The sequence below is a fragment of the Paraburkholderia sp. SOS3 genome (assembly GCF_001922345.1).
Lineage (GTDB): Bacteria > Pseudomonadota > Gammaproteobacteria > Burkholderiales > Burkholderiaceae > Paraburkholderia.
On record NZ_CP018811.1, the window covers coordinates 173,015 to 230,685 of the forward strand.

At 61.0% G+C, this 57,671-nt stretch carries 52 protein-coding genes (2 of these 52 running past the window's edge); 23 read left to right on the forward strand and 29 right to left on the reverse strand.

Annotated elements, in window-relative coordinates; translation table 11 throughout:
• The 5 genes from BTO02_RS00765 to ada form a co-directional block, all read right to left on the reverse strand.
• On the reverse strand, positions 1-360 hold the 5' portion of the coding sequence (locus BTO02_RS00765) for an OmpA family protein (RefSeq protein WP_075155394.1). It extends 345 nt beyond the left edge of the window; only the first 360 of its 705 coding nucleotides appear in the window; it begins with the start codon at positions 358-360; the stop codon falls past the left edge of the window.
• A gap of 111 nt (positions 361-471) precedes the next feature.
• Entirely contained in the window at positions 472-957 is a 486-nt protein-coding gene (locus tag BTO02_RS00770; RefSeq protein ID WP_075155395.1) for a hypothetical protein, read from the reverse strand.
• 289 nt (positions 958-1,246) lie between these two features.
• On the reverse strand, positions 1,247-2,860 hold the full coding sequence (gshA, locus tag BTO02_RS00775) for a glutamate--cysteine ligase (protein WP_075155396.1): 1,614 nt from the start codon (positions 2,858-2,860) through the stop codon (positions 1,247-1,249).
• Between the two features lie 360 nt (positions 2,861-3,220).
• Entirely contained in the window at positions 3,221-4,135 is a 915-nt protein-coding gene (locus BTO02_RS00780) for a DNA-3-methyladenine glycosylase family protein (RefSeq protein ID WP_075155397.1), read from the reverse strand.
• Positions 4,132-5,358, reverse strand: coding sequence for a bifunctional DNA-binding transcriptional regulator/O6-methylguanine-DNA methyltransferase Ada (gene ada / locus BTO02_RS00785; protein WP_083614938.1), 1,227 nt, complete (start codon positions 5,356-5,358; stop codon positions 4,132-4,134). Before ada ends, BTO02_RS00780 begins: the two co-directional genes overlap by 4 nt.
• Positions 5,359-5,826: 468 nt before the next feature.
• On the opposite strand from ada, the gene BTO02_RS00790 reads away from it, so the two are divergent.
• Positions 5,827-6,252 (forward strand): VOC family protein, encoded by a 426-nt coding sequence (locus tag BTO02_RS00790; protein ID WP_075155398.1) that lies wholly within the window; start codon positions 5,827-5,829, stop codon positions 6,250-6,252.
• 49 nt (positions 6,253-6,301) lie between these two features.
• On the opposite strand, the gene BTO02_RS00795 is transcribed toward BTO02_RS00790, so the two are convergent.
• Complete coding sequence (locus tag BTO02_RS00795) at positions 6,302-6,880, reverse strand: YaeQ family protein (protein ID WP_075155399.1); 579 nt, start codon at positions 6,878-6,880, stop codon at positions 6,302-6,304.
• Positions 6,881-7,409: 529 nt separating this feature from the next.
• Entirely contained in the window at positions 7,410-7,745 is a 336-nt protein-coding gene (gene sap1 / locus BTO02_RS00800; protein WP_075155400.1) for a surface attachment protein Sap1, read from the reverse strand.
• Between the two features lie 495 nt (positions 7,746-8,240).
• Between sap1 and BTO02_RS00805 the strand changes: the two genes are divergently transcribed.
• The 3 genes from BTO02_RS00805 to BTO02_RS00810 all read left to right on the forward strand — a co-directional run bounded on the left by BTO02_RS00805 (position 8,241) and on the right by BTO02_RS00810 (position 9,946).
• The gene (locus tag BTO02_RS00805) at positions 8,241-8,873 is read left to right on the forward strand and encodes a LysE family translocator (protein WP_075155401.1); all 633 of its coding nucleotides are present in this window, start codon (positions 8,241-8,243) and stop codon (positions 8,871-8,873) included.
• Positions 8,874-9,045: 172 nt separating this feature from the next.
• Positions 9,046-9,216: a hypothetical protein gene (locus tag BTO02_RS34680; RefSeq protein WP_198039168.1), complete on the forward strand. Its 171-nt coding sequence runs from the start codon at positions 9,046-9,048 to the stop codon at positions 9,214-9,216.
• A 454-nt stretch (positions 9,217-9,670) separates the two neighbouring features.
• Complete coding sequence (locus BTO02_RS00810) at positions 9,671-9,946, forward strand: hypothetical protein (protein ID WP_075155402.1); 276 nt, start codon at positions 9,671-9,673, stop codon at positions 9,944-9,946.
• Between the two features lie 68 nt (positions 9,947-10,014).
• Here the strand turns inward: BTO02_RS00810 and mnmE are convergent, their stop codons facing one another.
• Complete coding sequence (mnmE, locus tag BTO02_RS00815) at positions 10,015-11,436, reverse strand: tRNA uridine-5-carboxymethylaminomethyl(34) synthesis GTPase MnmE (RefSeq protein ID WP_075155403.1); 1,422 nt, start codon at positions 11,434-11,436, stop codon at positions 10,015-10,017.
• A 352-nt stretch (positions 11,437-11,788) separates the two neighbouring features.
• Here mnmE and BTO02_RS00820 point away from each other — a divergent pair, with 352 nt between their 5' ends.
• Positions 11,789-12,220: a helix-turn-helix domain-containing protein gene (locus tag BTO02_RS00820; RefSeq protein ID WP_075158496.1), complete on the forward strand. Its 432-nt coding sequence runs from the start codon at positions 11,789-11,791 to the stop codon at positions 12,218-12,220.
• Between the two features lie 153 nt (positions 12,221-12,373).
• On the opposite strand, the gene yidC is transcribed toward BTO02_RS00820, so the two are convergent.
• From yidC to rpmH, 4 genes are all read right to left on the reverse strand, one after another.
• Positions 12,374-14,041, reverse strand: coding sequence for a membrane protein insertase YidC (gene yidC, locus BTO02_RS00825; protein WP_075155404.1), 1,668 nt, complete (start codon positions 14,039-14,041; stop codon positions 12,374-12,376).
• Between the two features lie 28 nt (positions 14,042-14,069).
• Positions 14,070-14,300 carry a membrane protein insertion efficiency factor YidD gene (gene yidD, locus BTO02_RS00830; RefSeq protein WP_075155405.1) on the reverse strand — a complete coding sequence of 77 codons (231 nt, stop codon included), beginning with the start codon at positions 14,298-14,300 and terminating at the stop codon, positions 14,070-14,072.
• Between the two features lie 37 nt (positions 14,301-14,337).
• Complete coding sequence (rnpA, locus tag BTO02_RS00835; RefSeq protein WP_075155406.1) at positions 14,338-14,841, reverse strand: ribonuclease P protein component; 504 nt, start codon at positions 14,839-14,841, stop codon at positions 14,338-14,340.
• Positions 14,842-14,951: 110 nt separating this feature from the next.
• The gene (gene rpmH / locus BTO02_RS00840; protein ID WP_004198824.1) at positions 14,952-15,086 is read right to left on the reverse strand and encodes a 50S ribosomal protein L34; all 135 of its coding nucleotides are present in this window, start codon (positions 15,084-15,086) and stop codon (positions 14,952-14,954) included.
• A 510-nt stretch (positions 15,087-15,596) separates the two neighbouring features.
• On the opposite strand from rpmH, the gene dnaA reads away from it, so the two are divergent.
• The 3 genes from dnaA (at position 15,597) to gyrB (ending at position 21,256) form a co-directional block, all read left to right on the forward strand.
• Entirely contained in the window at positions 15,597-17,231 is a 1,635-nt protein-coding gene (gene dnaA, locus BTO02_RS00845) for a chromosomal replication initiator protein DnaA (RefSeq protein ID WP_232243411.1), read from the forward strand.
• 336 nt (positions 17,232-17,567) lie between these two features.
• Positions 17,568-18,671 (forward strand): DNA polymerase III subunit beta, encoded by a 1,104-nt coding sequence (dnaN, locus tag BTO02_RS00850; RefSeq protein ID WP_075155408.1) that lies wholly within the window; start codon positions 17,568-17,570, stop codon positions 18,669-18,671.
• 113 nt (positions 18,672-18,784) lie between these two features.
• The gene (gene gyrB / locus BTO02_RS00855; protein WP_075155409.1) at positions 18,785-21,256 is read left to right on the forward strand and encodes a DNA topoisomerase (ATP-hydrolyzing) subunit B; all 2,472 of its coding nucleotides are present in this window, start codon (positions 18,785-18,787) and stop codon (positions 21,254-21,256) included.
• 591 nt (positions 21,257-21,847) lie between these two features.
• Here the strand turns inward: gyrB and BTO02_RS00860 are convergent.
• The 3 genes from BTO02_RS00860 to BTO02_RS00870 are packed head-to-tail and all read right to left on the reverse strand — an operon-like array spanning position 21,848 to position 23,711.
• Positions 21,848-22,552, reverse strand: coding sequence for a hypothetical protein (locus tag BTO02_RS00860; protein WP_075155410.1), 705 nt, complete (start codon positions 22,550-22,552; stop codon positions 21,848-21,850).
• Positions 22,549-23,163, reverse strand: coding sequence for a hypothetical protein (locus BTO02_RS00865; protein WP_075155411.1), 615 nt, complete (start codon positions 23,161-23,163; stop codon positions 22,549-22,551). The genes BTO02_RS00860 and BTO02_RS00865 overlap by 4 nt, the downstream gene beginning before the upstream one ends.
• Positions 23,160-23,711 carry a PAAR domain-containing protein gene (locus BTO02_RS00870; protein WP_075155412.1) on the reverse strand — a complete coding sequence of 184 codons (552 nt, stop codon included), beginning with the start codon at positions 23,709-23,711 and terminating at the stop codon, positions 23,160-23,162. The genes BTO02_RS00865 and BTO02_RS00870 overlap by 4 nt, the downstream gene beginning before the upstream one ends.
• 287 nt (positions 23,712-23,998) lie before the next feature.
• On the opposite strand from BTO02_RS00870, the gene BTO02_RS00875 reads away from it, so the two are divergent.
• Both BTO02_RS00875 and BTO02_RS00880 read left to right on the forward strand, forming a co-directional pair.
• Positions 23,999-24,553 (forward strand): YdcF family protein, encoded by a 555-nt coding sequence (locus BTO02_RS00875; protein WP_232243412.1) that lies wholly within the window; start codon positions 23,999-24,001, stop codon positions 24,551-24,553.
• A gap of 57 nt (positions 24,554-24,610) precedes the next feature.
• Entirely contained in the window at positions 24,611-25,372 is a 762-nt protein-coding gene (locus BTO02_RS00880; RefSeq protein WP_075155414.1) for an SIR2 family NAD-dependent protein deacylase, read from the forward strand.
• Positions 25,373-25,453: 81 nt separating this feature from the next.
• Here the strand turns inward: BTO02_RS00880 and BTO02_RS00885 are convergent, their stop codons facing one another.
• Entirely contained in the window at positions 25,454-26,302 is an 849-nt protein-coding gene (locus tag BTO02_RS00885; RefSeq protein WP_075155415.1) for an AraC family transcriptional regulator, read from the reverse strand.
• Between the two features lie 106 nt (positions 26,303-26,408).
• Here BTO02_RS00885 and BTO02_RS00890 point away from each other — a divergent pair, with 106 nt between their 5' ends.
• Positions 26,409-27,107 (forward strand): glutathione S-transferase family protein, encoded by a 699-nt coding sequence (locus BTO02_RS00890; protein ID WP_075155416.1) that lies wholly within the window; start codon positions 26,409-26,411, stop codon positions 27,105-27,107.
• A gap of 97 nt (positions 27,108-27,204) precedes the next feature.
• On the opposite strand, the gene BTO02_RS00895 is transcribed toward BTO02_RS00890, so the two are convergent.
• Complete coding sequence (locus tag BTO02_RS00895) at positions 27,205-28,464, reverse strand: hypothetical protein (RefSeq protein WP_156883726.1); 1,260 nt, start codon at positions 28,462-28,464, stop codon at positions 27,205-27,207.
• Between the two features lie 48 nt (positions 28,465-28,512).
• Here BTO02_RS00895 and BTO02_RS00900 point away from each other — a divergent pair, with 48 nt between their 5' ends.
• Positions 28,513-29,712 (forward strand): helix-turn-helix transcriptional regulator, encoded by a 1,200-nt coding sequence (locus BTO02_RS00900; protein ID WP_156883727.1) that lies wholly within the window; start codon positions 28,513-28,515, stop codon positions 29,710-29,712.
• A 25-nt stretch (positions 29,713-29,737) separates the two neighbouring features.
• On the opposite strand, the gene BTO02_RS00905 is transcribed toward BTO02_RS00900, so the two are convergent.
• The 3 genes from BTO02_RS00905 to BTO02_RS00915 all read right to left on the reverse strand — a co-directional run bounded on the left by BTO02_RS00905 (position 29,738) and on the right by BTO02_RS00915 (position 32,524).
• Complete coding sequence (locus tag BTO02_RS00905) at positions 29,738-30,667, reverse strand: GntR family transcriptional regulator (protein WP_083614940.1); 930 nt, start codon at positions 30,665-30,667, stop codon at positions 29,738-29,740.
• Positions 30,668-30,800: 133 nt separating this feature from the next.
• Positions 30,801-31,292 (reverse strand): aconitase X swivel domain-containing protein, encoded by a 492-nt coding sequence (locus BTO02_RS00910; RefSeq protein WP_075155419.1) that lies wholly within the window; start codon positions 31,290-31,292, stop codon positions 30,801-30,803.
• Positions 31,289-32,524: an aconitase X gene (locus BTO02_RS00915; RefSeq protein ID WP_075155420.1), complete on the reverse strand. Its 1,236-nt coding sequence runs from the start codon at positions 32,522-32,524 to the stop codon at positions 31,289-31,291. Before BTO02_RS00915 ends, BTO02_RS00910 begins: the two co-directional genes overlap by 4 nt.
• A gap of 347 nt (positions 32,525-32,871) precedes the next feature.
• On the opposite strand from BTO02_RS00915, the gene BTO02_RS00920 reads away from it, so the two are divergent.
• Together BTO02_RS00920 and BTO02_RS34685 are read left to right on the forward strand one after the other, a co-directional pair.
• On the forward strand, positions 32,872-34,164 hold the full coding sequence (locus tag BTO02_RS00920) for an MFS transporter (protein ID WP_075155421.1): 1,293 nt from the start codon (positions 32,872-32,874) through the stop codon (positions 34,162-34,164).
• A gap of 188 nt (positions 34,165-34,352) precedes the next feature.
• Entirely contained in the window at positions 34,353-34,499 is a 147-nt protein-coding gene (locus BTO02_RS34685; protein ID WP_198039169.1) for a hypothetical protein, read from the forward strand.
• Positions 34,500-34,517: 18 nt separating this feature from the next.
• Here BTO02_RS34685 and BTO02_RS00925 read toward each other — a convergent pair whose 3' ends face one another.
• The gene (locus tag BTO02_RS00925; protein ID WP_075155422.1) at positions 34,518-35,123 is read right to left on the reverse strand and encodes a recombinase family protein; all 606 of its coding nucleotides are present in this window, start codon (positions 35,121-35,123) and stop codon (positions 34,518-34,520) included.
• A 194-nt stretch (positions 35,124-35,317) separates the two neighbouring features.
• On the opposite strand from BTO02_RS00925, the gene BTO02_RS00930 reads away from it, so the two are divergent.
• Positions 35,318-35,833, forward strand: coding sequence for a hypothetical protein (locus BTO02_RS00930; RefSeq protein WP_075155423.1), 516 nt, complete (start codon positions 35,318-35,320; stop codon positions 35,831-35,833).
• 104 nt (positions 35,834-35,937) lie between these two features.
• Complete coding sequence (locus BTO02_RS00935; protein ID WP_075155424.1) at positions 35,938-36,378, forward strand: zinc-finger-containing protein; 441 nt, start codon at positions 35,938-35,940, stop codon at positions 36,376-36,378.
• 30 nt (positions 36,379-36,408) lie between these two features.
• Here BTO02_RS00935 and BTO02_RS00940 read toward each other — a convergent pair whose 3' ends face one another.
• Positions 36,409-36,657: a KTSC domain-containing protein gene (locus BTO02_RS00940; protein ID WP_232243413.1), complete on the reverse strand. Its 249-nt coding sequence runs from the start codon at positions 36,655-36,657 to the stop codon at positions 36,409-36,411.
• Between the two features lie 316 nt (positions 36,658-36,973).
• Between BTO02_RS00940 and BTO02_RS00945 the strand changes: the two genes are divergently transcribed.
• Together BTO02_RS00945 and BTO02_RS00950 are read left to right on the forward strand one after the other, a co-directional pair.
• Positions 36,974-37,252: a type II toxin-antitoxin system RelE/ParE family toxin gene (locus BTO02_RS00945; RefSeq protein WP_075155425.1), complete on the forward strand. Its 279-nt coding sequence runs from the start codon at positions 36,974-36,976 to the stop codon at positions 37,250-37,252.
• Between the two features lie 13 nt (positions 37,253-37,265).
• Positions 37,266-37,568, forward strand: a complete 303-nt coding sequence (locus tag BTO02_RS00950; RefSeq protein WP_075155426.1) for a HigA family addiction module antitoxin — start codon at positions 37,266-37,268, stop codon at positions 37,566-37,568.
• A gap of 401 nt (positions 37,569-37,969) precedes the next feature.
• Here the strand turns inward: BTO02_RS00950 and BTO02_RS34970 are convergent, their stop codons facing one another.
• The 4 genes from BTO02_RS34970 to recC form a co-directional block, all read right to left on the reverse strand.
• Positions 37,970-38,203, reverse strand: coding sequence for a benzoate/H(+) symporter BenE family transporter (locus BTO02_RS34970; RefSeq protein ID WP_232243414.1), 234 nt, complete (start codon positions 38,201-38,203; stop codon positions 37,970-37,972).
• 108 nt (positions 38,204-38,311) lie between these two features.
• On the reverse strand, positions 38,312-40,630 hold the full coding sequence (recD, locus tag BTO02_RS00960) for an exodeoxyribonuclease V subunit alpha (RefSeq protein ID WP_232243415.1): 2,319 nt from the start codon (positions 40,628-40,630) through the stop codon (positions 38,312-38,314).
• Complete coding sequence (recB, locus tag BTO02_RS00965) at positions 40,627-44,520, reverse strand: exodeoxyribonuclease V subunit beta (RefSeq protein WP_075155427.1); 3,894 nt, start codon at positions 44,518-44,520, stop codon at positions 40,627-40,629. The genes recD and recB overlap by 4 nt, the downstream gene beginning before the upstream one ends.
• On the reverse strand, positions 44,517-48,137 hold the full coding sequence (gene recC, locus BTO02_RS00970) for an exodeoxyribonuclease V subunit gamma (RefSeq protein ID WP_232243416.1): 3,621 nt from the start codon (positions 48,135-48,137) through the stop codon (positions 44,517-44,519). The genes recB and recC overlap by 4 nt, the downstream gene beginning before the upstream one ends.
• Positions 48,138-48,178: 41 nt before the next feature.
• On the opposite strand from recC, the gene BTO02_RS00975 reads away from it, so the two are divergent.
• The gene (locus BTO02_RS00975; protein ID WP_332262253.1) at positions 48,179-49,036 is read left to right on the forward strand and encodes a LysE family translocator; all 858 of its coding nucleotides are present in this window, start codon (positions 48,179-48,181) and stop codon (positions 49,034-49,036) included.
• Here BTO02_RS00975 and BTO02_RS00980 read toward each other — a convergent pair.
• Positions 49,014-49,859: a helix-turn-helix domain-containing protein gene (locus BTO02_RS00980; RefSeq protein WP_075155430.1), complete on the reverse strand. Its 846-nt coding sequence runs from the start codon at positions 49,857-49,859 to the stop codon at positions 49,014-49,016. The genes BTO02_RS00975 and BTO02_RS00980 overlap by 23 nt on opposite strands.
• Positions 49,860-50,471: 612 nt before the next feature.
• Here BTO02_RS00980 and BTO02_RS00985 point away from each other — a divergent pair.
• Entirely contained in the window at positions 50,472-52,658 is a 2,187-nt protein-coding gene (locus BTO02_RS00985; RefSeq protein ID WP_075155431.1) for a M1 family metallopeptidase, read from the forward strand.
• A 33-nt stretch (positions 52,659-52,691) separates the two neighbouring features.
• On the opposite strand, the gene BTO02_RS00990 is transcribed toward BTO02_RS00985, so the two are convergent.
• Positions 52,692-53,657, reverse strand: a complete 966-nt coding sequence (locus BTO02_RS00990; RefSeq protein ID WP_075155432.1) for a LysR family transcriptional regulator — start codon at positions 53,655-53,657, stop codon at positions 52,692-52,694.
• Between the two features lie 347 nt (positions 53,658-54,004).
• Here BTO02_RS00990 and BTO02_RS00995 point away from each other — a divergent pair, with 347 nt between their 5' ends.
• A complete protein-coding gene (locus BTO02_RS00995; protein WP_075158500.1) occupies positions 54,005-55,045 on the forward strand; it encodes an alpha/beta fold hydrolase in 1,041 nt (346 codons plus the stop codon).
• Positions 55,046-55,103: 58 nt separating this feature from the next.
• Here the strand turns inward: BTO02_RS00995 and BTO02_RS01000 are convergent, their stop codons facing one another.
• On the reverse strand, positions 55,104-55,898 hold the full coding sequence (locus tag BTO02_RS01000; protein WP_075155433.1) for an AraC family transcriptional regulator: 795 nt from the start codon (positions 55,896-55,898) through the stop codon (positions 55,104-55,106).
• An 89-nt stretch (positions 55,899-55,987) separates the two neighbouring features.
• Here BTO02_RS01000 and BTO02_RS01005 point away from each other — a divergent pair, with 89 nt between their 5' ends.
• The gene (locus BTO02_RS01005; protein WP_232243417.1) at positions 55,988-57,415 is read left to right on the forward strand and encodes an SLC13 family permease; all 1,428 of its coding nucleotides are present in this window, start codon (positions 55,988-55,990) and stop codon (positions 57,413-57,415) included.
• A gap of 173 nt (positions 57,416-57,588) precedes the next feature.
• Positions 57,589-57,671: the start of an MFS transporter gene (locus tag BTO02_RS01010; RefSeq protein WP_075155435.1), read on the forward strand. 1,267 nt of this gene lie beyond the right edge of the window; only the first 83 of its 1,350 coding nucleotides appear in the window; its start codon is at positions 57,589-57,591; the stop codon falls past the right edge of the window.

The following is a 57,671-nucleotide window of genomic DNA, read 5'->3' on the forward strand; positions in this document are numbered from 1 at the left end:
CGCCGGCGCGGGTGCCGGCGCCGGCTGCGGAGCCGGTGGCGGCGCCGGTTGCGCAGCGGGCTGTTGCACGACCGGCGTCGCGCAGGTGAAGAGGATTTCACGCGGATCGTTTTCGGGCTTGTAGCCGGAGATCGCACGATCGGTGGCGGATACGCGCAACGCCTGCTTGTCGCCGCAAACCTTGCGCACCTGCTCCATACAGCTTTCGGTGGACTCGGCGAGGCCCAGACACTGCACGCGATGCGCCTGTGTACCGTTGGCCAACGTGATCACGTCGTTGTTATAGGTAAGACCGGATGAAGTGGTGCAACCAGCCGCGAGTGCGACGCATGCGGCCGCGAAGAAGAGTCGGAGATACATGGGAGCTTCTCGATGGAATTGAGGGTGACCGAACGATAAATTCGGTCATCTTCAAGTCCAATCGGAGAAGTCTTAAAGCATCCCTATAAAGCCGCGCAATGAGCTTGCCGTCTACTGCGAGATCGGCTCGCCAGTCGGTGATGGCATCGTTTGTCCCGGTATCGCGTCGGTAGGATGCTTGGGCGGCGGCGCGACGTTAGCACTCGCGTTTGCGTTGCCGCCTCGCACGAATTGCTTGAAGTCCGCACCGGCTTCCCACGGATTTGGCTTGCACCCGAGCGAGCTGTCGCAATGCGCGGCGAAGCCGATCGTCGATGTGCCGTCGCTGTTCGGCGTCTTCGTGATCTGATAAGCGAGGTCGCGCTTGCCTCCGTCCGGCCCCGCGGTCTGGATCAGCGAATCGGTGGCGGTCGTCACGTCGTAGCGCGAATGATCGCTGACCCAGGTGCGCGCACGTTGCCACCATGTGTCGCATTCGGCTTTCGTCGAGCACGTGAGCGGCGCGGTGGCGATCTGCATTACGTCGGGGTTCACCTGCCCGCGCGTCGAGCATCCGGCGGCGAGCACGCACAACACGGCCAATAGACCTTTTTTCATCGCATCCTTCCTCCCTGAACGATGCACGTCCGCCGCACGTGTTTCATGCGCGCGCGGCGGGTCCGGTCTGCAATTCTGCAATACAGGTTGGACCTGGGTGCGACGAGCGTGTTTCATGCGTTTGAATACGGTGGGCGATCCGCTTCGTTGCTTCAGTTCGTTGCTTCAGTTCGATGCATTTGCCGCGGCAACGGAATTCTTGCTGATCAGCGCCCGCATGCGAGGCTTGACGGGTAGACGTTGCCTCGCAAAGCGCGTGCGCAATCCCTATTATTTCCGTGCGCCGACGTCACACGCTGAAACGGTTCAACGTGTATGCGCGATATGCGGCGACGAACGCATCAAATGTGCCCACCTCTTCGCGCTCGAGTTTTTCTTGTGCCGCGAGCGATTCCACGGCGAGCGTCTCGAACTCTTTTATCGATGCGGCGTCGAGCGGCCGCGCGCTGAAGTATGCCGCATGCGCTTCGCTTTGCTCGAGTCCGAAGGCGAGGAAACTCTGCTGCTTGTCGCGCATGGTTTGCAGTACACGCGCGGAAGGCGTCAACGACGGGTCCGCGAGCTTCGCACGCTGCGCGGCGACCGCGCGCGCATGATTGTCGCCCCCCTGAACCGCATCGAGCGTGGTCGCCGCCACAGCGATGCGGTCGAGCAAGGCGTTTGCCCACTCTGTCATTGCAACCGGCTGACCATCGCGCATCAATTCGAGTCCGGGCTTGCGCCCTTCTGTCGTCACGAGGCAGAAGTTGCGGTTCGCTTCCGTATAAGCGGGCGGCGGCAGCGGCGCGCTGTCTTCGAGCGCGCAAACGAGCAGATACGCATCGAGAAAACGCGCGGCCTCGAGCGACAGCCCGGTCGGCTCGAACGGATCGATATCCATGCAACGGACTTCGACGTATTGCACGCCGCGGGCCGCGAGTGCATGCAGCGGACGCTCGCCCGAGTACGCGACGCGCTTCGGACGAATCGTCGAGTAGAACTCGTTCTCGATCTGCAGCACGTTCGTGTTGATCTGCACCCACTCGCCGTCGCGTTTCGTGCCGATCGCTTCGTACTGCGGATAAGGCTGGCTGACCGCCTCGGCGAGCGCATCGAGATAGCCGGACAATGTGTCGTAGTCCGCATGGAGCGCCGATTGCCCGGTGGTATTCGAGTACCCGAGGTCGCTCATTCGCAGGCTCGTGGCGTACGGGCGATAGAACGTGTCGGCGTCGAATGCTTCGAGCGTATGCGGACGGTTGCGCAAAAAGCGCCTGTCGAGCGCCGGCGATGCGCCGAACAGATACATGAGCAGCCAGCTCGTGCGGCGGAAATTACGGATCAGCGCGAGATAGCGTTCGGACTGGAAATCGACCGCGGTCGCAGTGGACTGCTGGTCGACGTGCAGGAGCCGCCACACTTCTTCGTTCAGCGAATAGTTGTAATGGATGCCGGCAATGCATTGCATCGTGCGGCCATAGCGTAAAGCGAGGCCCACGCGATACACGTACTTCAGTTTGCCGATATTCGACGTGCCGTAGCGCGCGATCGGAATGTCGTCGTCTTCGGGCAGGAGCCCCGGCATCGAGTTGTTCCACAGGATCTCGTTGCCGAGCTGCCCATAGACGAAGCGGTGCAGCGTGTCGAGTTGCTCGAGCGCGAGCGCGGCGTCGAGCTCGGCGGGCGTGATGAGCTCGAGCAGTGCTTCCGAATAGTCGGTGGTTAGCGACGGATGCGTGAGCGCGGAGCCGAGCGATCGAGGGTGCGGTGTCGTCGCGAGACGACTGTCGTGCGTGACACGCAGACTTTCTTTTTCGATGCCGCGCAGGCCCGTGGTCAGCGCGTCGCGCTGCGGGCCGGATGTGAGCACGGACAGACGGTGTAGCAGCGCGTCGGTCGTGCGCGAAGAATTCGTGTTTGGCATTGAATGATGTCGCCCGCTGCTAGTGGTGATACCCGGCTACCGCATGGACGATGCGGGTTGAACACGCGCGGCGTAATTTTCAGTAGCGGGCACTTTAACATCTCGCCACGACGGCTGCTTGACCTGCCTTTGCGCGCTTTCGAAGCGGCCTGGCGGGCGGTGCAGGTCCGCTCGGATAGCGCGTTCGCCGTGCGCCTGCAGCAGGCCTTGCATGGTTCGTCTACTGTACGCCGCGGGTTGGCGATTGACATGATGCGTAGGGGTTTATGCGGCCGTTCAAGCAACCGGTTGTGCATGTGATGGAGGACGCGCCTATGATCGATTTCGCGTTGCACCATCGCTCACGCAACCAACACGCCGCTACCCTCCCCGCGCGGCCCCGAGTCGATCCGTAACCTCATTCCACAGATGCATCGCCGCATACGCGCGCCATGGGCGCCACGCATCGGTGCGCGTGCGCTGCTGCGTCGGGCGCGCGAGCGCCGGGTCGCGCGCGGCGATCGACTGCATCAGCACGAGGTCCCACGCGGGCCACGCGTCAGGGTCGCGCCACGCGCGCATCGCAACATACTCGACGGTCCACGGCCCGATGCCGGGCAGCGCGAGCAGCGCGGCGCGCAGCGCCGTGACGTCGGCAGCCGGGTCGTCGAGCGGCACTGCGCCGGTCGCGACGGCCTGCGCGAAACCCTGCAGTGCGGCTACGCGTTTGCCGGGCATGCCGATCTGCGCGAGATCGGCGGATGCGAGCGCGGCCGGCGTCGGAAAGCGCCATGCCGTGCGCTCGTGCGGATGCTCTTCGATACGTTTGCCGGCGCGTTCGACGAGCCGGCCGATGATCGTCGTCGCGGCTTTCACGCTGACCTGCTGGCCGACGATCGCGCGTACCACCAGTTCGAAGCCCGACCACGCGCCCGGCACGCGCAGACCGGGTGCGGCATCGACGAGCGGCGCGAGCCACGGATCCGCGCCAAGCGCCGCGCCGATCGCGCGCGGGTCGGCGCGCAGATCGAACATGCGCGAGACCGGCGTAGCGAGCGAATCTGCGTGCCGCGCCACGGCGCCGTCGATCGTCGCGACGAGGCAGCGCTTTCTCGGATGAAGCGTGACTTGCAGCGTGCCGCTGTCGCCGGCCCATTCGATCGCGCGCCGGTAGGCGCCTGCTTCGATTGATTCGACGCCTGGCGTCGCGCGGCCCGAGAAGAAGCGCAGCGTGCGCGGCCAGTCGTAGGGTGCCTTGAACGGTAGATCGAGTTTGACGTTGTTTTGTGTGCTCAAGCGGCGTGGTCCAGGTCGACGGTTCGGGCGGCTTTCCGGTTTGACCGGTGGGTTTCGGTTGCGGTGCCGCCAGATATGGCAGCGGTGATCGTGCAGGCGCTGGACGTGTCGTTTGTCGCAGTACTGCTTGCCACCGGCACCGCCGTCGCTGCCGCCGCCTGCGGCGCCCCATCGCCGCGCTGTTTTTCCGCGTCGAGCAGCGCCGCCTTACGTGCCGCGCCCCAGCGATAGCCGCTCAAGGAGCCATCTTTATGCAGCACGCGATGGCACGGAATCGCCAGCGCGACCGGGTTCGACGCACACGCAGCGGCGACCGCGCGCACCGCCTGCGGCGAGCCGACCGCTGCGGCGATCTCCGAATAGCTGCGCGTCTCGCCGTACGGAATCCGTCGCAATGCGTCCCAGACGCGCTGCTGGAACGCTGTCGGCGCGATGTCGAGCGGCAGGTCGACGCGTTGCTCCGAGCCGCGCAGGTATGCATCGATCTGCGTGACGAACGGTGCGAGCGGCGCCGGATCTTCGATGAGTTCGGCATTCGCGAATTCGTCCCGCAGGCCGTCGACGAGTGCGGCCCGATCGTCGCCGAAGGCGATCTTGCAGATTCCGCGGTCGGTTGCCGCGACCAGCACAATGCCAAGCGGAGTCGACGCGCCCGCGTAACGCACGACGAGTCCCGCGCCCTTGCGGCGATACGCGGACGGTGCCATGCCGAGTTCGGCCGGCGCCGTATCGTACATGCGCGACGGCGAGCCGAAGCCGGCGTCGAGCGTGGCGCGCGTCACGTTGGCGCCCCGCTTGAGCGCGTCGCGTAGTGCCGCGCCGCGCTGCGCTGCCTGATACTGCCGCGGCGATACGCCGACGACGCGCTTGAAAAGCCGTTGCAGGTGGAATGGGCTCAGATGCACCGCGTCGCTGAGCTGGGCAAGCGTCAGACGCTGCTGCGGGTCCGCATCGAGTACCGCGCACGCGCGATTGACGATGTCCATTTCGCGCGGCAGGCCGCCGGGCCGGCACCGCTTGCAGTCGCGGTAACCGGCGGCGCGCGCGTCGTCCTGCGTCGCGAAGAATTCGACGTTCTCGCGGCGCGGCTGCCGCGACGAACACGATGGGCGGCAAAACACGCCCGTCGTCCGCACCGCGTAGAAGAATGCGCCGTCCGCCTGTGCGTCGTGACGCGCAACGGCGGCCCAGCGTTCGGATTCGGTGGTGTAAGCGGTTTTCATTGTCAGCGCTCGTGGACAGGTTGCGACGGTTCCCAATTTACGGCGCACGTCGACACACTACGCTCCGGTTTTTGCTCTGTCATTGCCATGTCGTGGATATCTGGCGGGCTTCCCTCGGGCATCCCAACTATTGGGGACGGAAGCGCCGGTCTTATGCGCATGTGGCAAAACGACACGACATCGGGTTTTCCCTTAAAAAAATATTGCGTCGCGGTAGGGCGTTGTGTATAGTGATTTCTGTCTCCTCCATGTCTCCTCCTGATATGGATTCAGCCCGCTCAAATCAGCGGGCTTTTTTTCGTCCATAGGTTTCGTCGCGGTGGATCAATGGGCGCAGGCGCCAGCGCGTTGCGCCCGTGGGGCGGCGCTTTCAGCATCTCACCTTTCATTTTGCCCTGCCGCGCCCGGCCTTCCCGTCTATCCCCTACACTCTTCCTCAAGCTCCGAACCAGATGAAGAGGCGGCACCATGAAGTTTCACATCCGCGAGATTGACCACGTAGTAATCAGGGTCGACGACGCCGAGGCGATGACGCGATTCTATTGCGAGGCACTCGGTTGCAGCGTCGAGAAGGAACAGCGCGACATCGGATTGACCCAGTTGCGCGCCGGCCGCTCGCTGATCGATCTACTGCAGGTGGGAGCGAAGATCGACCGGCCGGATAGCGGATCGCCTGGCGCCGGCCGGAACATGGACCACCTGTGTTTGCGCATCGAACCCTTCGACGAAGCGGCGCTCGAGGCGCATCTGGTCGAACGCGGCGCACGCATCGGCGAAAAGGCCGTGCGCTATGGCGCGGATGGTTTCGGCCCGTCGCTGTACCTGTTCGATCCGGAGGGCAATATGGTCGAACTGAAGGGGCCGCCGGACGCGGCGCGGACGACTTCGATATAGACGCAACGCCGACGTTGTCGCCGGCTCCCGCGCCCGTGCTCGACTCACTTCACTTGGCGCCCTGCGCAACCGACCGCGCGTCCGACGCGCCCTTCAACACCGTCCACTCGATCGGCACTGCGTCCGCGTCGGCGCTGCCGAGCCAGGCGGCGCCATCCTGCACCGTGCATTGCAGCCGCATCGTTCTCTGCGCGAGTGCACCGAGCGCCGATGCGACGTCCTCGCCCAGCGACCAGACTGTCACATTGCGCAGCCGCTCGACCTTGCCGCGCACGCCTTGCCACCAGATATCGGATGTCCGGCCGCCGTACGCGATCACGATCACCTCGTTGGCACGACCGCTCGCCTTTGCGATGCGCCGCTCGTCAGGTTGGCCGATGTCGATCCACGTTTCGATTGCGCCAGTCAGATCCTTCTGCCAGAGGTCGGGTTCGTCGGTATCCGAGAGGCCTTTGCAGAACTCGAGCCGTTCCTGAGCGAACAGCGCGAATGCGGCGACGCGCACCATCATCCGTTCGGCGGTTTCGGACGGATGCAGCGCGATCGTCAGCGAATGGTCGGCGTAGTAGTGCCGATCCATGTCGGCGATCTGCAGGTCTGCCTTATAGATTGTCGATTTGAGCGCCATGGAAAGTCCCGATCCCGCAAACGAGGACCGGAAAGTGAAGAGTGATTCGGGGCCGTAATAGCGTGCCATTTTGATACTGCCTTCTGTCGCGCGTCACGCGCGTCTCGCCGATGAAACGGTTTTGCCAAAGCGCAGCGATGACGAACGTCTCAATCTGCCGCATGCAACGCGCTCGACTTCCTATGATGTGAGATGAAGCAACGAGCGTGCCGCGTGCCGGATCGGAACAACGCCGGATCGAAGGGCGGAGGAGCGTGATGATACCGAATCTGCCGAAGCGGTATGACAAACGGATGGCGCCGGGTCAGCGCGGGCATTCGAGGTGCGTTTGGGGCAATTGACGCGTCTCTCGCCGGGCTGGCCCGCGATCTCGGTTTAATGCAGCAGTTGTTTCGGATTGGCCGAGGCGAGCAAATGTAAAACGGCTGGGCGAATATCGCGCAGCCGTTTTTGAATGCGAAAGCTTGTTCGGTCTTCTAAAGACCACCACTGTCTGTTTTTTCCCGGCGAGGCGTCGGGCAAAAACCCACTATTGCTTGATAAAGCGATCGTTGGTCCAGAGACCTTCGGTGTCGCTATTCGCCGCGTTGACGAATTCGATGTCGTGTCCGTCTACGCGCACGATGCGGAAAGTCGCATTTTCAGGCGTCGACAGGCATTGGAAACCGGAGAAAAATTCCTGCATTTTCTGCTGCTCGCCGGCCTGCTCGTGCTGGCGCACTGCGTCGAGCTTGTCCTTGGACAGGCAGCCATACGCATTGGCCGTAAGTTGCACGGTCTGTTGAGGCTTCAGGTCCTGAGCCTGAGCGGCCGATGCAGCTGCGAAAGCTGCCATAGCGAAGAGAACCGCGACGCGCATCTTCATAAATACCTCCGTGCGGGTTAATACTCAGGTTAGCTATGTATTTAACTTCAGGGGGATACCCGCAGTTTCGAATTTAGAAGAACTGTGCGGAAGAACAAGCACGACTTGTGTGCGATTGCAATAGCGGCGGATTGTCGCAGCTTCGCTGTCGCAAACGCGCGCGAGATTCCTATCGGTAAATCGATGCATATTTAATCGCGCACCGCGGACCTGTTCGCGATCATCGCTTTGTCCGACAATCGTTTGCGGCTCGCATCCTCGTTTACGAGAATACGTAATTAAGCGATTGGCTAAATGCTTTAAATTGGCTTGATGCGACGCACACAAAGTCGTCAAACCGTTTGGCGAAAAAGCACGGCTGCATGTGGCAAACGAAGAATAAAAATCATGCCCGGCCGACAACGGCTTCGCCGTGAATGTGCGACGCTGCAGTTCGTCTTGCGCTTCGCGAAAGTTCGTGGATAAATCGGAACGACTTCCAAGGAGACTGTCGTTATGACGCTGGCCCACTGGCTTCCGTTCGCTATTGCATCAGCCATTCTCGTTGCCATTCCCGGCCCTACCGTGCTGCTCGTGGTCTCGTATGCGCTCGGGCACGGGCGCCGCTATGCGCTTGCCACCACCGCCGGCGTCGCGCTTGGCGACCTGACGTCGATGACCGCGTCGATGCTTGGGCTTGGCGTGATCCTCGCCGCGTCGGCAACGCTTTTCTCCGCCCTGAAGTGGGTAGGCGCCGCCTACCTGATCTATCTCGGCGTGAAGCTCTGGCGCACGCCGGTCGGACCCGAAAACACGACGCTGGACGCAAGCGCTGAGACGCGCACCGGCCGCATCCTTGCCCACGCGTACGCAGTAACAGCGCTCAATCCGAAGAGCATCGTCTTTTTTGTCGCGTTCGTGCCGCAGTTCATCGATACGCAAGTTGCGACGTGGACGCAGATCGCGGTGTTCGAAGCGACGTTCGTCACGCTCGGTACGCTTAATGCGCTTGGTTACGCGCTGCTCGCGTCGGCGGCTCGTCGAGCGATCCGCCGACCTGGCGTGCAGCTTGCTGTGAATCGCACGGGTGGAACCTTACTGATCGGGGCCGGCATGCTCGCAGCGGCCTGGAAAAAGGCCGCTGCCTGAGCGCTTTGCGTCACCCGCGTAGCGACGCTCCATTCGCGGTGAACCTCGGCGCAAAGGTAGTGTCTGCAAGCTCAGTGAAGATTGTGCGTGCTTACCCACATGGATGGCACGCGGCAGCAGGTGGGACGCCTACAATGAAATTGCGAGTCAACGTCGATCCACGGAGGCTAATGTGATCGAGCATCTGGTTCTAGGCGCGTTTCTGATTGTGCCGCTTCTGATCGTCGCGTTTCTCTTTTCCGATGAGCTTTGGCAAGAGCATCGCCATCAGCTCGAAGAGGAGTTTGACGCGGCCCGCCGGATGGATTGGCGGCACCCGATTCGCAGCCTGCTACATCACTGAGCGTGTGTGGCGAAACCGAATGCCTTCCGCTACCGGCGGGAGGCATCCGGAATCGTCTTTTCCGGTTGTTGGGTTCCTACACCTGGAATGACCTGCTTCGCACCGGTGCTGGATCTCTCGGTGACTGAGTTCCACGGTTGCCGCGTTGTGCGGTTCAGGATCGCAAGCGCCGCCACGTAACGGACGACAGACGAGCCGTTGCAGCCTCCTGTTTGCGTGCGGCGCAATCCGCGCCGCTTTACTCCCCTTCGTCCTCTGCCTCTGCGCTGTTCGTCGATCGGCGACTGCAACCGGGCTCCCACTGCAGGTAACGCATCGATTCCTCCCACTGCGCATTAAATGCGGTCGTCTGCTGCTGGAAAGTGGCGCGGCGATGAAAACGGCGCTACATTAATCCTCAGAAGATCAGAAGTAACAGAACGCAGGAACCTGACTATTGCACCGGGGGGCGCATATGAACGGGTTGCTCGATCGCGATATCGCTCATATTTCACGCGTGATGCGTCCATCACTGACTGGCGATTTCGGCGGTCCCATTCTCACATCGGCGTATTGGCGACAGCGACTGCATCGGTTGCTCGAAGCGCCAATGCTCACCAAAGCGCAGCTGTGCGCTATCGATAGTCTGCTGCTCGAACTCGATGAGTTCGATGCGGGTGGCCTCGGCGTGTTGTTTCCGCAACCGATTGAATCGGCTGACGGAACGCAGGATGCCGTGCAGTCCGCCTGACGCTCCGCAGCCGGCCGGCGTACTCGCATGTTGGTGCGATGGATTTGCTTCTTTGCTTTGTTTTTCCGCTATTTGCCGATGCAGAAGCGGCTGAAAATGACCCCCAGCAAATCGTCAGACGAAAACTCGCCGGTGATCGAATTCAATTGCTCCTGTGCGAGCCTCAATTCCTCGGCGAACAGATCCAGCGCGCGCGCGTTTTGATCGGCGTGCTGGGCGGCGAGCGCCAGGTGTTCGTCGGCGGCGCGCAGTGCGATCAAATGGCGCTCGCGCGCAAGATAAACGCTTTCTGCTCCTGCCTGCCATCCGGCGATGCGCAACAGTTCGGCACGCAGCAACGCGATGCCGTCTCCGTGTTTCGCTGAAAGACGAACCTCGCGCAGGTCGGCGCTGCGCGCGCCTTCTGCCTTGCCGTGTTCGGCTTCGAGGTCGCGTACGGCCGGCGGAAAGTCTGTCAGATCCGTCTTGTTCAAGACCCGCAGTACCGGTACCCCTTTGGGAAAGCGCTCGGCGATTCGCTCGTCTTCGGCGGTCATGACTGCGCGTGCGTCGAGCAGGTGCAGCACGACGTCAGCTTTTTCGATCTCGCTCCACGTGCGGGCAATCCCGATCTTTTCGACCTCGTCTTCCGTGTCGCGCAGTCCTGCCGTGTCGACCACGTGCAACGGAATTCCTTCGATCTGAATCGTCTGCGCGACCTTGTCGCGCGTGGTGCCGGCAATCGGCGTGACGATCGCGAGTTCGGCGCCGGCCAGCGCGTTCAGCAGCGACGACTTGCCGACATTCGGTTGTCCCGCCAGCACGACCGACAGTCCTTCGCGCAGCAGCGCGCCCTGGCGCGCGTCGCGAAGCACGGCCGCAAGGCGCTCACGGATTCGCGCGAGCTTGCCGCGCGCGTCCGCGGCTTCGAGGAAGTCGATTTCCTCTTCCGGGAAATCGAGCGTCGCTTCGACCAGCATGCGCAGCGTGACGACTTCTTCGACGAGCGCGTGAATGTCGCGTGAAAACGCGCCCTCGAGCGATCGTCCGGCCGAGCGCGCCGCAGCCTCCGTGCTTGCCTCGATCAGATCCGCGACGGCTTCCGCCTGCGCGAGGTCGAGCTTGTCGTTGAGGAAGGCGCGACGCGTGAATTCGCCGGGCTCGGCGAGGCGCAGCGCAAAGGCTTGGCCTGCGTCGAGGCAGCGTTGCAGCACGAGCTGCAGCACGATCGGGCCGCCGTGGCCTTGCAGCTCGAGCACGTGCTCGCCGGTGTAGGAATGCGGCGCCGGAAAGTACAGTGCGATGCCGTGATCGAGCGCGTTGCCCGCGTCGTCGAGAAACCCGACGTAGCTCGCGTGACGCGGCTTCAGTACCTGCCCGGTCAGTGCGTGCATCAACGATTCGGCGGCCGCCTCGCCCGCCCGTCCGATCGAGATCCGCACGACGCCGATCCCGCCGCGTCCGGGTGCGGTGGCGATGGCAACGATGGGATCGGAATCGGTTGAGAGCATAGGAAATCGATAATCTGAAAATTCGCAAACCCGATGCGTGGAACAGGTCGTTCAGGCGTCGAGCATTGTAGCGTGCCGGTGGACCGTGGCTTTTGACCGACGCAGAGTCTTAGATCCGGCATCAAACGTACAGACTTATCTTATTTGAGATAGGCTAAACAACGGTCAAGCTAAGAAGTTTGCGATTCAATTGATGTATATGATCGCGTCGCATGCTTGTATTCCTATGTCCTCGTGGTCTTTTCAGTACTTGTCCTATCCAATTCTTAGCTGAGGTCGTTGTATCTCGATCAGGCTATATCTAGCTTGTGCGGTTGGCTACGGATTGAGAATGCAAATGCACAATCTCGCTATGCCTACGATCAATGAAAAACAGGCCTTTGCCGATCGCCTGAAGCTTGCGTTAAGACGCGTTCCGGAAAAGCCGGAAGGCCCGACGGAGCTCGCGCGGTTCTTCAACTTGCGCTTCGAAGGCGAGTCTGTCACGACGCAGACCGTCGACAAATGGCTCAAAGGCCGCACGATCCCGAAACTCGACAAGCTCGAAACGCTTGCGAGAGCGCTGCGCGTCGATTTGCACTGGTTGCACTACGGGCCGCCGCCAAAGGTGACGACCTCGAAGAGGAAGCCAAAGCCGGCGCCGCCGCCACCGCCTGAAGAGAAGTACCCGGCTTCGCCCGAGTCGCTCGAGCTGGCGAACAAGATCGAATCGTTGATGCCGCACCATCGCTATCTGGTGCAGGAACTGGTTGCACAATTCTACGGCGACCTCGAGAACGAGTGACCGCCAGGAGGGATCGACCGGTGCGCCCGGCGACAACCGATAACGACAGTCAACCAAGCCAACAACAGCCAATAAAAAAGCCGTCCTTCGGTTCCGAAGGACGGCTTTTGTTTGGCGGAAAACTCGCGGCGCCCGAGGCACCGCACAATCAGATCACGCCGGTTTCTTCTTCCCTACACCCATCATCCGCGTGATGTAGTACTGCTGCGCGATCGACAGCACGTTGTTCACGACGTAGTACAGCACGAGGCCGGCCGGGAAGAAGAAGAACATGACCGAGAACGCGATCGGCATGAACATCATCATCTTGGCTTGAACCGGGTCCGGCGGCGTCGGGTTCAGACGCGTCTGAATGAACATCGAGACTGCCATCAGCACCGGCAGGATGTAGTAAGGATCCTGTTGCGACAGATCGTGAATCCAGAGAATCCACGGGGCGCCGCGCATTTCAACCGACGACAGCAGCACCCAATACAGCGAGATAAACACCGGAATCTGAATGACGACCGGCAGACAGCCACCGAACGGGTTCACCTTCTCGGTTTTGTACAGCTCCATGAGCGCCTGATTCATCTTCTGCGGATCGCCCTTGAAGCGTTCGCGCAGCGCCTGCATGCGCGGCGTGATCTCTTTCATGCGCGCCATCGACTTGTAGCTCGCGGCCGACAGCGGGAAGAACACGGCCTTGATCAGCAGCGTAAGCAGCACGATCGCCCAGCCCCAGTTGCCGACATAGCTGTGGATCTTCTCGAGCAGCCAGAACAGCGGCTTCGCGATGATCGTCACCCAGCCGTAGTCCTTCACGAGTTCGAGGCCTGGCGCGATGCCTTCGAGCATCCGCTCTTCTTCCGGACCCGCGAAGAGGCGCGCCGATACGTCGTACGACTGACCCGGCTGAATGGTCGGCAACTGCTGCGTGACGCCGACGCGATACAGCGACGGATCGAGCTTGTTGATGTAGATCTTGCGCTCGACGCCCTCTTTCGGAATCCATGCGGACGCGAAGTAGTGCTGGACCATCGCGACCCAGCCGTTGTTGGCCGAGGTGGCGTAATCGTCCTTGTTTTTGTCGACGTCGCTAAACGACAGCTTCTGGAAGTGATGCTCCGACGTGTAGACCGCGGGTCCGATGAACGTATGCGAGAAGCGCGGCGTTTCGACCGGTTGGCTGTCGCGCACGAGTTCCATGTACGCAGTCGGCGAGACCGGCGTCGTGCCGACGTTCTCGACCTTCGTATCGACGTTGATCACATAGCTGCCGCGCGTGAACGTGTAGGTCTTGATGACCTTCACGCCACCCTTCACCGGCGACTCGAGGCTGATCTGCATCGTGTTCTGGTTGGCCGCGAGATCGTGCAGCTGGTTCGGCACCGGCGTGAAGATGTCGTTGTGATTCGGATAATCGCCACCGAAGAGGCCCGTACGCGCGAGATACGTATGGTCCTTCGTGTGATCGAACAGCGTAATCACGAGGTCCGGCTGCTTACCATCGCCTTGCTTGATCAGCGTGAGCTTCGACAGCGTGCCGCCCTGCGTATCGATGTCGCCGCGATACACGTCGGTGCTGAACGGAATCTGCTGGGCTTTCTGCTCGGCCGGCGTCGTCGTGCCGGGCGCGGTGCCGGCGTTAGTGGTCTGCGGCAGATCCGACGCCTGCGTGCCGGGCGTCGTCGTGCCGGACGCGGCGGTGGTCGCAGTGCGCGTCGGCGTCGCGCTCGGGAAGAACATCGACGGGTGCCCATGGAACCGCTGCCAGTTGTCGAACAGCATGACAAGCGATACGAAGAAGATGACCCATAGGACCGTGCGTTTGATATCCATGCGTTGTCTCAGTCGAGGCGAGAGCGCATCAGCGCTTTTCAGATTTGGGTGGCGGGACTAGATCGACGCCGCCGGCCGAAAACGGGTGGCAGCGGCACAGACGCCTGGCGGCGAGGTACGTTCCGCGCGCGGCGCCATGATACTGGATTGCTTCGCGCGCGTAATCAGAACAGGAAGGATAAAAACGGCACCGGCTGCCGAGCAGCGGACTCACGGCAACTTTGTAAAACCGCAGTAAAGCGAACAGTACCGTTTGCATGGCTACAGCGGCCGGGCCGCCCAACACGCTTCGACCTTCATGACGCCGCCGGCGGGATGGCGGGCGTCTCGGCAACCGCGGGCGCCGCGGCTTCCCGCCGCGCGATCTCACGTCCCACCTTATCCAGCAGCACGTCGATTTCGCCGCGGAACAACGCTTTCAACGGCGGCGACGCCGCACTTGGAAAAGCCTTCCTGTCGATCTTCGTGTGAAGCCGGATCAGCACGTCCCACCCGCCAAATTCCCCGCGACGCAACCGGAACGCTTCGCGGGCAAGCCGGCGGATCAGATTTCGCGTGGCAGCGCGCGGTGCGAACTTCTTTCCGATGACGAGACCGAGCCGCGCGTCACTCCCCGTGGGCCGCGCATAGACAACGAAATGCGCGGTACGCCGCCACGGACGCAAACGAAAAACGGATGAGAACTCATCCGTTTTGAGCAGCCGGGCGGCTTTGGGAAAGGCGGCTTGCGCTCGCTGCATCGGAACGGTGACGTTCTGCTGCGCTGCTGCCGTTCCCGCCACATCGCGGGTATCAGCCACAGCGCGGGACAAGATAGACGAAGACCGCAGACGACTTTGCGCGAAGAGACCTTGGCAATGACATTGGCAACGATCGCGGCAAAGCGGTTACGACGGCGACCGCGTCTGCCTTAGATGGCCAGACGCTTACGGCCCTTCGCGCGGCGAGCGTTGATGACCTTGCGGCCGCCGGCGGTCTTCATGCGCACGCGAAAGCCATGGGTGCGCTTGCGACGGGTAACGGAAGGTTGGTAAGTACGTTTCATGTTGCTCTCACTTTCTTGTGTGAAATGACCACAGAGGGCCGCTCTTCTGGACCGCTTGCGGACTGTTCGGCGCGCCGCCTGATTGCTGCCTGCACTGCCTGATCGGGCGCCTGGCGACCCGGCCTGTGTGCTGGCCGGGTGGCACGGGAAATTGGTTTCTGCAGAACCCGCTATTTAAACCGGTTTTCTTTTGGCCGTCAATAGTTTAGGCATGCATTCGGGCAACGCTCAAACGGGATCCAGGCCAGACCGAAGCGCGCTGCACGGTGGCAAAGCACGTCGCGCGCAGTTGATCGTGCCCTGTGGATAACTCAACTTTCCCGCACGATTTGGGTTTAGAATCTCGCCTTACATCCCAAGAATCCTGCACGCCGCTCCGTTTCGCTTACCGCCGCAAAGCCTTGTGGCGCAAGCGTTTGGAGCTGTTTCGTCCGGCTGCTTCGGGCCTCGTCGCGTGAAGTGACAAGAGCAGCGGCGAGTGCGCGGTGCAACCATAACGACAGCGACTTGATGAACGAATTCTGGCAACACTGTTCCGCATTGCTGGAGCGTGAATTGACGCCCCAGCAGTACGTGACGTGGATCAAACCGTTGGCCCCGGTCTCCTTCGACGCCGACGCGAACACGTTGAGCATTGCGGCGCCGAACCGGTTCAAGCTCGACTGGGTCAAGAGCCAGTTTTCCGGACGAATCACCGACCTCGCGCGCGACTTCTGGCATACGCCTGTCGACGTGCAGTTCGTTCTCGACCCCAAGGCGTCGATGCGCGGCGCCCCGCAGGCTGCGCAAGTGCGTCCGTCCGCGTCAGCGCTGAATGGCGGCGCGGCTGCCGTCGATGCGGCCGTGAGCGCCGTGCAAGCGGCGCAGGCTGCGCGTGCCGGCGCGAGCGGCTTCGGCGGCGGCGCGACGGCCGGCAGCCTGTCTGCGGTCAATGGCGCGCTTGGCGCCGCCGCCCAGCATGCACAGGCGATCCATCATTCGTCACATCAAAATGCGGACGATTCTGTCGACCTCGACCTGCCGAGCCTCGACGCGAACGAAGCGGCCGCCGCCCGCCGCACGTGGCGTCCGCCACAAGGCGCCGCGGCCGCCAGCAGCGGCGACGCAACCGACTCGATGTACGAGCGTTCGAAGCTGAACCCCGTGCTGACCTTCGACAATTTCGTCACCGGTAAAGCGAACCAGCTCGCGCGCGCGGCGGCGATTCAGGTCGCCGACAATCCCGGCGTGTCGTACAACCCGCTGTTCCTGTACGGCGGCGTGGGCCTCGGCAAGACGCACCTGATCCACGCGATCGGCAATCAGCTGCTGATGGATAAAGCCGGTGCGCGCATCCGCTACATCCACGCGGAACAGTACGTATCGGACGTCGTGAAGGCTTACCAGCGTAAAGCCTTCGACGACTTCAAGCGCTACTACCACTCGCTCGACCTGCTGCTGATCGACGATATCCAGTTCTTCTCCGGCAAGTCGCGCACGCAGGAAGAGTTTTTCTACGCGTTCGAAGCGCTCGTCGCGAACAAGGCGCAGGTGATCATCACCAGCGATACGTATCCGAAAGAAATCTCTGGTATCGACGATCGTCTGATCTCGCGCTTCGATTCAGGCCTCACCGTCGCAATCGAGCCGCCCGAGCTTGAGATGCGCGTCGCGATTCTGATGCGCAAGGCGCAATCGGAAGGCGTGAGTCTTTCGGAAGACGTTGCGTTCTTCGTTGCCAAGCATCTTCGGTCGAACGTGCGTGAGCTCGAGGGCGCGCTGCGGAAGATCCTCGCGTACTCGAAGTTCCACGGCCGCGAGATCTCGATCGAGCTGACGAAGGAAGCACTAAAAGATTTGCTGACGGTTCAGAACCGGCAAATTTCTGTCGAAAACATTCAGAAGACCGTCGCTGACTTCTACAGCATCAAGGTCGCGGATATGTATTCGAAGAAGCGGCCTGCGAACATCGCGCGGCCGCGGCAGATCGCGATGTACCTGGCGAAGGAATTGACGCAGAAGAGCTTGCCGGAAATCGGCGAACTCTTCGGCGGACGCGACCATACGACCGTGCTGCACGCGGTGCGCAAGATCGCGGACGAACGGGGCAAGGACGCGCAACTGAACCACGAGCTGCACGTGCTCGAACAGACGCTCAAGGGTTGATGCGCCGGCGCTACGGCGCAACCGGCGGGAGGCCGGCGGCGGCCGCATTTGCGACGCCGGGTGCGATGCACGAGCACGTTCGGCCCATCGCGGCAGATCGGCAAAATCGTTCTGTTTATTTCGCCGAGCGCCCCCATTTTAGGGAAGCGGTACCGTTTTCAGGCACAATATAGGTTTAACCGTCTGGCCGTCGAACGGGCGCCGGACGGGGTGGACGAATGACGCCGGACGGCGCGCGCTAGCGAGATGGCGGGCGCCGGCGGGGGGCCGGGGCCTCAGTGCGCATCGAAGCGGTCGGGCGACGCGAGCGGGCCGATACATCAACGAAGGAACTCTATGCAACTGGTCAAGACCGAACGAGATAACCTGCTCAGGCCGCTGCAAACCGTGAGTGGCATTGTTGAACGCCGCCATACGTTGCCGATCCTCGCCAATCTGCTGATTACCAAGAACGGCCCCGACGTGTCGTTCCTATCTACGGACCTTGAGCTTCAGATCACGACGCACGGCGACTTTGGCGTCGGAGGCGAATCGGTCGCGACCACGGTAGCAGCAAGAAAACTCCTCGACATTCTGCGCGCGATGCCCGACGGGCAGGTCACCTTGACGCTGAACGACAAGCGTCTGACGGTGCAGTCCGGCAAGAGCCGCTTTGCGCTGCAAACGTTGGCCGCGGACGAGTTCCCCACGGTCGCGCAAGCGAAAGATTTCGGCGCGAACCTCGCGGTTCCGCAGAAGACGTTCCGCCAGCTGCTCGGCATGGTGTATTTCGCGATGGCGCAGCAGGACATCCGCTACTACCTGAACGGCATGCTGCTCGTGGTGGACGGTAGCCAGCTGATGGCGGTTGCGACGGACGGCCACCGCCTTGCGTTTTCGTCGATGAAGATCGAAGGCAACTTCGCGCGCCAGGAAGTGATCATTCCGCGTAAGACGATTCTCGAACTGCAACGCCTGCTCGAAGACATCGATGACGTCCTGAAAATCGATATCGCGCAGACGCAGGTGAAATTCAGCTTCGGCCAGGTGGAAATCGTGTCGAAGCTCGTGGAAGGCAAATTCCCCGATTTCCAGCGCGTGATTCCGAAGACGCACAAGAACACGTTTGTGATTGGGCGAGAGGAACTGCAGCGCTCGCTGCAGCGAGCGGCGATTCTGACGTCGGACAAGTTCAAGGGCGTGCGCTGCATTATCGAGCCGGGCCAGCTGAAAATCATGTCGACGAATGCGGACCAGGAAGAAGCGCAGGAAGAACTGGAAATCGCTTATCAGGGCGACACGGTCGATATCGGTTTCAACGTGACGTACCTGTTGGACGTATTGGCGAACCTGAAGGTGGACATGCTGCAGGTGAGCCTTGGCGACGCGAGTTCGAGCGCGCTGATCACGATTCCCGAGAACGACGAGTTCAAATACGTGGTGATGCCGATGCGCATTTAACGCGGCCGACAATAAGAACAGACCAAGGGGCGCATCGCCCCTTTGGCGTTTTTATGGTGTTTTGAAAATACCCCGTGCAGTAACGAAGCAGTACGCAGAACCGGAAGGAACCCATGAGTGAACTGAACCATACCCAACCCGATAACAGCTACGGCGCCTCGTCGATTCAGATCCTGGAGGGTCTGGAGGCGGTGCGCAAGCGACCGGGTATGTACATTGGCGACACGTCGGACGGGACCGGTCTGCACCACCTCGTATTCGAGGTGCTCGACAATTCGATCGACGAAGCGCTGGCCGGTTATTGCGACGATATTCAGGTGATTATTCACGCCGATAACTCGATTTCGGTTACCGACAATGGCCGCGGCATTCCGACGGGCCTGAAGATGGACGACAAGCACGATCCGAAGCGAAGCGCGGCGGAAATCGTGATGACGGAATTGCACGCCGGCGGCAAGTTCGATCAGAACAGCTATAAGGTGTCGGGCGGTTTGCACGGCGTGGGCGTGTCGTGCGTGAACGCGCTTTCGTCGTGGCTGCGGTTGACTGTGCGCCGCGATGGCAAGAAGCACTTTATGGAGTTTCATCGCGGCGTGCCGCAGAACCGCACGATCGAGGAAGTGGATGGCGAGCGCGTTTCGCCGATTCCGGTGGTGGGCGATACGGAGAATCGTGGGACCGAAGTGCACTTTATGGCCGATGAGACGATCTTCGGCAATGTCGAATACCACTACGACATTCTGGCCAAGCGGATTCGCGAGTTGTCATTCCTTAATAACGGTGTGCGGATCAAGCTCACCGATCTGCGGTCGGGTAAGGAGGACGATTTTGCGCTGGGCGGCGGCGTTAAAGGCTTTGTTGAGTACATCAACAAGACCAAAAGCGTGCTGCACCCGACGATTTTTCATATCGTCGGCGAGAAGGAAGGCGTGGGCGTGGAAGTGGCTATGCAGTGGAACGATAGCTACAACGAGAACGTACTCTGCTTTACGAACAACATTCCGCAGCGCGATGGCGGCACGCATTTGACCGGTTTGCGCGCGGCGATGACCCGGGTGATTAACAAGTACATCACCGATCAGGAAATTGCCAAGAAAGCTAAGGTCGAGACTTCTGGTGACGATATGCGTGAAGGGCTTTCGTGCGTGTTGTCGGTGAAGGTTCCGGAGCCTAAGTTCAGTTCGCAGACGAAGGACAAGCTTGTGTCGTCTGAAGTGCGGGCGCCGGTTGAAGAGGTTGTCGCCAAGGCGCTTGAAGAGTTTCTGCTCGAGACGCCGAATGACGCGAAGATTATTTGCGGGAAGATTGTCGATGCTGCGCGGGCGCGCGATGCGGCGCGGAAAGCGCGGGAGATGACGCGGCGCAAGGGTGTGCTCGATGGCGTTGGGCTGCCTGGGAAGCTTGCTGATTGCCAGGAGAAGGATCCGGCCAAGTCGGAGATTTATATCGTTGAGGGTGACTCGGCGGGTGGGTCGGCCAAGCAAGGACGCGATCGGAAGTTCCAGGCGATTTTGCCGCTGCGTGGGAAGGTGCTGAATGTTGAAAAGGCCCGGTATGACAAGCTTCTGTCGTCCGAGCAGATCGTTACGCTGATTACCGCGCTTGGTTGTGGCATCGGCAAAGAGGATTACAACCTCGATAAGCTGCGGTATCACCGCATCATCATCATGACCGACGCTGACGTTGACGGCGCGCACATCCGGACCTTGCTGCTGACGTTCTTCTATCGGCAAATGCCCGAGATGATCGAGCGCGGGTATATCTACATCGCGCAGCCGCCGCTCTATAAGGTTAAGGCGGGCAAGGATGAGCGGTATCTCAAGGATGCGGCGGAGCTTAATGCGCACATGCTTCGTTTGGCGTTGAATGGGTCGGAATTGATTGCCTCCGAAGGCGTTACGCCGATCGCTGGGGATGCGCTTGGTGAACTTGCTCGTTCGTATTTGCTTGCACAAGCGGTGGTTGAGCGGTTGAGCAGGCTGTATGACGCGAACTCGCTTGAAGCCGTAATGGATGGGGTTACGATCGATCTTTCTAATGAGGCTTCTACGGAGGCATCAGCTAAGGCGCTTGAGGCAAAGCTGCGTGATGATGCGTTGAAGCCTGAGGTCAGCGTGTACCCGATGTATGACCCGGTGCGCGAGTTGCGGTCGCTAAGGGTTGAGCGGCGGCATCACGGGAATGTGAAGGTTTCCGTCATCGATGAAGAGTTTCAGTTGACGGCGGATTATCAGCAGCTCGTTAATACGGCGAATACGTTCAAAGGTTTGATTGGGACTGGTGCGGTAATCAAGCGTGGCGAACGCAGCATGGCGGTTGGCGACTTTAAGAGTGCGATGAAGTGGCTGATTGCGGACGCTGAGCGCAATGTTTCGAAGCAGCGGTATAAGGGTTTGGGCGAGATGAATCCTGAGCAGCTTTGGGAGACGACTATGGACCCGAACGTGCGGCGCCTTCTTCGGGTGCAGATCGAAGACGCTATTGCTGCAGATGGAATTTTTACCACGCTCATGGGCGATGAGGTGGAACCTCGTCGAGCGTTTATTGAGTCGAATGCGCTACGTGCGGGGAATATTGATGTTTAATTCGTTGTAGCTCTGGGCGCATAACCTGAGAAAAGCAGACCCATAAGTTGAGAAACTTATGGGTCTTTTCTATTGGTGGCGAGACATATATGTCGAGGGCATGACGGCATTTCGGAATCGCTCCGCTACGAGTTGCGGTCGTAAAACGAGCTATTCGCTCAGAAGGATCTTCCGGCGGCTTCCACCATTGCGTGGACGGTGGTACCAAGATAGGTGACATGCCTTTGAGACGCATGAAAGCAGAGTCGGTGGCGATTGCAAAGTGATTTGCTATCGATCCCGTTCAAATGAACGTGTGTTGATGAGAAGCGGGGCAGCTTTGTACGCATCGGTGTGTCACGCCGTAGTAACGAGGTCTGCGTGATGCTCAGATAGCATCATCGAGCAGGCGTGATAGCCCGTTGTCTCAAACTGGCTCCGAAAAGACGCCTGAATGCCGCCGAAAGCACGAACAGTCCGGTGAGCAGCGCAAAGACGACTATCGGCATGAATTCGAGCGATCAATAGTTGGCCAGCTACACGAACGCTTCGAATCCATCGAAACAGAGGTTGCCGACGCGCACAAGATGGAGCCGGTAGCGATAACCTGCCTTACTCACGCCGTTGAACCGAAAAACGGAACGGTATTTCCGCGTCAGCAAAACGCAGCCGAATTTCGTCGCCAGACTTTACGAAACGCCGTTGCCCAAATGTGTAATACGACAGCAACAGACCTACACGAGCCTCGTGTTTATCGTTATACAAGTAGCTGTTCTTCGGAAAAGCGACTTTGCCAGCTTCATTCTCCACGACAGCACGGCATGACGAGAGCAGACCGGGTAATCGAAGAAAGCTCGCTTTGCTTTTCGGGGCAAGTGGGTCAATGAGTAGATATATCTGCGTGTACCGGTCTGCCTCGCCGGATGCGCTGCCGTGACCTTGTACGCAAAGGAGCGCAGGACGGCCACGGGCCTGGGAAGCCTGGAAGACGTCGGCGGAACCGGGATAGATGAACGACGAGTGCTCTCCAGGGAAGTGAGTCGCATCAGCGAATCGATACGTTTTGCCGTTGATCATAATGCGGTCTTCCCAGACCCAAACGCGTAGAGATTTCCCGTCCAAACGGGATCGAAGTTTAGTGAAAATACCCGGCTCGCCTTGGATGGAATACACGACCCCGGAATCGAACTTGATCGGGGCGGCGAACACTGTGTGTGGTTGTGCCGCATAGAACGGGTCGTAGTCCTCGTAGACGCGTTCCGCGAAAGCATTGCCGGCGGCAATGCCTAAGGCTCCCGCATAAATCGCCAATTTCATCGGTACGCTTTCCCTCCAGTGGCCTTCAGATAGTCCGGGTTGTGCTGCCAAAAGACGGTGCTGCCATGTGCAGCGGTTGATACCCATACTGAATCGTAACGGCCGCGCTCGGCACCATCGACAACTTTCCCAGTTTTCCTGTCTACGATATTCCAGCGAACGATTTGTATGCGACGTTTCTCAGGCACACCGAAGATGTTGTTCGAAGGATCGCCCCACGTGAACCCATTTCGCACCTTGGGTCGGGTTTCGTATCGCGTCTTGAAGTCGAGGCCGTCCCACCAATACGCACCGTTCGACGGGTCCGTCCCGTCGTTGACTAACGCTTTCCGCGCCCAATCGACTGCTAGCTTCATTCCTCTGTCGTGTTCAATCTCACTTTCAACAGCGCGCATCAATCGATTGAACCGGTCGTTGGAGCCATTCCACGCGTAGGCGTAATCGTTGTCCGCAGCACGCAATTCGGAAACCGTTTTCCCGCCCCAAGCTCGGCATCGGTTCGCCACAGCAAACGCGATACCGCCAATTTCCTGCGAGTCATTCGCGGTCGAAGCCTCTCCATAGGCAATGGCAGCTAGCAAGCGAACTTCCTTATCGATTGTGTCGGTCATCGCACACTTCCGCTGTGCCAGGCCACAAAACGCAGATTGGAACTATCCTTCACAGAAACTGCCTGTGTTTTCCCCCCTACGAGCGGCGCATCGTAAATAACGGTCGCCCCGTTGTTCAAAAGCTTGTACGTCATGCCTTCGACTGGCTCTTTGGTCCAGGCATCAACGATCTCGAAGTACTGTTCGAGGTGTTCGTCATCACGCGGTGCTATGGGCTCGCTTGCGGCAACGCGATCCGTGTTGAACGCAGCCAACTGACCCGCACTGAACTCATGAAAGCTCCTGTTCTGCGACGCAATCATGACGGGCGGCGGGTTGCACTTGCAAAGGCAGATGTCGCCTTCAAGCGCCTGTTCCTTTCCGAACATGCTGTCGGGCCATCGTGGCCCTTTCGCTGCAATAGTCCCGACCGTTTTGCAGGCGGGGCAGTGAACCTTGGCGCCGATGTACGTCGATGCACGGCCGAATTCCATGCAGCGTTCTTCCCCTTCCAGCACCACACCGTCCGCTGAGGACTTGTCGCCCTTCCTCAATGTAAATCGCCGCACCTGTCCCGCTCCTTATGGCCTATCGCTCAATAGAGATATGGAGTCGTGTGGGATTGCTAAATAAAGTCCATAGACCGCACGAAATTTTGACAAAACATAACAATCAGCAATGTCTTTTAAGACGTGATCAAGCGAATCATTAAGCAAGTTCTGCAAGAGTCTTGGAAATATCCTTGCCATTAAGACCTTCACATTGAGGTCATCTTGACGTCCGCGTTAAATCATTCAATGATGCGTCGCTCACTTACGCGGCAAAGCCGCTACATAAACATCAAAGAGGATTGCACGTGAAGCTTTTGAAGTGGGTCGCATGCCTATGGCTATTGATCAGCATCACAGTCGCTGCTGCGGGCATGCTGTGTAGTTCGCGCGTCGCCGATGTCGCCATCGTTCCAGGAAATACAGTCGACCGCGACGGCGTCCCGGCACCAGGACTAGCAGCAAGGCTAAGCCGCGCGAAGCAATGCTACGACGACGGCGAATGCAAAATCATCTTCGTGAGCGGCGGCACCGGCTTATCTGGCGTAAACGAAGCCACTTCAATGCACGCATGGCTCGTACGTAACGGCGTACCAGCCGACAAAATAACTGTCGACCCGGAAGGAAACGACACATGGTCGACAGCGCAACACGCAAGCGAATGGATGCGAGCGCATAACCATTCGAGCGCGATGATCGTGACGCAGTACTTCCACGTCCCGCGCGCCATGCTGGCGATGAAGCGTTTCGGTGTCACCGAAGTCAGCGGCGCTTATCCGCAATTTTGGCAAGCTCGCGACATCTACTCGGTCTTGCGCGAAGCGCCTGCATTTCTCTGGTACGCGGTGCGCCCATTTCCCTGAGATACTTGCTCACTCGCCCTTGCATAGCGCAAGACAGCAGCGCGCCGGAGCACCGCCATGATCCCCGCCATCCCCCCGAACCTCATCACTACCCTACGCGCCGCCAACCACATCGTCTTCCTGACCGGCGCGGGCGTCTCTGCCGAAAGCGGCATCCCCACCTTCCGCGACGCGATGACCGGCCTCTGGCAGCGCTACAGCGCGGAGCAGTTAGCGACCGCCGACGCCTTCACGCGAGATCTCGATCTCGTCTGGGGCTGGTACGAATGGCGACGCATGCAAGTGATGAAGGCAGACCCAAACGCAGCGCATCGAGCGATCGCCGCTTTCGCATCGAACGTTCCGCGCGTCGACGTAGTTACACAGAACGTCGACGACCTGCACGAACGCGCGGGCAGCGACCGTGTGGTCCATCTTCACGGCCGATTGAATCGCCCATTTTGCTTCGAATGCAGGCAACCCCACGCGCTGCCGCCCGAAACGCCCGACGAACCGCACGGTGGCCGACGCCTCGCGCCGCCCCGATGCGACCGATGCAACGGCGTCATACGTCCCGGCGTCGTCTGGTTCGGCGAAATGCTGCCGGAGTCCGAATGGCAAGCCGCCGTGAAAGCGTGCGAGGCATGTGACGTGCTGTTCAGCGTCGGCACGTCGTCGCTCGTCCATCCTGCCGCGGGTTTGCCTCTGCTCGCTGCGAAACACCGGGCGACCATCGTGCAAATCAATCCGAACCCAACGTTCCTCGACGGCATCGCGCAATTCAATCTTGTCGGCGCAGCCGGCGTAATCGTGCCCGCGCTGTTCGATGCAATCTGGTAACCGGTTAAACTCAAGAATTGAAAAGTGATGATAATTTGACGAAGCAACCTTCGACGCCGGCCCTGTAGACAACGTCCCACATCACTCCACCTGACCACTAGCGAACTCACGTTGCCCCGCCAACCACTGCGTCGGCGTGAGCCCCACACCATGCGTGAAAGCCCGCGTCAGCGCGCTAGCACTGCCGTATCCGACTTCAAGCGCGACGAGCTTTACCGCAAGCCCTCGACGCAACAACCTCTTAGCCAACCCGATACGCCATTGCGTAAGATATTCACCGGGCGGAATCCCCACCGTGTCCGTGAAAGCCGCCGCGAAACGCGAGCGCGACATTCCCGCGATACCTGCCATGAGTTCGAGCGTCCATTCCTGTGACGGATCCGAATGCATCGCCGTCAGCGCTTTAGAAAGCCTCGCGTCGGCCAGCCCGGCAAGCGATCCGCTCTCGACAAGCTGACGCCGGATAGCAAAGCGAAGCAACTGAATCACCAGCACCTCAGCGAGTCTGTCGACCACCGCCGCGTGGCCGCACGCGCGCTCATGGCATTCCGCGAACAGCGCTTCCTGCACGGCCTCGAGCGACGGCACACAGGAAAATGGAATCGAAAGAATTCCGGGCAGACTTCGCAGCAGCGGATTTTCGTCTCCCAAGCCCAATTCGAAAGCGGCGGAAACCACATCGGCGGTCTCGCCTTCGCCGGAATCGAGCCGGTAAGATCCGGGACGCCGCAAAAACACGGCACCCGGCATCGCAATAACGTGTTGGCCTAACGGAGCGCTGGTCAGCACAATCGAGCCGCCGCGTACAAGATGCAGATGGCATTCCTCGCCGTCGCCGTCGAAGCTTTCGGAGCCGCGCAGGCCGCCTCCTCGAAATACGCGGGCTCGCAGTTCGAAACGGCTGAGCAGACTGGACAGACGGTCGATCATGGGACGGATGGTTTAAAGATCAGGACTATTAGTCACTTATTGTCCTACCCGCTGCGATACATTGGCAAGCCCGCTAGTACGTTGTACATCGCAAAGAGGAGGCCACGTGATCAAGTTTTTCTACCACCCTTCACCGAATCCCGCGAAGGTCGCGCTATTTCTCGAAGAAACGGAACTGCCTTACGAAGTGGTGCCCGTCGACACTCGCAAGGGAGAGCAGCATACCGATGCGTTCAGAGCCATCAACCCGAATGGAAAGACGCCGGCGCTCGTCGACGGCGATGCAGTGATTTTTGACAGCAATGCCATTCTTCTCTATCTCGCGGAGAAGACCGGACAGTTTTTCCCGGAGAACACGCCTGCTGCACGCGCGGAGATGTATTCGTGGCTGATGTTCGTTGCCACCGGCGTGGGACCGTACTCGGGGCAAGCCGTCCACTTCAGGCATTTCGCGCCGGAGCCGAAGACTTACGCGCTCAATCGCTATGACTTCGAGGCCTGGCGTCACTGGAACATCATCAACAGTCGTCTCGCGCAGCGCCGTTATATGCTCGGCGACACCTACACGCTGGTGGACATGGCGGTGTGGGGCTGGGCCGGCGTCGTGCCATTCCTGACGGGAGATGCCGACGCATGGGAGAAGCTGCCCCACCTGAAGCGTCTGTTCGATGAGATCAACGCACGGCCTGCTGCGCAGCGCGCCGGCGCGTTGAAAACGCGCCATACATTCAAGGCCGAAATGGACGAAGCGGCGCGTCGTGAAATGTTTCCGCAGAATGCTCGACTAGGTGCTGCAGCATCCTAGGGTCGACGCGTTTCGCAATTGACGCCGTCGCTGTGTCGGTGCGCTTCTCGACTTAACTAAAGGATCTTCGCTTCAAAAATATTCGAGAAGCGCAGCACTAAACCTGCCGCGCACCCACCACAACACCGTTCTCCCATTCGAGAAAAACGCGCGTCGGACGGCTGTCGGCGAGCAGAAGCCCGGCGCTGCGTTCGAGCGACAGCTTGCCTTGCGCAACTTTCTCCAGCAGCGCTTCACCAACAGATTTGCATTTAACTTCGAGTTCGCGCTTCCTCGACTCCAGCGTCGACGCAAAATTCCAGAACGATTTCACGCCGGCGATCTCCTCGTCGACGGTCGCACGGAACGTCGGCGATAAAGCCTGAAACGACTTGATGCCCTGCTCGATGCTTTGACGACGCGCCGCTTTCAGATGCGGCTCGCCAGGATAAAGCGAAAGAACATGCCATGCGGCAATGCGAGTGCGCATACAGGTCGATATGTCCTGCGCGAGCAAGTCGAGCGCGTCGATCTTCGTGTGGATGTCGGCCGTGAGGTCTTTGGTGCCCATCATCTCCTTGTGCTCAACGCGCGCCTTGATCTTCGCTTCGAATTCTTTCTCGAGATGAAGTTGAATTTCGAGCAGGTCGCGCTCGCACGCTTCAAGCTCGGTCCGCACGCTAGCGGGAAGCTCGCCCGCTTCGATCGCCATGCGCGCCTGACCGAGATATTCATACGTCGACTGCACGCGAACTCTTCGCTGGGTGTCGAGAAAACGCGAAATGCTTTCGACGCCCTTTTTGATCTCGTCGAGTTTCTGCGAGATATCGGCCAGATGCTTCTGCGCCACGACAACCGACGCAATTTGCCAAATGGCTGCCGCGTTGATCATACTCTGCAGATTCGAAGTCTCGAACAGGCGAGCATGTTCCTTGATCTTTCCGCTCGCGCCTTTCGTGAAGCCGAGCAGCCCGTTGCCGTCGGCCGCCTTCACGAGATCGCCATTCACGACAACTTCCATCAGCCGCTTACCCGCTGCCTCTCCCGCCACGAGTACCGCAGGCGCAGCCTGAACGAGTGAAGAGAGTCGCGCCAATGCCCCGACGCTATGGTTGACGCGCTTCGCCTGGCGGTATGCCGGAGATGACAGCTCGATAGCTTCGATCGTAACCAGCGGATTGCTCGGGCTCTCGCCGATGATGATCTGACTCGGATGGTCCGTCTCAGGTGCTTGTGTCTGCGCGACGCTTTGCGGCGATATCAATGCCGTGGTCGTGCCGGACACCTTTTTGCGTGACCTCGCGGCCCAAAGCGCAACGGCACAGACGAGCAGAATGAAAACGGCAACGGCGCTAACCCACGACACTGGCGTATGCAATTTCGGTCTCTTTTTTGTTGATCGTTGAATCTATCGATTGCGTTCCGATTGCCGAGCAAAAGCAAATCGCACACTATCTTCTGGAAAACGGCAGACACACAGAAAACTTTAGAGAAAGCCTTGAATACAGAGGCGATGCGCTTTTGCGGTTCGACTTGCGACGATAATCCGCTTATGGGACATTTCGCGTCCCGACCTTTTCGTCGCCGCATCATGACAAAAATAGACTCAGAGATCCTCGCCGTACTGCCCACCACGCGCGACCAGCAACGCTGGATGACCACACCGGGCGTCGCCGACGCAGTGAGGCAACTCGGTGTCGAGGTCGCTCACGTCAAGACGGTTCAGCGCAGGCTCGAAGCACTGCTCGAGGACGGTGTGGTTGTGTACCGCCGCGCCGGCAATACGCTCGAGTGGCAGCGCAAGGAAGGCGCGAGCGGAATTGCCGCCAAGGCCGGATCCATGATGGGCTTCGACGAAGCACTCGCGCTACAGGTCCTCAAGCGATTCGCCGGACGGCAGATCCCGTCTCTCGTCAGTTCGTCGCTAAAGGGCTTATTCGAAGTTGCTGACGAAAGAATTGCGCGCGGTTCGAGCCACGAAGGACGTCGTCACGCGAACTGGCATCGCAAGGTGGCGGTGGTGGATGGTGCATTGCAGGTCATCCGTCCGGCCATCAAGGAAGACGTTTTTCGAATGGTGTCGCAAGCGTTGTTTTCCGAACGCCTGCTCGAAATCGGCTATCGGGCGCGGTCCAATCCAACGAAAGTTCCCGCGCGACATCTTGTCATGCCATTGGGTCTGGTCGAGGCCGCCGAGATGGTCTATCTCGTGGCGAAACCCCCGGGCAAGCCTGTTGCCGCGATGTATCGGCTCGATAGAATGGAAAGCGCGACGGTACAGCTCGAGTCCTTCACATACCCGCGAGACTTCTCGCTTAACCAGTATGTCGAAACCGAGCGGCACTTCGATTTCTTCCCGCAAGGCAAGGCGCAAGTCGTTTTGCGCTTCGCCGGCGATGCGCGTCACGCCGTCATCGAGACGCCGCTTTCGAAGGACCAGATAGTCGAATCCAACCGCGATGGCTCGATTACGGTATGGGCAACCGTCATGTTAAGCGATCGGTTGCACTGGTGGATCCGCGCGTTTGGGCCCTATGTGGAAGTGCTCGAGCCGAAACAGCTTCGCCAGACGTTCGCAAGTGAGGCGAAGCGGACACACGAACTCTATTCGTCGGCGAAAGGGTGATGCCGGAACAGCGCGACCACTGTGTTCAATTCGCAGAAGACTTCCCCTCCCGTCCATTTCCCGCGGTCGCGCTCACGTTCTTGATCGACGAGCCCACCGGCAACGGCCCTTGTACGCTGAGCGAAAATTCGTAGTTCTCGGGACGGATATAGAAGGTCGTCCGCTCGCGCAAGGCTCCGTCGCCCGCAAACGACTCGCGCTCCAACACCAGCAGCGCAGCGCGCGGCGGAAGGCCCAATAGCTGTCCAACCGATGTGCCCGCCGAACGCGCGCGGATTCGCATCTCCGCTCTTGTCACGGAAAGACCGAGGAGATTCTCGAGCAATACATAAATGGGATTGCGATTGGCCTGCTCCCATGTCAATCCGCTCGCTTCGGGCGGCAGCGTGGAAATGACGAGCGCAATCGGTTCTTCGTCGACGAGGTAAAGGCGCTTGAGCTGAAAGCAATCGTCGCCGGGAGAACCGAAAGCCTGCCGGACGTTTTCCGGCGCCGACGCGGGCTTGAACTCAAGCAGCTTCGTTTTCGGTTCCACGCCTTGCGCGACGAGCGCGTCATAGAAGCCGCGCATGGGCTTCAGGTCATGCAAGAACTTCTGGCGAGACACGAACGTGCCTTTGCCTTGCTTGCTGACCACATAGCCCTCAGCCAGCAATTGCGCGATCGCCTGACGCACGGTCACGCGGCTCACGTCGAAGCGGCGCGTCAACTCGTTTTCGGCAGGCAGCTTGCTGTCGGCAGCAAAGACGCCCGCGTCGATATCGGAACGCAGCCGGTCCGCGATCTGCATGTATAGCGCGACGGCGCTTTCGCGATTGAGCAGCGGCGCACCTTCAGCCGCCGGTCGCGTGGCGGCCGGTGTCTTCGAATCGTCGTCGCGGTTCGCTCGCGCGGGGTCGGAACGGACGGTCGCCCGCTTGCGCGGCGACGCGTTTTTCGCAGAGTTTGCTTGCATCTATGACAGTCCAGAGGAGAGCGTTGCCTTCGTTGCTTGTAACAATAAAATAATACATCTACATACAAGCTGCAAAGCAACGCGCTACTCCTTTGGCTATCGAGCGGCGTAGCGGCCGATACTGTTCGTCGCGTCAGCTACGCGGTACGACGCGCACCGGCGCAGTGTCCGATTGGCCGTGCGCGAATGCCGCCGGCGCGGTCTCGCCCGTGGCAGGTCGCAGCACGCGCAGCGTCTTCGCTGCCGGATCCACTTCGACGAATGAGCCGTGCGGCACGGCCTCCGTAATGTCCATATCGAAGCCCGCGAGCATCGAAATATCGCCTAATGCAGCTCCCTGCGCGAGGATCGGATTCACGGTATTGAACACGATCGCGACCGGCGCCATATGGCGCGACTGCATTTCATGGAGCATCCACGCGCTGGCTACGCCGCCCTTGGCGGTGTCCAGCACGAGAATGCGCCCCACGTAGGATTGGCCGACAAGCCGATGAGCGGGCCGCGAGAACACACCTTCGAGGCGGTTGAGGTCGTATCGTGCCGAGAAGCCGTCTTTCGCGACGAGTGCCTGCGCCGACACCCTTTTGCCAAGCGCATGACGCGCGGTCAGAACGAGTTCCTTCATGCCAGTTCTCCCGTTTCAGCGGCTTTGACGCATTCTTCCATCGACGCGAGCATGGGCGTATAGCCATATCCGCCGAGGATGTTGACGAGTTTCGCGCTGTTCGTGGCCAGCACTTTCCACCCCTTGGCTTCCGCCATCTCGCGCGCATACGACTGGTAGAAGCACATGCCAACCAGGACCGTGCCGCCGGCGCGCTCGATTCTGCGCGTATAACCGAAGCGCTCGGCGTCCGGCGCAACCTGCGGACTCGTGACCGCCAGCATCGGCACCTTGAAGGTGCGGCTATCGCAGATCTCGGCCAGCGCGCGCAGTTCGTACAGGCTTAGCTGCGGTGCGGAGAACACCACGACGTCGACCTTTTTCGTTACTGCATAGCTTGCGGCAAGGGCTTCGATCTCGGCCCGGCCCACGCGATGATGAACCGGCAACCGCTGGCCCCCGACATCGTCGATTCGCGTCGCCTCCGGCGTAATGCCGGTCATATGAAAGAGCGCTATCGAACCGAAGCTGGCCATGGCGGCGCCGAAGTGCTTGAGTTCATCCGACGTCGGCGCGCCTTCGATGCCCTCGATCACAGGCACCTGCCAGTAGTTGCCGGCGAGGCGGCCGATCACCCCTCCGAGTGCGCCCCACTCGTTGAGCGTGCGCGGCGTGTAGTCCACGCGAAAGCGCAGCGTTGCCTGGCGCTTTTCGTCGAGGTGAAATCCGTAACGCGGCGTGCGGCCGGTCAGCCCCGCCGACAGCGCCGACGGACCGCCTTCGAAGTTCGAGCGCGCGCCGCTGACTGAATTCGAGAATATGACCACGCCCGTGTCGCCGAACGCCACGTGTTCGCCGCGCGTGGCGGCAAGCACCGTCTGATAGTTGATGCATGTGTCGGTCATGCTGACGCCGAGTCGCTCGAACGCGCGAATTGCACGACGCTCGAGATCGACCATCCAGTCGCGCTGGCCGAGATCGTTAGCGTGTTTGAAATCCGTGCCGCGCGGGTCGGTAATGGTCGGAATGCAGACGGTGTGGCGGTCGCCGCCGGCCTCGGACAGTTGCTCGAGCCACATCACGCCAGCCTGACCGAGACTTTCCGTATCTGCCATCACGTGTGCCTGCGTTACCGGTACAAAGTCGCGCGCGCCAAAGAAATCGCCCACCGCGACCTGATGGCGCATCGCCATTTGCAGGACTTTTCCACGTTCGCCGTTGAGCATCGCGGTTTCTTCGTCGTCAAGAAGCATTCGCTATCTCCAGTCATGTTTTCCACGCCCTCGGGCGCCGACGACAGCACACCGTCGGCTCCGACCTGATCGATTCCCCGCCGGGGCTTGCCTTCACATCAGCTTGATTGTTGTATTAGCGTGTATTAATACAATAAAGACAGATGCTAGTCACAGATCGGACCGATGTCAACAGGCGAGCGTACGGAGCGGATGGGGCTCGAATGAGGCGGCGCTTCGCCATATACCGGCACGTTAGCGACATTACCTGGTTGACATATCGAGAAGCAAACATATAGCATGAATTGAGATGTCCTAATACAAGTACGTACAAAAAGACCCCTGAAGCTTGGTAAGGAGACGCGCCAATGGCTTTTCGTCGATGGAGGCCCGCACCGGCGGACCTTGTACTGCTGCTTATCTGTCTCTTGTACCTGATTCAGTACTCCGACCGCGTGAACATCGCGACGGCCGCCAGTGCGATCCGTCAGGACCTGCATCTGTCGAACACGGAGCTTGGCTTTGCCTTCTCGGCATTTGCTTACCCGTATGCGGTCGTGCAACTGTTCGGCGGCTGGCTCGGCGACAAGATCGGCGCGCGCCGCATCCTGACGTGGTTCGGACTGACCGTGGCGCTGGCGTCGGTTCTCACCGCGTTTGCCGGCGGCTTGTGGTCGCTGGCCGCCTGCCGCTTTCTGCTTGGCGTTGGCGAAGCGCCTTCACTCTCGACTGCGACATCCGCGATGTCGCGCTGGCTGCCAGTCGAGCGGCGCGGCTTCGCGCAGGGCATCACGCATGCATGCTCGCGGGTGGGCAGCGCGCTCACGCCGCCCGTCATTGCGCTGCTCATGGCGCTTTGGGACTGGCGAGCAGCGTTCGTACTTGCCGGCGTGGTCGGCGTGATCTGGGTCGTCGCATGGTTCTGGTACTTTCGCGACGAACCGGCGCAGCACCGAAGCGTGTCGAGCGCGCAGCTGGCCGCGCTGCCCGTGCCGCGCGACCGCGCAGAAAAAGTGAAGGTGCCCGTGCGCGCGCTGTTCGTGCGAATGCTGCCTGTTACCGTCGTCGACTTCTGCTATGCGTGGACGCTGTGGGTCTTCCTCACGTGGCTTCCGTCATTCTTCCTTCACTACTACCACATGAACCTCAAGAGTTCGGCGCTTTTCACGTCGGGGGTGTTCGTCGCCGGCATTCTCGGCGACACGCTGGGCGGCACGATCAGCGACCGCATCTATAGAAACAGCGGCAGCCTGAAAAAGGCACGGCGCAATGTGATCATTACCGGCATGGCCGGTGCCCTCGTGTTCCTGATGCCTGTTCTTTTCGTCAAGGAACTGACCATCGTAGCGGCGAGCTTGTGCTGTGCGTTCTTCTGCATGGAGCTCGTTATCGCGCCGCTATGGTCGGTGCCGATGGATATCGCGCCTCGCTTTGCAGGCACCGCCAGCAGTTTTATGAACCTTGGCTTCGGGATTGCGGGCGTGCTGTCGCCGCTCACATTCGGGTTCGTCATCGACCAGACCGGGAACTGGACGCTTCCATTTCTGCTCTCCATTACGACGCTGGTCGTCGGAATTGTCTTTACGTTCTGGATGCGCCCTGAACAGCCGCTCACCGTCAACGAAGCGCCGCAACGCGAGCCCGCGTCTTCGACCGCCTAGCGGCGCGGCCGAAGCGGCTGCTGCATGTGCGCGGGCACGATGGCGGCGAACACCGACGTGCCTGATCGAACGAGACACGAATTGTCCCGAAGGTGGACTAGATTGCCGCGAGACGCTTCGCTGCTGCCGGAGCGTCTTCGCGGTCGCAACATGCGGTGCCCTCCAGTCTGAACGCTAACGGAGCTTCGATGATCCCAAACAACTCCCCGCTTGAATCGCTCGCGGCTTTCGCGATTGTCTTCGTTGCCGGTGTGCTGTCTACCGCCGCGCTGGGCAAATACATCGAGAAGGTTCGCCGCGACGCGTCGCGCGGGCGCCCCGCGGCGACGGCCTGAACGCGATAAGATGCCGGGTCACTCCAGCACGAAACGCGCGCGTCCCGCCTCACTAGCGGTAACGCCGACCTCAATCCCCTCGCGTCTCAAGCTGCGCAGCAAGGTCCTCGGATGTACGCCGTAGCGCTGCGCGACATCCGATGTCGAATACGCAGTCAGCAATCCGCGCGCTTCGACGCATTCCCGTTCGCTCATTGCCCGCCGCCGTCCCACCCGTTTGCCGCGTGCTTTCGCCGCGAGCATCCCCGCCTTCGTCCGTTCGCTGATCAAGCCTCGCTCGAACTGCGCAAGCGCCGCCATGATGTGAAAGATCAGTGTGCCGCCCGGCGAGCCCGTATCGATCGATTCGGTCAGCGACGCGAAGCCGACTTTCTTCGCTCCGAGACCCTCCACGAGTTCGATCAGCTTATGCAACGATCGACCAAGACGATCGAGTCGCCAGACGATAAAGGTGTCGCCCGCCGACAGCGCTGTCATTGCGGCAGCAAGCCCGGGCCGCGAAAACTGCGCGCCGGAGATGCCGTGATCGGTGAAGATGCGATCGCAACCCGCGTGCTTTAGCGCGGCGATTTGCAGATCGAGATTCTGGTCGTCCGTAGAGACTCTTGCGTACCCTATTCGCATTCTTGTCGATACCGCCAGGCCTTGAATCGCATCGATTGTGCCTTGTAGTCGAGACAAAACGTGTCCTTAGTTGGCAGGCGCGTTGTGCGTTGAAAATGACGGAAACCGTTTGATGCGGGCTCTCGATTGATCGGACAGCGTTTGTCCCGAGTACGATTCAAGATGGAGGCTCGCTAAACAACCACGCTAGTCAGATGAACAAATCTACGGACAGTCTCCCACGCGAAAACTCGTTCGATCCGAGCGCCGATACCGACAGCACGCAGGCTTTGCAAGTGGCGTTGCGGCCGTGGGGATTCGATGAACGTGAAGTGCGGTCGTGGCTCGACGGTTTGCCGTCGCTCGGTGGCAGGCTGGCCTGGACCGTCGCTCGCGATCGTGTCGCGCAAGACGCCGCGCTTGTCGTGCACGTGGTCAAGCCGTCTCGCCGCGCTGCCGATGCGTTCTGCTGGAACTGCGTCGGCGCGAACCACGCGATGGTTCGCGCATTGGATGGCGCACGCTCCGAGATCGTGCTGTTCGCTGGCGAAGCAATGCAGCTTCCGCATCGTCGCGCGGGCTTCTGGTCAGTCGCGGGCGATTTGCCTGCACATGCGGCTCTTCACGCGCTCGCATACATGATCGGTGCTTCAGCGGGAAAGGATGCTGACGGTCAATGGGGTATGCGGCGCGACCTGCTCTCGATCATTGCGCAACGTCTCGATGCATGAGTGCGCACGCCAACGTGCCACCGTGACCTCACGTGTTGCACGCTTCGTCGCTCGGTCCAAACTTGCTATGCTGTGCCATCTCTTCTCACGAAGCAGGAAGCCCCGTGCGAGTCGGCCGTCCCGTCAAAGCTCTTCCCCAACCGCATTGCGACTACTGCGGCGCGCGTGCGCAACTTGTGCAAGCTGGCGACGCGGACTACCCATACCGCGACGACCACGGCGCCGTGTGGATGTGCACACCGTGCGCGGCCTGGATCGGCGTGCGCCCGCGCAGCAAGCATAACGTGCCTTTGGGCCGGCTTGCCGACGCGCCGTTACGCGAAGCAAAAAGCCGTCTGCACGATATGCTCGAACCGCTCGCGGACGCGAAGGTGCGGCGCGATAAGGTCAGCGTGTTCGAGGCGCGCGCCAAGGCCGTTCGCTGGGTCGCACTGGAACTGGGATTCGATCCGTTGCCGGCGAGTCTTCATGCGTTCACGCTCGATCAGTGCGAGCAGGCGCTGCGTTATGTGCAAGCGTGGAAGGCGCAACGGAACGCCGGCTAGCGGCATTGGAGCGACGCGAGCCGCGTCGTGTCAGCACGGGTATTGGTCCCTGATGTAGTGGTTGTAATAGGTCCCCTTCGACGACGCGTCCATCAAGCCTCGGTAGACGTGCGCGGGAACGCGGCAAAAGTCATAGGCATGTCCCTGTTCGAACAGAATGCGCATGTGCATGCGGCGCGGATCGTAACCGACCGCGCGAATCGCGCTTGATCTGACCGGGACCATCTCCATGCAATTCTCCTGTTCCTCGGTCTCGAGTCCGAACCGAGTGTTCGCCATTGTCATTCGCTTTGAACGCGCGGGCACATGAGGTTTTATTTTATGCCTCGCGGACCGCGTGGACAGCAGCGGTGTTGGTTGAGCGTCGGCGCGCTTGCCTTTGTCGATTGCTGGCCGTTCGGCTAGCTTACGAGCAAGCGATGCTGCCTGTATGGTGGTACCCGTTAAGCCGCACGACGCTCCGCGCGCATCGCGCCGATGGGCGTATGCGCCCATTCCGGTGCGATCGGTCGAAAGGCTTGAACCGCCGAGACTGCGTGAGCCCCCTCCGATAAACTGCTTGACGTATTACGTCTAGCATTATACGATATTCATAATGATCAAGTCGTTCCGATGCAAGGATACCGAGGCTCTTTACAAGGGCGAGTCGCCCAAGCGCTTCCGGGCAATTGAAACCGTGGCTGTGCGCAAGCTCCAGATGCTCGAAGCGGCCCATCAGCTGCGAGACTTGCGCTCGCCGCCCGGCAATCGGCTCGAACCGATGCATTGGGATCGGCCAGATCAGCACAGTATCCGCATCAACGGACAATGGCGCCTCTGTTTCGTCTGGGCGAACGATGGCGTCACTGAGGTCGAAATCGTCGACTATCACTGAAAGGGAATTACGTATGGCCAAGAACGGAATGCGTCCGGTCCATCCGGGCGAAGTCTTGCGGGAAGAATTCCTCGTCCCGCTGGAAATGAGCGTGAACGCGTTGTCGCTGGCGCTGAGCGTGCCGGCTACGCGCATACACGAGATCGCGAACGAGCGGCGCGGCATCACCGCCGACACCGCCTATCGCCTCGCGCGCTATTTCGATACGACGCCCGAGTTCTGGATGAACCTGCAGACAGCGTACGACCTGAAGACGTTGCCGACGCGCGCGGAGATCGATCGCAAGGTTGAGCCGCGCGAAGCATCGAGTGCCTGATACCGGATGAGGTTCGGTCGGGCAAAGTCGACCGACGCGCCGTCACTCTCCGCATCGTCTCCATTTGAGCGTTTCCCACTGTGTCGATCGCTGAACACTGAGCAACCAGTCAAGCGCAGCGCGTCCGCGTGCGGTGATACGAACACTCCGATGCGCGCCCGCGATACAGCAAGAGCACGCGCTACACCGAACCTCGCTCCCGCATCCGCGTTCTATCAATTCCCGTCGCGTCAATTCGGCTAAGACGACGGGATCGACTCGCGCATCCCACTGCCGGCCGCGGGCAAGATTGTAGATGTCGCTAACTGGAGACTCGAATCCTCCCGTTATAAAGGTCTAAAACGATGTTTCCGGCATCCAACGAGCCAGCGCATGATGGTCTAGCCCCTTACCGTCGTCGGTCAGAAGCGGGCTGCCAATTGTGATAACCCCACCTGCTCCCGGTCGATATGGCTGATGCGCGCGATCGCTTTCGATGTGGTCTGTGGTGGGCCTGGCGTAGACCACGCCCCGATGACGGGCATTGTGTGCCGCAGGCTAAGCCAAAGTCCGAGGGCGCCGGCGCCAATCGAAACCGCCCAGATCCAGGTGGACGGCAGGCTATGCGAGAGATGTCCAGCCTGTGCTGCCTGCACGACGCAGGTTGTTTAGAGATATCAATGTGATAAGGCACGGCCGATCAAATGTGATCGCCGCCCCTCGATAATGCCGAATACTTGCTCGCCTCTGGCCCTGATCCGGGCTTATTCCGCGTCTGCGGGCGCAGCAAATCCGGCTAACAATCCGCTCGCCCGTTGGACCTTCGCCGTCACCGCCTCGTCGAGCACGGCATTGCCTTCCGGCACTGCCAGCGTCAAGTAGGCGCGAGCCCTCGTCACGCCGGTATAAACAAGCTCGCGCGTCAAAATCGGGCTAAACCGATCCGGCAGCACGAGCGCCGCGTGCACGAACTCCGACCCTTGAGACTTGTGCACGGTCAACGCGAACACCGTTTCAACGGCTTGCAGTCGACTCGGCAACACCCACTTGATCTCGCCCGACCCATCCGCTGCCGGAAACGCGACACGCAATGCACCGCGTCCGTCGTGGCTGCCCGGATAGGAAAGCGTGATGCCGATATCGCCATTCATGAGCCCGAGCTCGTAGTCGTTGCGCGTAACCAGCACCGGCCGGCCCGGATACCACTCGCCGCGCGCATCGATCAAGCCTTCCTCGTGCAGAAGCCGCGCGATGCGCTTATTGAGCCCATCGACACCCCAGGGCCCGCGCCGCACAGCACACAGCAACTGGAACGCATCGTGAGCCTCGAGCACGTCGGCGGCCCATCTATCCAGCACGGCGGAATCGGCATCGCGAGCGGGCTGGCCCTGATGCATCGTCTTAAGATAATGCCGATAGCCATGTCGAAGCATCGAGGCCGATACCGATGCACCCGCGCTCGCCACGCCGCGGCCACCTACCTCTCCATCGACAACCAGCGCCTTGAACAAGGCATCATGACCCGTCGAGCAAGTCAGCAACGCAAGGTCGGCGCGGTCTTCATCGAGCACACGCTGAACGCCGGCCGCATCGCCGTCGTTCACGCGCAGCGCCAACGCACCGATCCCGCTCGCCGCCGAGAATCGGTGACTTTCCCGCAGCATCGCAATCGCCTGATCCAGCGCGGTGCCGTTCTCATCGATCATCGCGTCGTCGACACGCTCACCGGTCGCCGCCTGCAGCCATTCACGCGTCTGCGGCGTGTAGTGCCCGCGAGCGGCGCGTTCGCACAACTCGCCGAGCACGGCGCCCGCCTCGACGGACGCAAGCTGATCCTTATCGCCGAGCAGAACGAGCCGCGCCGACGGCGGCAACGCATCGAGCACCGCGGCCATCATCTCCAGATCGACCATCGACGCTTCGTCGATCACGAGCACATCGACGGGCAGCGGATTGCTCGCATCGTGTCGAAAACGCCGGCTGTCGGGACGCGTGCCGAGCACACGATGCAATGTGGTCACAACGGTTGGAATCGCTTTGAGCACATCCGTGCCGTTAGCGAGGCTCTCGATCGGCAAACTCTCTACCGCGCCCGCAATCGATTCGTTGAGCCGAGCGGCGGCTTTTCCGGTCGGTGCGGCAAGCTTGATCCTCAGCGGCCGCACGCGTCGCCCGACGGCGCCAGCGCTGGCAGCAACGCCGTCGCGTACACCGCCGCGGCCTTGGTTCAACGCAATCGCTTGCAGCAGAGCCAGCAATTTGACGACTGTCGTCGTCTTCCCGGTTCCGGGGCCGCCGGTAATAATGCTGAACGCGCTACGCGCAGCCACTGCACACGCGAGCTTTTGCCAGTCAGCGCCCTGCATTCCCGTGCCGCGCTTCGAGGGCGCGAACAGCACGTCGAGCGTCGCGTGCACCGCGTCGATATCGAGCGCCGCTGCATGCTCCTGCGACGCGCGCAGTCGTCGCACGATACCCGCGCAAACGTCCTGCTCATACTGCCAATACCGCCGCAGATAAAGACGTGTGCCGACCAGAACCAGCGGCGTATTCCCCGCGCCCGCGCTTACGAGCGCGGCATGATCGAGCGCTTCGAGCCACTGCGCGAGCGTCACACCCTTAAGCAGATCCGTGGGTGCATGCGTCGGAGCATCGATCATGCGATCGATCGCATCGTCGGGCGGCAGCGACAGCACGAAGGTCGGATCGTCGAGCGCGGCCTGCAACTCGAGGCAAGCGTGACCACGCCCAAGCTGATGGCTCGCCAGTGCCGCCGCCAGGATTAGCAACGGCGCGACGCCCGATGACGCTTCGCGCGCAAGAAACCGCGCAAACGCCGCATCGAGCGGACGCAACCAGCCGCGCTCGACCCATTCGTCGAGTACGCCAAGCATCGAGCCAGCGTCGGAGATTGCTGCCGCGGCAGAAACCGCAGCGGCCGCAGCAGTTGGAGAAACCGCAGTGCCGGCAGCCACCGCGTCGTTCTTGTGAAGCGCAGGCGGCATCGGCTGCGCGGGCGGCGTCGGCGGCAAATCCGCAAACAGATCGCCGGTTTGGGAGTCGGTGACACGCCGCTTCGTCATGCAATATCTCCGGCCAGTTCTACCCCATCGACACGCTTCGCAAAGAGCGTATCGAGCTGTTCGATCAACTCGCGCGGCGGCCGATCGACGAACACACCCTGGCTCTCGGCATGGCTGCCGCGCAAAAACAGATACACGGCGCCTCCGACATGCCGGTCATAGTCGTAATCGGGCAGACGCGCCTTCAACAAGCGATGCAGTGCGAACAGATACAACACGTACTGCAGCTCATAACGCGAATGCAGGATCTGCGCGCGCATTTTCGCGATCGTGTACGCCGCGTCGTCGGGTCCGAGCCAGTTCGACTTATAGTCCGCGACATAGAAGCGGCCTTCATGTTCGAAGACAAGGTCGATAAAGCCCTTGAGCATCCCGTTCAGTTCCGCGGGTTCGAGCGCGGGGCGCACGGCGCCATCGAGCGTCATATCGCAGACCAGCCGATCGAGCGCCTGCGCATCGACGTCATGCGTGGCGACCCAAAACTCCATTTCGGGCACATACGTCGCCAATGCGGACAGCGTAACCGGAGTAACAACCGCCTTCGCCGACGACATCGGAATCGAAGGAATCCGCAGCGGCTCTTTCAGCAGCTTCAACAGCCATTCGGTAAGCGGATCTATCCAGCGAGCCCAACCACGCACGTTGCAGCGGCGCGCAACGGTATCCCGCACCGCGTCACGGTTCTCGATGACCTCGGCAAAGCCTTCAGTCGCCGCCCACTCCATCAATTCGTGGATGAACGTGCCGGCATCCGCGCCTCGCGGAAGCCCGTGCAGCGAGGAGTCGACCTGCACGTCCGCATAGCCGCTCGCCCGATCGGCCCGCTGCCACGCCGCGGCATCGGCGAAGTCGCCCGGCGGTTCGGCGCCCGCGAGTTCCTGATACACATCCTGGCCACGCGTATCCGGCGCCGGGTGCTCTTCACCGGTGCCGGTCGCTGTGAGCGGACCTGGCGCGGCCTCATGCGCGAAAGCGCCGCCGATCACGCCATCGACCTTGCGCAAGCTCGAGTAGCTCGCAATCCACCAGTGCTCGCGCACGGCACGCGACAGGGTCCGCGCCGCACCGCGCCCGGTCTGCGAGTCGCGCGACGTGAAAAGTTCGGCGCCCGCAACCGGCGCCTCGGCCACACGGATGTCCGCATGTTCCAGACGCAGTCGCTCGAGCAACTGACCGAGCTCATCCGGTACGATCGCCTTGCCGCCCGAAAGCAGATATCCGAGCGCGCTCGACTCGATTCCGGCGATCGGCGCGACTCCCACCCACGTCGCGTAGCGCGCACGCGTGAGCGCCACGTAAAGCTTGCGCAAATCCTCACCGAGCCGCTCGCGATCGACTTGCGGCAAGACGGACACATCATCGAGCGTCACATGGAGCCGGCCCTCGTCGTCGTGCCACTTGAGCGGCATATCCGTCGCCTTGGCCGGCCGATAATTGCCCGCGAACGGCAAAAACACGAGCGGATATTCGAGCCCCTTCGACTTGTGAATCGTCACGACTTGCACGAGACCCGCATCGCTTTCAAGCCGAATCTGCTTCGCATCGCCACCGGCACCGGCACCGGCCTGATCCGTAAGCTCTTCGTCGACGTAGCGAATCAGCGCATGCTCTCCATCGAGTTGCGTGCTCGCCTGTTGCAACAACTCGGCCAGATGCAGCAGATTTGTCAGCACGCGTTCGCCATTCACGGGCGCGCCCGCCGTTCGCCCGATCAGCCGCTGCGGCACCTGAAAATCGTGCAGCAGTTGACGCAGCATCGGCAGCACGCCTTTCGTGCGCCAACTGTCGCGATACCCGCGGAATTGCATCACGCGCGTTTCCCACGCGATTTCGTCGTGCGTGAGCGCATCGAGTTCGGCGAAATCGAGTCCGAGCGTCGCGGTTGCGAGCGCGGCACGCACGAGACGTCCGTCGTCGGGCTCGGCGCATGCCGCGAGCCAATGACGCAACTCGACGGCCTGCTCGGTTTGAAACACCGAATCGCGGTCGGACAGATATACGCTTCGCACGCCACGTTCCGCAAGCGCCGAACGAATCGCGCGCGCTTCTTCGCCGTTGTTGACGAGCACCGCCATATGCGCCGGTTGCAGCGGCTTGATGGGTGATGTGCCGGCGTCGACAAAGCCTGCTTTTTTCGCCTGCCCCAGGTTCAGCAAACGCACCATCTCCGACGCGCAACTCGCGGCCATGCCGCGCATGTACGCATCTTTCGAAAGCGATACGCCGCTCTCGACCGGTGGCATCCACCACGCCGTCAGCGCCGCGGGCGCTTCATCGTCCGCGATCTGCAACGCGTCGCGGCGACCTGCCGCCTCGGCGGCAACGAACGGCAGCTGATTTTCTCCCGAACCCAGATCGCGAAACAGAAAAGCGCCTGGACCGTCCGGGCGTTCCTCGGCCGCTTCAAAGCAGCGGTTCACTGCGCCCACCATGGCACGCGTCGACCGGAAGTTTCTCTTCAGCGTAAAAAGCCGCCCCGCGCAGGCGCGGCGCGCCTCGAGATACGTGTAGATATCGGCACCGCGAAACGCATAGATCGCCTGCTTCGGATCGCCGATCAGGATGATCGCCGTATCCGCATCGTTGCTTTCGATTCGATAGACGCGATCGAAGATCTCGTACTGCACTGGGTCCGTGTCCTGGAACTCGTCGATCAGCGCGACCGGATACTGCTTGCGGATGATGTCGGCGAGACGCTCGCCGTTCGGCGAGCGCAGTGCAGCGCGAAGACGCGTCAGCAGGTCGTCGAAGCCCATCTGCGAACGCTTCTTTTCTTCGGCGGCAAAACGCTGCGAGACCCAGTGCGCGGCGTGGCACAGCAAGTCGTAGTACGCGGTCGGCTGTGCGGCGAGCGCGTCGCGCAGCGTTTCCATCGCGTCCAATGCGGGGTGAGCGGGCGGATCGTCATCCTTCCAGATTTCCGCGAGTCCCGCGCGCGTGAGGCGTGTCCAAACCGCGGCCTTGTCGTCGAACGCGGGTCGGGCCATCAGCGGATCGGCCGCCCATGCGCGCAGCTTTTCGAGCCACGTCTGACAGTTCGCGCGATTGAGCTTCTGCGCGTTGAACTGCTTTTTGTCGCGCGCTTCATCGAGAATCGTTTGCAGCTCGTCGCACCATGACGTCCAGTTTTCTTTCAGGCGAGCGAGGTGCGCGCGTTGCTTTTCGCGTGCGTCCGTCAGCGTCGATTCGGGAGCTTCAGCGTGCGGCAGCAGATCGGCATGAGCGAGCAATCTGCTTACGACGCGCTGCAAATCGGGCGGGCTCGCGAACCATTGACGCACATCGTGCGCCGACTGCGCATCGAGGGGCGTCAGAAAGGTTCGCCAATAGTCGCGCACGACTTCGGCTTGCAGCGTGCTTTGATCGGTCTCGAGCGTTTGCGAAAACAGGCTGTCGCTATCGAAAGCGTGTTCGCTGAGCATGCGGTTGCACCAGCCGTGGATGGTCGACACGGCTGCTTCGTCCATCCATTCAGCCGCCAGTTGCAGACGGCGTGCGCATCCAGCCCAGTGCTCGGGCGCATATTCGGCGCGCAAGTCATGCAGCAAGTCGTCGCCCGGCGGACGGGCGGTCGCCTCGACCTCATCCGGGTCCGCACGAAAATATCCGGCTGCGTCGACGAGCCGCGCGCGAATCCGCTCGCGAAGCTCCTTCGTCGCCGCATCGGTAAACGTGACGACGAGAATCTCGGGCGGCGTCAGTGCACGAGGAGCGGCTTCATCGCCGCCGCTGTGTCCGAGCACCAGACGCACATACAGCATCGCGATCGTGAATGTCTTACCCGTACCGGCGCTTGCTTCGATCAGACTGCTGCCGCGCAACGGAAAGCGCAGCGGATCGAGTGCGGTAACCGCTGCGGATGATGTGGTTACGTGCGTGTGTGCGCTCATTGCGCGTCTCCATCGCCATTTGCGCTGGCTTTTTGCCTCGTCGACGACGGGATCGCAAGATGCAGCGGCAGCAGCAGTTCGATCGCGAGCCGCTCGAAATCGCCGCTTCCGGCGAGCGCATCGAAGTCCGGATACACGCGCCGCAAATAGGCGTTCATATCGCGCTCGCCCGGTTGCCACGACGTGCCGTCGTAGGCGGCGCGAGCCGCATCGCGTGCCGGCGTTCGATCGGCCGGTGCGTCGGGCGACCATTTTCCGAGCCATGCAAACGCCGCATTGACTGCGAGCGGCAGCGGCCGGCGCATGCCTTCGTCCCACGCGCGCAGCAGTGCGCTCAGATGGGCGCGGGCTTTTTCTTCCGTCAAAGGCGCGAGTTCGACGCTGCCGATCTTGCTGACTACGACCGTCGTCAACGGCCCGACCGCAGCGTGTGCAGCCAGGTGCGCGACCCAATGCGCAATGAGCCTGTCGCGGCGATACTTGTTGTCCTTGATCAGCGTGCTTGCCTCGAGAATCACGCGGCCATGCTTGCCGTCCGCGTTCGCGCGAATATTGCCGGTCCAGTCGTCGATCGAACGTGCGCGCCCATCGATCATCTCTTCGACAAGCAGCTCGTGTTGCTGCTCGTCGAGCATCTGCGGCCAGCGCGCGAGCGCGATCCGGTAGCGCTCGAAGAGATCGGGCAGCGGCTCCATCAATTCGTCGCCGAGCAGTTCGCCGAAGCCGCCGGTCGCCAGGTCGCCGCTGCGATGCATGCGCGCAAGGCGGGCTTGCGCGGCGGGCAGCAAATCGTCGTCGCCGCGCTCGAGCGCGGCGATCTGCGCGCGAATCAGTTCGTTTTGCAGTTGCCAGGAGCGGAGGCCGTCGAGGTCGAACGGTTCGTCGTTTTCGCTTGCCATCACGTCGGTTTCGAACGCGACGCGCAGGCGTTGGCGGAAGAAGGACTTGACGGGATCTCGCAAGAAGTCGGCGAGCTCGCGTATCGATAGCGGTTCGTCGCGCTCGAGCGGCGGCAGCAGCGTGTCCGAAGCCTCGGCAGCATGCTTCGTTGCATCCGCAACGATCGGCATTACCGTCGACGCTGCGCGCCATTCGCCGGCGAACGTGAACAGCTTCGATGTTGCGCGCGGATCGGGATCGGCCGGAAAGTAATCGGCGCTGAAGGGCTGGAGCCGGTGAACGATCGTCAGTTCGTTGCCCAGTGCGTGCGGGTCGCCGCTTTCGTCTCCGGCAAGACGCCAGCCTGCCGATAGATGTTCGAGCAGCTGCCCGACCAGCACCGACGGTGGTCGCGGCGTGTTATCGGTCACGCTGCGCCCGACCCACGACACATGCAGATGCTCGCGCGCCGACAATAGCGCTTCGAGAAACAGATAGCGGTCGTCCTCGCGACGCGACCGGTCGCCGGGCCGGTAGTTTTGCCGCATCAGGTCGAAGTCGAGCGGCGTACGCGTGCGCGGATAGTCGCCGTCGTTCATGCCGAGCAGACAGACGCGGCGAAACGGAATCGCGCGCATCGGCATCAGCGTCGCGAACGTGACGGCGCCGGCGAAGAAGCGCTGCGACAGGCTGCCTTCTTCGAGTTGCGCGAGCCAGTGGTCCGCCACGATCGACAGCGGCAGTTCGCCCGTTAGCGCCGCATCGACGCATGCATCGCGCCATGCTTCGAGCGCGGCGTCGAGACGCCCGAGCGTGTACGCGTCGTCACTGTCGACGGGGGCGAAGAATGCGTTCTTGAGGTCGCGCAACCGCTCGCACCAGGCGTCGACGGTGGCGGGCTCGCGCAAGGTCTTCCATGTGTGTTCCAGCGCATCGATCAGATGCGTCAACGGCCCGAGCAGCGCTGCGTCGAGGCCGCCGATTTCGGCGTACGGCTCGATATCGCGCCATGCGTCTGATTTATCGCCGACCGCATAACCTAGCATCATGCGGCGCAAGCCAAAAGCCCACGTATTCGGCGCGTCGCGGCCGCCGGCCTTCGGCAAGTCGAGACTTGCGCGCTGTTCGCCGTGCAGTCCCCAGCGAATATTCGCGCCGCCGATCCAGTTGTGCAGCTTCGAGAGATCGCCTTCGGCGATGTCGAAGCGCGCGCGCAACGCGGGCACTTCGAGCAGATCGAGCACGTCGCTGACGGTCACGCGCGATTGCGGCAGCGCGAGCAGCGTCTCGAGCGCGCCGAGCAGCGGATCGAAATCGCGTTGCCCACGGTCCGCGACGCTAAACGGAATAAAGCGCGGATCTTCCTTGTCGAGCAGGCCGAATACGGCCTGGATATGCGGCGCGTACGCTTCGATGTCGGGCACCATCACGATCACGTCGCGCGGGCGCAGCGAAGGATCGTCAGCGAACGCGGCGAGCAACTGGTCGTGCAGGATTTCGACCTCGCGCTGCGGGCTATGCGCGATATGAAAGCGGATCGAGTGGTCTTTGCGCGGATCGACTGCGTGCCATTTCGCGCGTGACTCCTTGATTGGGCGCAAGTCGCGGATATCGTCCTGCAACTGCTGCAGCATGGTCGACGTGCTTTCGGCTTCGAACAGATCGATGCGCTGGCCGATATTCGCAAAGCGCGATGAATAGGCGTCGCGCGCGGAATCGCTGTCGAATTCGTCGAGCAGGCCGATAAAGTCGCGCCCTTGCTTGCCCCAAGCGGCGAGCAAAGGATGCGCATACAGGTGCAGCTCTTCTTCATCGACAATGACAGGCGCGCCTTGGCGACGCCGCTGACGCGAGCGTTCGGCACGCAACAGGTCCTGATCGGCGACGATATCGGCCCAGTAGTGCGCGCATGGGTTATGCACGCACATAAGCACCTGCGTGAAGCGGGCGAGCGCGGCGAGCACCTCGAGCGATTGCCGCGGCAGACTCGAGATGCCGAACACGATAACGCGTCGCGGCAGCCCTTTGGGGCGCTCGTCGTCGCGCAACCCGGCGGCACGTTGGATGAATGCTTCGTGCACCGCTGCGCGGCCGGCGGTCGAAGCGTCGCTGCCTTTCTGCGCGGGCGCGTTCATGGCTACGTCATCGAGCAGCGCGCGCCAGAGCGCCGCTTGCCAGCGATGCTCGTCGGGCAGTGGCGCCTGCTTGTCGCGCGCATCGATGACCACGTCTTCGCCGGCTGCCCAACGTGCGAGCCAGTCCGCGCGATAAACCTGATACTGATCGAAGAGATCGGCGACGCGCTGTGCGAGCTGGAACCGTTTGCGCTGATCGTCGTCGTGTGCCATGAAACGCTTGAGCGGCGCGTAGTCCGGGTGATCGAGCAGTTCAGGCAGCAAGCGCGTCAGCCGCCAGACGAGGCGCGACTTATCGAATGGCGAGACAGCCGGCACCGCGTCGGCGCCGAGCACCGCGCGGTAGACCTGCCACAGGAAGCGCGCGGGCAGCGAAAGGTCGAGCGCGGCGGAAATGCCGCAACCGCCATCGACGGAATCGGCTGCGAACGCGAGCTTCAGCCATTGCGCAATGCCGTTGCTCTGCACGAGGATCACCTCGTTTTCGAGTGGCGCGAGCGGGTATTGCCTGATCCATTCGATCATCAGATCGCGCAGGCGCTCGGGCTGATTGCCGTGCACGAGCATCAGCCCGGCGGGTAGCGGTTGGGGTGTCAAGCTCAAACGAAGCTCCATCGAGGATGGCATGTACTCGGTTGTCGCGAATGCAGTTGGCGAAAGGGAAAGGGGCTGTCGCGCATTTTGGGGTGGAAGGGGGACAGGGGCGTCCCGATGCTGATTGCTCAATGATACAAGGACCCATTGATGGCACCACCGCCGCCTACCCTGTCAATTTCTTCCAATCCTTCGGGCGGCGCCTGCGCGAGCATATCGCTCTGTCGCATCTGAACGAGCAGCACCAAGGAATTCACTGCATGAGTCCCGCAACCAATGGCTTCCTACTCTCCCTTTCGCTATGCCTCGACATCGGCATCGTCAATATCGCGATGATGACGGCCGCGATGCAACGCGGCTACTGGACCGGCTTCTGGCTCGGAATGGGCTCATGTATCGGCGATCTGATCTACGCGATTCTCGCCTTGGCGGGCATGACAGCGTTATCGCAGTTTTCCGCAGTCAGATGGGGGATGTGGCTCGGCGGGACGGTCGTTCTCGTGGTCCTCGCGGTAAAAATGGGGATCAGCGCGTTCCGATCCGTTCGCTGCGCATCGCACAGCGAACCCGAGATCAACGGCACGCATTGCCAGCAACTGTTAAAGGGGGCATTGCTGGCGCTGTCCTCGCCCTCGGCGATCGTCTGGTTTGCCGCGGTCGGTGGTGCGTTGATCGCGCAATCGGCAATGCAGGGTTGGAAATCGACCGGTCCGTTTCTCGCAGGCTTCTTTGTCGCGGGCGTCGCATGGACTTGCGCGCTATGCTTGATCGCGAGGGCGGGCGGAAAGGCTTTCGGTACCAAAGCGTTATCGTTCTGCTATCTCGCCTCAGCCACACTGTTCGTTTTTTTTGCGTGGCAAGTCGTTTCCTCGGGCTATCGCACGCTCATTCTCGGTTTGCCGGTTTGACGAAGCGTGCGGGTTCGGCAAACCGCAGCGGACTCACGCCGAGCACTTTCCTGAACGCGTTGATGAAGTGGCTTTGATCAAAAAAGCCCAGTTCAAACGCGACGTCTTGTACGGGGACGCCGCGACGCAATCGATTCCGGGCTTCCATCAACCGAAGCTGCATGTGGTACTTCGCGGGCGTCATCCCCATTGCAGCTTTAAATCGGCGGATCAGTTGATACTTGTTCAGGTTCGCGACGCAAGACAGCGTGTCCAGCACGACCGGTGCGGCAAGATGCGCTTTCATGTACTCGAGCACCGGTCTCAATTCGCCAGCAAGGAGCGAGGGTCGAGCCGCATCGGCAACATGAGCGTGCCCGTCTGACATCAACAGCGCCGCTACGAGTTCAACCATCGCGGCTTCAAACCCGGCTCCGCCGTCGTCTCGTATCGCCTGAAAGGCAGCGAGAATATGCCGATACAAGCTCGGGCAGGAAATCACTCCCTGCGCCAGGACGGGAGGCGACGACCGCGAGAGCCAACCGTTCTCGTGTCCGATTCCGACCAGTCTTTCGCAATCGATATAGATGGAAATAAACTCGGCGTCGCCCGCATCGCAATCGAAGCTCGAAGACTGCAGCGCTTGCGGGTTATAAACCGTGACCATGCGTTCGGTCACACGTAGCTTCTTGCCGTCGAGGCAGATATTTTCGCAGCCCGACAGATTTGCGCTAACAACGTATTCGGCGTGAGTGTGAAGAGGGAAGGACGCGTGAACACTGGCACGAATTCGCGCCAGCTCCACGCCGTTAGACCGATAGAACTCTTCCAGTGCAAGCGTCATAGGTATGCGTGGGCCACGGTGTCGCCTGTGTCGACTAACGAGGATCCAAGGATACCAACGAACTTTTTTGGGACGGCTCTTTGTTCGGCTAGGGTGGCCGTGTCAGGTCAGACGAAGTCGGCGGCATCGCGCCTCAATCACACCAAATCCTCCAAATCAATGCGTAATTCCATTTACCGTTTGGAAATGCAATTCCAATAAATCCGCTGTGAATCGCATTGATTTAAGCGGCATAACGTAAAGATTTAGAGAAATAATTTGTAACTGAACGTTGACACGCTAACGTTTGCCCAACTAATCTACCGCCATCGTAAGCTGATAGTTATCAGAGGATAAGCGCGTCAGGGTTCGCACGCGCCAATAAGCAGCATACGAGCCCACAGGCACGCAGCGCTCGCGGCGTGCTGAGCCGTCACGTCGTAGCAATTCTTGAGTTCATCGTTTTAAAGCGTTCATATCGGTATTAAAAGCCGAGGATTGCGTGCGCCTTTTAATAGCGATTTTTCATTCACCATCTGGTGCGTGGGGAAGATCTTTTGTCAAAAATTATTCAATAACAAAAACAACCGGCCACACATTTTTAAAGCAGTTTTTTCCGGACAGGGACGAACAATGCGTACACATTCTCGGTTGAAGATGGCGTGTCTGCTGCTAGCGGGCACGCTGGCGTTGAGCGCGTGCGGGGGAGGAGACGATGCCTCCGGCATTGCGTCGAACAACGCGCAGGTCAACGGTGCGGCAGCTTCGACAGCCGCCTCTCAGCCCGCTCTGCCGGCACCGGCCGCGCCCGTCGCCGCAGACAAGACGATCAAGAAAACCGTGAAGCCGGTCGAGCTGCCCGACACCGTGCAGCCGGTCAACTACCGGCTCTGGTTCCGCCCGAATCCCGAGCTGTCCACGTTCGACGGCCGTGCGGACGTCGACATCCAGGTCAAGAAAAAGGTCAACTACATTGAAGTGGCCGGCCACCGCATCAAGTTCGTCAATGGCAAGACCATTCTGCAGCCCGGCAATATCGAACTGATCGCCACGCCGCAGGACGACGGCGACTTCTACCAGCTGCGCCCCGCGAGCGGCCAGATTCCCGCCGGCGAATACTCGCTGCATATGGAGTGGTCGGGCATCATCAACTTCAAGACCTACGACGATCCCGCGACCCAAACGGGCGGAAGCTGCGGCGACGACAAGTACCCCGGCTGCTCCGCGGCAGAAGGCGTGTTCCGCGTCGACCTCAAGGCAACCGATGGCTCGACGAGCGGCGCGATTCTCACGCAAGGCGAAAGCAACCTCGCGCGGCAATGGTTTCCGGGCTGGGACGAGCCCGCGTTCCGGCCGACCTACGAAGTGTCGGCGGAAGTGCCGCAGAACTGGCGCGTCGTGTCGAACGCGGCCGAGCTGCCGTCCGTCAACGTCGATAGCGGCTACAAGCGCGTGTCGTTCGAAAAGACGCCGCCGATGCCGTCGTATCTGCTGTTCTTCGGCGGCGGCCAGTTCGACATCCTCGAAGACGACTTCGCGAATCCGCTCGCGAACGGCAAGAATCTGCACCTGCGCATCTTCGCGCCGCCCGGCATGCGCGACTGGGCCTTTCCCGCGATGCAGCAGACGAAGCAGGCCCTCGACTTCTACTATCGCTATACAGGCATCTCGCTGCCGCTGACGAAGTTCGACACCGTTGCCGCAAACGACGCCTTCAAGGAGCAGAAGGACCTGAATTTCGGTGGCATGGAGAACTGGGGCGCCATTCTCGAATTCGCCGACGACATCCTGCCGCCTCCGGGTACACCGATGTCCGATTACGGCGTCACGGTGCTCACGCACGAAGCCGCGCACCAGTGGTTCGGCGATCTCGTCACGCTCGACTGGTGGGACGACGTCTGGATGAACGAATCGTTCGCCACGTTCTTCGAGAACAAGACGAAGATCCTGTTCTTCCCGGATCGCTTCAACTGGGTCGACGAAGTGAGGACGAAGTACGCCGTGATGTCGCGCGACCTCGGCGCGAACGCGTTCCCGGTGCAGCCGAACTTCAACGACTGGGCATCGAACGACTTCGTGCTGAGCGCGAGCCCGTTCACGTACGACAAGGGCGGCATCGTGCTGAAGATGCTCGAGAACTACCTCGGTGAAGGCGTAATGCGCAAAGGGCTGCAGTCGTACCTGACCGACTATTCGTTCGGCAACACGACGCCCAGGCGCCTGTGGAACGAGCTGTCGAAGGCGAGCGGCCAGTCGATGGTGGATATCGGCGACAGCTTCGTGCGTCAGACGGGTGTGCCGCTGATCACGCTCGATACGCAGTGCGACCTGACGAGCAATCAGACGGTCGTCTCGCTGAAGCAAGCACCGTATCCGAACAAGAACCCGTATCCGGGCATTCAATGGACGGTGCCGCTGACGCTCGCCTATGGTGACGGCCTCATGCGGCGCAAGACCGTCGCGTTGAAGGACACGCAGATGCAGGTTCGCCTGAATGGATGTTCGGCCGTCGTTGCGGACCCGAGCGGACTCGACTACTACGTGACGAACTATGGCGATAACGCGTGGAGTCAGCTACTCGCGCAAAGCAGCGCGTTGACGGACCCGGTACTGCTGACGAACCTCCAGATGGAAGCGAAGATGCTCGTGAACTCGGGCCTCGCGAATCCGACGCGTGCGACGACGATCGGTTCGATCACGCCGCCTGCAACCGCAACTGCGCGTAGCCTGATGCTGAAGGTGCCGCAAGCTCAACCGCAGGTACAACGTCCGCTGCTGCGCTACCAGGGCAAGCTCAAGCCGCGTATCCAGACCGAGTAAGAGCAAGGCGGCACGGCGCCGCCGTTTCGATCGTCATGCACGCGTGTGCGGATCGGAACGGCGGCGCGTTCGCGTGCGGCGCTGCGTGCGCGCAGCAAACACCGGCAGCTTTTCCTCGATCCACCTGACCAGCTCCAACGGACCTGCCGCAAGCGGCCGTCCTTGCTTGACGATCAGTCTCGCGTGCGTCGCCTCGAACAGCGGATGCCTGATTGGCAGCGCCGTCAATTCGCCCCCGGCAATCTCGCGATACGCGGCAAACTCGCCGATCAATGTAACGAACTCTCCTGCCGTGACGACGCGTTTCAACGCCGTCAGCGAGTTGGTCGCCAGCGCCGGCCGAAGTTCGATGTTCTCCGCGACTTCGAGCATTTTCACGACGTGCCCGATGCCGAACGTCGACGGCATGACCGCAAGTGGCCACGCGCGCAAATCGTCGACGCTCGCCGCGCGCTTTTGCAACGCGAGCGGATGATCGCTGCGAAGCAACAGCACCACCGGTTGCGCCGAACTCGCGCGATACGCGATCTGCGCATGCGGCGGCGGATTGTAGGCAAGCCCGATATGCGCGCGGCTCTGCGCGACCTCTTCGAGAATCGCATCGACGGCAAGCATGTTCATCGCGATGTCGAGCTTCGGGTATTGCGCGCAAAAAGGAATCAGCACCTCGTCGACGAGCGTATCGACGAACCCCTCGCTGACGGCGATCTCGATGTGCCCCGTCTGCAGCCCTTTCAACGCATGCAGCCGATCTTCGAGCTTCTCCTGTTGCGACCGGTATCCATGCCAGAACTCGAGCAGATGCGCGGCCGCTTCGGTCGGCCGCACGCCGCGCGCTTGACGCTCGAAAAGCAGCGTGCCTAGCTCTTCTTCGAGCAGCCTGATCTGCCGCGTGATCACGGAAGGCGACGTGTTCAGATGGTCGGCCGCGCCTCGAATCGTGCCGTGCGTCAGCACTTCGTTGAAATAGCGCAGCCGTTGCTGGTTGATCTCTCGCATCGAACGTCCCTCGAATTCAGGTGAAGCTTCCAGTTATGTGCGTTGCCCACAGAGCAACGATATGTGAACTTTGTTGCTCTTGCTAGTCGTCATTCGGGCTGCGAAGATCCGTCTCTAGCGGTGACGGCCGGTTCCGGTACCGTCTGTGTCGGAGGATTGCGCCGATACATCGGGAAATAAACCGGGCGTTCCTTTTGGCTATAAACGCAGCATTTCTGCTTCCGGCTCGATGGTGATGGGCGATCATCCAACCGGTTCTGCCGAGCAGTCGATTCTTTAACGAAATCCGGGGCGCGCCACTCGCTGCGCGCGGCGCTTCCCGAACACCCCTTATCAGAGGAATGGTCATGTCCGATACCGTGAATGTTCGCCGCCGCCGGCTGCTTGGCACTACACTCGGCACCACACTCGCGGGCTTGAGCCTGCTCGAACTCGGTCTCGGCGACCTCGCTCACGCCGCGCAGCCGAAGCACGCGGCCGCGAGCAATGCGTCGTTCGATTCGATCCAGCAGATCGACGCAGGTGTGCTGAATATCGGCTACGTGGACGCCGGGCCGAAGGACGGCCCCGCCGTTTTCCTGCTGCACGGCTGGCCGTACGACATCTACAGCTTCGTCGACGTCGCGCCGATTCTCGCGTCGCACGGCTATCGCGTGATCATTCCGTATCTGCGCGGCTACGGCACGACGCGCTTCCTCGCGGCCGATACGCCGCGCAACGGTCAGCAGGCGGTCGTCGCGGTGGACATCATCGCGTTGATGGATGCGCTCAAGATCGATCAGGCCGTGTTCGCCGGCTACGACTGGGGCGGCCGCACGTGCGACGTCATCGCGGCGCTGTGGCCGGAACGATGCAAGGCGCTCGTTTCGGTGAGCGGCTATCTGATCGGCAGCCAGGAAGCAAACCGCAAGCCGCTTCCGCCGAAGGCCGAACTCGCGTGGTGGTATCAGTTCTACTTCACGACCGAGCGTGGCCAGGCGGGCTACGCCGCGAACACGCACGACTTCAACAAGCTGATCTGGCAACTCGCGTCGCCGAAATGGCACTTCAGCGATGCGACGTACGACCGCTCGGCGAAGGCATTCGACAATCCGGACCACGTCGCGATCGTGATTCACAACTACCGCTGGCGTCTGGGCCTCGCGCAGGGCGAGGCGAAATACGACGACCTCGAAAAGCGCCTCGCGGCATTCCCGACCGTCTCCGTGCCGACCATCACGATGGAAGGCGATGCGAACGGCGCGCCGCATCCGGAGCCGTCCGCGTACGCAAAGAAGTTCACGGGCAAATATCAGCACCGCACGATCAGCGGCGGCATCGGGCACAACCTGCCGCAGGAGGCGCCAAAGGCTTTTGCCGATGCGATTTTGCAGGTGCAGCACATTTGATGTCGATGTGAATAGCGAGGCTAGCCAGGCGCGATGCGGCGGCGCGGGATGCGTGAAATCACGTGTGTTCCGCCCCCGCACCGGCGAGTTGCGATGGCGGAAAACCGAGCGCATTCCTGAACATCGTCGTGAACGCAGGCGGGTTGGCGTAGCCGACTTCGATCGCCACATCGGCCAACGGCACACCACGGCCGATCAGGTCGAGCGCACGGGCGAGCCGCAGTTGCCGGCGCCACGTCCCGAAGCTCGTATCGAGCTCCGTATGAAACAGCCGCGCAAGCGTGCGCGCGCTGGCGCCGACGAGCGGCGCCCATTGCGCGAGTGTCCGGTCGGTACCGGGCTCCTCCATCATCGCGACGCATAGGGCTCTGAGCCGCCGCTCCGTCGGCAACGGCAGACCGAGCGGCAACGTAGGCGCCTCGCGTATTTCTTCGACAAGCAACACCATCGCGGCGTGGCGCCGCCTCTGCTGACGCACGGCATCGTCTGCAAGCGCGTTGGCGAGCTCGCGCATCAATGGACTGACTTCGATCACCGCGCATGCGTCGAGCGGCAGCGATAGCGCGTGAGGTTCGACATACATCACATGGAAATCCACATCGCCGAGCATCACCACTTCATGTTCGATGCCAGGCGGAATCCAGACGGCGCGGTAGCGCGGCACGATCCACATCATGCCGGGCACACTGACGCGCACGCTGCCTTTGTGAGGACACACGAGCTGCCCCCACGCGTGCGTGTGCCACTCGATCACGCCATCCGCGGGCGGAACGCGCAGATGGACGATCACCGGCTCGGCGGGCGTTGGCTTGTGCTTCGGATACGGATCGTACGCAGTGCGCTGGCGTGGCATGAAAACGTAAGTTTTTGGCCTGGAAACGATTTGATGCCATTCTAAATCGGTCTACGATGGGCAGATCGAATATAAAGCGGGAGACTTCCATGCGCGACGCGCAAAGGGCCGTCGTCGAAAACAGGCGATGGAACGGCGAACGCATCGGCACGGCCGTCGTGCTACTCGTGCTGATTGCGGCGCTGGGAGCGACGCGGCACGTGTCGCCCATTCACGGCTTTACGCCCGCCACCTTCCGCGCAGCGGTGCTAGTGGTCTTCACCGTGACGAGCTGGGCGCTCGGTCTCTTCAAGGAGCCAGTCACAACGCTGGTGTTCTTTCTGTTCGGCGTGCTATTTGCCGTCGCGCCGCCGGAAACGTTGTTTAGCGGCTTTACGTCACCGGCATGGTGGCTCGTGTTCGGCGGCAGCATCACGGGCGTCGCGGTGCGCACGACAGGGCTCGCGCAGCGCCTGAGCGACAAGCTGTTGTCGATGCGCGCGGACACGTATCGACACTACGTTGCAGTCGTCGTTCTGGCCTCAGTGGGTCTTGCGTTCGTGATGCCGTCGACGACCGGCCGCATTCTGATCCTCACGCCGATCGCGCTCGTGCTGGCTGACCGCCTCGGCCTGGGGTACGGCCGCCGGGGCCGTACCGGCATTGTGATGGCCGTCGCGGCGGGGAGTTATATGCCGTCCACTTCCGTGCTTCCCGCCAATGTTCCGAACTCGGTGTTGCTCGGCGCGGCCGAGCAACTCTATGGCGTGAAGCTTCAATACGCGCCGTATCTGCTGCTTCATTTCCCGCTGCTCGGCGCGGTCAAAACCGTCTTGATTATCGTGTTGATCTGCTGGCTGTATCCCGACACGATCGATAAGACGGCGCTCGCCGAGCGGTCCGTGAAGCCGTTTTCGTCTTCGGAAAAGATGCTGAGCGCGGTACTCGCGCTGTCGCTGCTGTTTTACGCGACCGATTTCTGGCACGGCATTTCACCGGCATGGGTGAGCCTTGCTGCGGGCGTCGCATGTCTGCTGCCGCAAACCCGCATCATGTCGACGCAAGAATTCAATCAGGGTATGCATATCGCGCCGCTGGTCTACGTCGCGGGATTTCTTGGCCTTGGCGCGTTGATTACGCAGAGCGGGTTAGGGCAGTGGGCCGCGCATCTGTTGCTCGACGCGACGCATATGGAGCCCGGACACCCGATCGAAAACGTCGCGCTGATCGTCGCGATCGGTTCCGCGATCTCGATGCTCACGACCTTGCCCGCATTACCTGCGGTGCTCACTCCGTTAGCGGGCCAGCTCGCCCATGCAAGCGGACTTTCGCTGTACACCGTCCTGATGTTGCAGGTGCCGGCATTCTCGACGGTGTTCTTGCCCTACCAGTCGCCGCCGATGATGATCGCGATGCATATGGGCGGCGTGTCGCTAAAGGATGGCGCGCGCCTATGTCTCGTACTTGCGGCTATCACGATCGTTGTGGTGTTGCCGCTGGATCTTTTGTGGTGGCGCGTGCTCGGCGCGCTGCCGTAATACTTTCAGATTGAAAGTGCCTCTTCGATGCACGCGAGCAGGTTTCATGCGCCGCAGATCGCAGCTTATGTTTTCCCGCATGAAACCGTCGATCGCACTTCTAACGCAAGCATTCAAAGAGTAGTCTCCTGCTAAAGCCTTCCCCACTCGATCCCAATTCGGAGGAGACACCGATGGATCTTGAAGCTCGCACCATGAAGCGCGTGATGTCCCGGCTCGTGCCGTTCCTGATCGTATGCTATTTCGTTGCGTATCT

Coding starts and splice junctions, on each gene's coding strand:
- gshA (WP_075155396.1), bottom strand. CDS start 2,860: ATGCCAAACACGAATTCTTCGCGCACGACCGACGCGCTGCTACACCGT.
- BTO02_RS00860 (WP_075155410.1), bottom strand. CDS start 22,552: ATGAAATTGGCGATTTATGCGGGAGCCTTAGGCATTGCCGCCGGCAAT.
- BTO02_RS00805 (WP_075155401.1), top strand. CDS start 8,241: ATGACGCTGGCCCACTGGCTTCCGTTCGCTATTGCATCAGCCATTCTC.
- BTO02_RS34685 (WP_198039169.1), top strand. CDS start 34,353: ATGATCCCAAACAACTCCCCGCTTGAATCGCTCGCGGCTTTCGCGATT.
- BTO02_RS00790 (WP_075155398.1), top strand. CDS start 5,827: ATGAAGTTTCACATCCGCGAGATTGACCACGTAGTAATCAGGGTCGAC.
- BTO02_RS00925 (WP_075155422.1), bottom strand. CDS start 35,123: ATGCGAATAGGGTACGCAAGAGTCTCTACGGACGACCAGAATCTCGAT.
- BTO02_RS00795 (WP_075155399.1), bottom strand. CDS start 6,880: ATGGCGCTCAAATCGACAATCTATAAGGCAGACCTGCAGATCGCCGAC.
- rpmH (WP_004198824.1), bottom strand. CDS start 15,086: ATGAAACGTACTTACCAACCTTCCGTTACCCGTCGCAAGCGCACCCAT.
- yidC (WP_075155404.1), bottom strand. CDS start 14,041: ATGGATATCAAACGCACGGTCCTATGGGTCATCTTCTTCGTATCGCTT.
- dnaA (WP_232243411.1), top strand. CDS start 15,597: ATGAACGAATTCTGGCAACACTGTTCCGCATTGCTGGAGCGTGAATTG.
- BTO02_RS00810 (WP_075155402.1), top strand. CDS start 9,671: ATGAACGGGTTGCTCGATCGCGATATCGCTCATATTTCACGCGTGATG.
- BTO02_RS00905 (WP_083614940.1), bottom strand. CDS start 30,667: ATGCAAGCAAACTCTGCGAAAAACGCGTCGCCGCGCAAGCGGGCGACC.
- BTO02_RS00980 (WP_075155430.1), bottom strand. CDS start 49,859: ATGACGCTTGCACTGGAAGAGTTCTATCGGTCTAACGGCGTGGAGCTG.
- recD (WP_232243415.1), bottom strand. CDS start 40,630: ATGACGAAGCGGCGTGTCACCGACTCCCAAACCGGCGATCTGTTTGCG.
- BTO02_RS00885 (WP_075155415.1), bottom strand. CDS start 26,302: ATGATCGACCGTCTGTCCAGTCTGCTCAGCCGTTTCGAACTGCGAGCC.
- BTO02_RS00930 (WP_075155423.1), top strand. CDS start 35,318: ATGAACAAATCTACGGACAGTCTCCCACGCGAAAACTCGTTCGATCCG.
- BTO02_RS00990 (WP_075155432.1), bottom strand. CDS start 53,657: ATGCGAGAGATCAACCAGCAACGGCTGCGCTATTTCAACGAAGTGCTG.
- BTO02_RS00975 (WP_332262253.1), top strand. CDS start 48,179: ATGCAGTTGGCGAAAGGGAAAGGGGCTGTCGCGCATTTTGGGGTGGAA.
- ada (WP_083614938.1), bottom strand. CDS start 5,358: ATGAAAACCGCTTACACCACCGAATCCGAACGCTGGGCCGCCGTTGCG.
- mnmE (WP_075155403.1), bottom strand. CDS start 11,436: ATGCTCTCAACCGATTCCGATCCCATCGTTGCCATCGCCACCGCACCC.
- BTO02_RS00820 (WP_075158496.1), top strand. CDS start 11,789: ATGCCTACGATCAATGAAAAACAGGCCTTTGCCGATCGCCTGAAGCTT.
- BTO02_RS00920 (WP_075155421.1), top strand. CDS start 32,872: ATGGCTTTTCGTCGATGGAGGCCCGCACCGGCGGACCTTGTACTGCTG.
- BTO02_RS00865 (WP_075155411.1), bottom strand. CDS start 23,163: ATGACCGACACAATCGATAAGGAAGTTCGCTTGCTAGCTGCCATTGCC.
- BTO02_RS00945 (WP_075155425.1), top strand. CDS start 36,974: ATGATCAAGTCGTTCCGATGCAAGGATACCGAGGCTCTTTACAAGGGC.
- dnaN (WP_075155408.1), top strand. CDS start 17,568: ATGCAACTGGTCAAGACCGAACGAGATAACCTGCTCAGGCCGCTGCAA.
- BTO02_RS00995 (WP_075158500.1), top strand. CDS start 54,005: ATGTCCGATACCGTGAATGTTCGCCGCCGCCGGCTGCTTGGCACTACA.
- recB (WP_075155427.1), bottom strand. CDS start 44,520: ATGAGCGCACACACGCACGTAACCACATCATCCGCAGCGGTTACCGCA.
- gyrB (WP_075155409.1), top strand. CDS start 18,785: ATGAGTGAACTGAACCATACCCAACCCGATAACAGCTACGGCGCCTCG.
- BTO02_RS00940 (WP_232243413.1), bottom strand. CDS start 36,657: ATGGCGAACACTCGGTTCGGACTCGAGACCGAGGAACAGGAGAATTGC.
- BTO02_RS00950 (WP_075155426.1), top strand. CDS start 37,266: ATGGCCAAGAACGGAATGCGTCCGGTCCATCCGGGCGAAGTCTTGCGG.
- BTO02_RS00910 (WP_075155419.1), bottom strand. CDS start 31,292: ATGAAGGAACTCGTTCTGACCGCGCGTCATGCGCTTGGCAAAAGGGTG.
- yidD (WP_075155405.1), bottom strand. CDS start 14,300: ATGCAAACGGTACTGTTCGCTTTACTGCGGTTTTACAAAGTTGCCGTG.
- BTO02_RS00770 (WP_075155395.1), bottom strand. CDS start 957: ATGAAAAAAGGTCTATTGGCCGTGTTGTGCGTGCTCGCCGCCGGATGC.
- BTO02_RS00915 (WP_075155420.1), bottom strand. CDS start 32,524: ATGCTTCTTGACGACGAAGAAACCGCGATGCTCAACGGCGAACGTGGA.
- BTO02_RS01000 (WP_075155433.1), bottom strand. CDS start 55,898: ATGCCACGCCAGCGCACTGCGTACGATCCGTATCCGAAGCACAAGCCA.
- sap1 (WP_075155400.1), bottom strand. CDS start 7,745: ATGAAGATGCGCGTCGCGGTTCTCTTCGCTATGGCAGCTTTCGCAGCT.
- BTO02_RS00985 (WP_075155431.1), top strand. CDS start 50,472: ATGCGTACACATTCTCGGTTGAAGATGGCGTGTCTGCTGCTAGCGGGC.
- BTO02_RS00880 (WP_075155414.1), top strand. CDS start 24,611: ATGATCCCCGCCATCCCCCCGAACCTCATCACTACCCTACGCGCCGCC.
- BTO02_RS01005 (WP_232243417.1), top strand. CDS start 55,988: ATGCGCGACGCGCAAAGGGCCGTCGTCGAAAACAGGCGATGGAACGGC.